Genomic DNA, 57,671 nt, shown 5'->3' with positions numbered 1-57,671 from the left:
TTCCTGTAAAAAGTGTTTTTGAAGGCTTTTGGCTTTTTCTATAGAAGTCCTAGCAATGGTATCTGTTTTTATTTTGCCTCCATAAATATCTTTAGGCATAACAATGGGGATACCGTCTTCAGTGTATTCTTCTGCTTTTAATTGGCTGCCAAAAGGCCCTGTTTGTAGGCCTTTGGACACGACTAAATTAGCAAGTGGTTGAGTGTACTTATTCATTATCACCCTCCAACTTCTTCTGCGCACGCGCCAACTGGGGAATGCCTTTTTCCGGCGTTGGCAAATCCTCTGGCATGGTGCCGCTCAGCTCCTCAATGGTGGCGCGCACTTTTGCGCCCACTTCAAAATGAGTCTGGTTGGCATGGGCTTTATTGCTGACCTGATCACGCTTTAGTTTCTCTTCCGTTTGCGTGGCACGGAACAGGTTAGCGGCAAGCTCGGTACTGCCCATGTGTTGGTGCAGGACCTTATTTCCCACTTGGGAAAAATGGTGTGTTGTGTTTAACATCATTTTTCCTCCTTGGCATCTTTGGGTAGCTCCGCCGCTTTGATCAGGCGTTTTTCATCGGATTTCACTCGGCGCTCTAGCTTTTTTAGGTCTTCTTCGGCCGGCAGCTCTTCTGGCTTAATGCCACGCTCACCAAGCATATCGCGCAGGCTTTTGTTGTTTTGCACGTGTTCATCAGTAATCGAACCTTCACCTTGCAGATCATTTTGACGCACGTTGTGATTGGTGATTTCGGTAGCTAGGTTTTTGGCTGCAATGGTCACCGTCGGCAAAAAGTCAGCCAAAGCACGGCTTTTGGGTACGCTGAGCTTGTTCTTCATGCTTTGGGTGGTATTACCGCCAAACAATGCTGCATCACCGCGCGAACGAATGCGACCAAAGCCCTTATCGTCAACACCGCGTTCGTAAATATTTTTAGACAGCTCTGTTTCTGACTCTCGAAGCTTCTCTCGCGCTTGAATGCGATCTTGCAGACGTAGCTGCTCTTCAATGAGCTCTTGCTTGCGCGTTTGCAAAGCAAAGTAGGTTTGAGCAAAGGCAATAGCGTCTTTGCGGGGATCGCCGTTTTGAGCGATCAAATAGCAGGCATAACGGGTGAGCATTATGTCGTCTATTTTCCGTTCTGCACCCGAGCCAATGGTGACCATTTCGTTGACGCCAACGAAATGGTTTTCGACCTTACCACCACTGTTGCTACAGGCTTCTTTGGCCTTTTCGATCACTTTGATAAAGTTACGCCAATCGCTGTATTCCAACATTTTCTGAAGGTCGCGAGCATACCAATACTCTATCTCTGAACCCTCCCATGTGTGGGAAGTCTGATTAAAGCTTTGACTAAGCTGGGTGATTAATTCTTGCTTCATTCAGCCGCCTCCGTTGTGTTGCTTTGCGCTTCGTTAGGCACAATATCCTTCAACAGCGCTGCCATTTTGCCGCGAACCTCGGCAAGTTCAGTTTCAAGGGTGGTGATCTCAGCCTGCACGGCGACAATGTCGATTTCTAATTCTTCTTCGAAGGTATCGACGTAACGCGGGATATTCAGGTTAAAGTCGTTCTCTTTGATCTCGTCAAAGGTGGCTAAATGGGCGTATTTTTCTACCTCTTCACGGGCTGTTACCGCTGCAATAATTTTGTCTAGGTGTTCATCCAGCAGGATGTTTTGGTTTTTCCCTGCTTGGTAATGATCTTTGCCGCTGGCATCGACAAACAGCACGTCTTTGCGGTTTTCATTGGCACCGCCTTTTTCACGTGAGCGGTCGAATATCAGGATTGCCACTGGAATCCCAGTGCTTGGGAATAAGTTGCCAGGTAAACCAATCACGGCATCCAATAGGTTTTCTTCAATCAGTTGTTGACGAATACGGCCTTCAGCTGCGCCTCTAAACAGCACACCATGAGGGACTACTACGGCAATACGACCTTCTTTTTCAACGGCGGCTTCAACCATGTGGCTGATAAAGGCAAAGTCGGCCTTTGATTTAGGTGGTAGCCCGCGCCAGTAGCGGTTGTATCTGTCGGATTCAACGTCTTCTGAACCCCATTTGTCGAGTGAAAACGGTGGGTTGGCAACCACGTTATCAAACTTCATCAGTCTGTCATTTTCGACCAGCGCTGGTGAGGTGAGGGTGTTACACCATTCAATACGAGCAGAGTCTGAGCCGTGCAAGAACATGTTCATACGTGCAAGCGCCCAAGTGCTGCCGTTGACTTCCATGCCGTAGAGTGAGTAATTGCGGTCGCCCACTTGGCGTGCGGCTTCAATCAATAAACCGGCTGAGCCACAGGCTGGGTCACAAATACGCGCCCCCGATTTGGGTGCAGACAGACGGGCTACTAGCTCAGAGACTTTATGTGGGGTGTAGAATTCACCGGCTTTTTTACCTGCATCGGAGCCAAAGCGTTCAATAAGGTAGATGTAGGTGTTACCAATGACATCTTCAGACACGCGCGACGGGCTCATGTCGAGTGCGGGCTTGTTGAAGTCGTCCAGCAAGGTTTTTAGGCGGCGGTTGCGGTCTTTGGTTTTACCCAAATTGGCTTCGCTGTTGAAGTCGATGTTACGGAATACGCCTTCTAACTTGGCTTTGTTCGCGGTTTCAATATGCTCTAAAACAATGTTGATCAGCTCGCCAATGTTGGGTTCGTTTTTACGCTCTAACAATGAATAGTAGTTGGCCAAAAAGGTATCGGTAACAACGGTTTTCTTCTCTTTGGTTGCTTTGTCTTCAACTTCTTCTGTCAGTTCAACCATTGGCAGTACAAAACGCTCGCGCTCAAGCTTACGTCTGATACGGACATCGTCGTCACCGTACTGCTTTTTATATTCTGCGTAGTGGTCATTCCATACATCGGAGATGTATTTTACGAACAGCATTACTAGGATGTAGTCTTTGTATTGCGCAGGGTCTACCGCGCCACGGAAAGTATCGCATGCAGCCCATGCTGCATTGTTGATGTCTTTTTGTTGAATTTTATCGCTCATGCTTTTGTCCATTAATTCGCCCTCAAATTTGGTCAGTGTCTATAAAGCGGGGCAGGCTATACCGGTAGCGCCCCGCTAGCTGTAAGTTAAAAGGTTAAGAATCGAGTACGGCAGACTGAGTCCAGGTAATCGAACGCCCAAATGGAGGGTAAATCGATGTACTGTCCTTTATGGTGTACCGTGCAATGACTTCACCTTGCTCGTTTAACTCTTCACATTCATAGGTATCAGTGTCTTGGCCTTTTCGTTGCGACCACTGACTGCTCACGATGTTGAGGGTATGCGATTCAGGTATACCAATTTTCTTTTTGTATTCATCACTCATAAGGGCTCCTATCCTTTAATGTCTTTAGGGTCGTTACCATGGCTATCTTTGCGTTGTATCTGGCCGTCTTTGCCATGTACAAAAAGCTCAGAGCCTTCGCGCTTGCTTTGTTCGCGCGCCGCAGCTTCGGCCTCTCGTTTGGTGCTGTGTACGCTTGAAGCGCGTTCGGCACCGCCTTTTTTGTTCGCCCATCCATCAGGATGTGGTACGACATGTCGGGTATTGCCCTTGCTTGATGATGTATTCTTTGCCATAATTTCGGCTCCTGTTTTTTCAAATGAAACGTGGATTAAAGTTTTGCTAGAAGTGCTGTCACACTTTCGGCTCGTCTAAACCCAGTAACTGTCATTACTGGGTATTCATTGCTAAATTCATTAATATTGCGTCAGTTAACATCTCCTTTTTCTTTGCTAATGCGTTCATTAGCTTCTGCTCGTTGATGGATAATTGGTAAATCTCAATGATCTTTTTCTGCACATCGAGACTAGGGACCACTATCTCCAGATCCTCAAGTGCAGGTTTGCCAATCATTCTTACCGCCGTGCCTGTTGCCTTACTTTGCAATACTGCTTGTGAAGTCGGTTGATTAATAAACCAGCATAAATACGCAGGCATAACCGAATCACTTTCAACCCGAATTCGTAACAGTGGCGCAGCGATAACAGCATCGTTCAACTCTTGGTCAATCAATGCTGCCGTATTGGTTTGACCTCTAGAGCGAAATGCTAAGTCGTTATGTTTAACTCTGTGATGATCCTTTAAGTCCTGCATAGCAATCTGCACTAGCTCTTGGGCATTTAGTCGGTTATCTTCAGTAAGATCCTTCATCTGGATAACAGAGATATTTCCATTAGCGTCTGGCTCAAGCTTTGACCTAAACGAGTGTCCCATCTGTACAGAGGCAATTTTTTTCAAATTAACTTTCATTGTTACCTCAAATGCGTTGTAATGGCGTTTCTGCAACTTGTGAATCAGTGTAAGCAGAGAATTACAACCTGTCAACTTTTATTTTGCAAAAACGCCGTTACTGTAATTTGTGTATTTTTGGCGTAATGCTTGAGTGTGACTGAATTGACCCGATATGGGCTTGCACCGAGGAATGAAGTAGCTATTGTCCGGTACCGACATTTATGACGAAGCCAAAACAAGTAAGAGCGAGCTAAAAAATAGCGACACTCGCCCTAAACCATACATCATTTTCCAGCCCACAAAGGTGGTGCAGCAGTGCCAAGTTAATCTGGTGGCTGATCACTTTGCCCTGTCGTTTTTCTGTTGTTCTTCCTTAAACCAGTCAGCAGCAACCCAGTACAAGGTTTGCCTATTTGCTCTGGCGCACTGGGCAGGCAGAAGGCTCGGTTTTGCTGCTTGGGGTGCAAAGTTGAAGCATCTGGCGCAATGCACCAAAAGATACAGGCGATTGCCGGCGTATTTGGTTGCAAAACTCTGGATTTAAAAGTGCCATCCATATATGCCGGCAACAAAACCAATCCGCCTTGCGCTTGGCCGTCAACCTCAGGTAAAGGTAGCAGTATAAATTTGACAATTGCTCAGGGCTCTGCCACTTTTCCGCAATTACTTGTGCGCCAATGTTATTCAGCCATTGGTGAATGGGGGCAGCCTAGGTGCGCTTGTTTAATGCGCGGAACTGGTAGGCCAAGCGGGTTAGTCGCTCTGGCGCATTGTCGCACTGGTTTAATGCTGGGTAGAGGGTAAACGCACCTTGTCCAACCAGCAAAGTTACCATCTACTTCTACTTCACCCAATATTCATTTGCCCGTAACACGCCTGCTTCATGTACATCAAGGTGTCGTTGGCAATGGTTGGGCGGTTGCTTTCCCGGATGCGCTCTAATACTTCGCGCACGTGCGTTGGTCGCACAGCGCGGAGGGGGAGTTGGCCAACACTGGCACAATCTCTTTGGTAAAAACACGTTTGGGTATATTTGGGTGCTTTAACCGGCGACTTAAGTCTTTGGCATACCAATCTTGAAACAGCTGACTGACATTTTGGATCTCAGGGATGGTTTCAATGGCGCGGATCGCTAATGGGTCTTCACCTTGCTGAAGTTGTAGCTGCATTTTAGATGCTTCAAGCCGAGATTCTGCCAGGGTCATACTTGGGTATTGATCGAGATTTGCTTCTCGTCGTCCGTTTAGGCTGGTATACCTTAGCATCCAATACGGCATGCCTGATTTTCTTACGCAAAAATGTAGGCCATTGCCATCGCTGTATTTCTTGTTTGCTGTTGCGGCGCGAGCATAAGACTGCACCTGAGTTGCGGTTAGTTTTGCCATCGTTTGTTACTCTATATTCCTAAGAAATCGTTAAATTTTGCTCACCATTGCCCACCACCATTTGTTTATCGAATGGCTCGATAGTTGAGTGATTAAGCAACCAGCACGATAAGTGGAGATGGCATAAGGCGGTGGTGAGATAGATGCAAAAATCTGCTCACCAGATACCTTGACTTTTCGCTTATTGAGTCAAAAAACAGGGTTTGCCCACCACTTAAACAGTAACTGGTAACGGACATCTGCAAACCGATTTGGACGGGAAAAATAAAAAAAAGCCCTGTATTAACAATCAAATAATAGGACTTCTAAGACATTCTTGAACGGGTAGCCTTCTACCTAAGAACCTATTCGATATTCTGAATCTGCTCCCGCATCTGCTCAATCAGCACCTTCAGTTCAACTGCCCGTTGCGTGGTGGCTACCACAATCGACTTCGATGACAGAGTATTCGCTTCACGGTTCAGCTCCTGCATCAGGAAATCCAGGCGGCGTCCGACCGAGGCTTTATCCTTCATCACCCGACCGACCTCCTGCACATGAGTTTCCAGCCGATCCAGCTCCTCTGCCACATCGGCTTTCTGTGCCAGTAGAACCAGCTCCTGCTCAAGCCGTGCCGGGTCCAGATCAGACTTCAGCTCAGCCAGACGGTTGCGCAGCACCTGTGCCTGATTTTTCAGAATTTCCGGCATCAACTGCCTGACTTCAGACACGATCTGACTGATCATATCCAGGCGCTGTCGAATCATCTGCTGCAGCTCACTCCCCTCACGTTCACGACCGGCTATCAGATCCTGCAGGGTCTTGTCGAACAGCACTAACGCGGTTTCTGAGAGTTGCTCGGTGTCCGGTTGAGTCTCCTTCATGACACCGGGCCAGCGCAGCACCTCCATGATATCGAGCGTGCCCGGTTGAGGCAGCAGCGCACTGATCTTTTCAGCAGCCCTGATCACTTCGGCAGCCAAGACTGAGTCGACTTCGAGCGATTGCTGTTTCTGCTCGGTACTCAGCTTCAGGGTGCACTCAACCTTGCCCCTGCTGAGCTGTTTGCGCAGTCTGTCTCGCAGGGCCGTTTCAATATGTCGCAACGATTCCGGCAGACGTAACTGATACTCCAGATAGCGATGATTGACGGAACGGATCTCCCAGATCAGGGTCCCACCCTCATATTGTTGCTCCTGACGGGCAAAAGCAGTCATGCTTCGTGTCATATTTGATCGATCTCGATTAAAATCGTTGTCCTGAATGCTCCATTCTAACAGCCCGGCAATCGATCCACTATTTTTTGCCGGTACAGTCACAAGGTAACCAGTATGAGCTCTACCCTTTCACAGCAACTTCAGACTCTTGGACTGAACAAGATACGTCCCGGCGGAAGGCAGCCGGATCAGATGCGGGAAGTACGCATTACCCGCAATTTCACCAAGCATGCAGAAGGGTCTGTACTGGTTGAGTTTGGCGATACCAAGGTGATCTGTACCGCCAGCGTCGAACGAGGCGTTCCCCGCTTCCTGCGTGGTTCAGGTTCGGGTTGGGTCACGGCCGAATATGGTATGCTTCCGCGTTCTACCAACACGCGAAATGACCGCGAAGCGGCGCGTGGCAAGCAAAGCGGGCGCACCACCGAAATCCAGCGCCTGATCGGCCGTTCACTACGCGCTGCACTTGATCTGAAAAAACTGGGTGAGAACACCATCACCATCGACTGCGATGTGATTCAGGCTGATGGCGGCACCCGCACAGCAGCCATCACGGGTGCTTGCGTGGCACTGATGGACGCGATCGCCTTTCTGAAGAAAGACAAGAACGGTGCCATGAAAGGTAATCCGATCAAGTACATGATCGCCGCTATATCGGTGGGTATCTGCAAAGGTGAGCCAGTACTGGATCTGAATTATGAAGAAGACTCAGTCGCCGAAACCGATATGAACGTGATCATGACGGATCAGGGTGGCTTCATCGAGATTCAGGGCACAGCAGAAGCAGCCCCTTACACTCAGGAAGAGCTGAACGCGATGCTTGAGCTGGCCCGCAAAGGGATTACAGAGCTGGTGGAACATCAGAAAGCGGCACTGAACGCATAAGACGAACTGTCAGGGCGGGCCGGCAAGGCACTGCCCTGACAGAATTTACATCGGTATATCGTAGTCGATGATCAACGGCGCATGATCAGAAAAGCGCTGTTCACGATAGATATGCACATTCTTGACACTTTTGCGCAGGTTCGGGGTTGTGATCTGATAATCCAACCGAGCACCCTCATTCAATGACCAGGCACGGTTATAGTCAGGCCACCAGGTATATTGCCGATCCGCCTTGTTGATCTGACGAAACGCATCCACATACCCCAGATCCTTGAACACCTCTTCCAGCCAGGCACGTTCCTCAGCCAGAAAACCTGACACACGCTGATTCACATACCAGTTGCTCAGATCGATCGACTTATGAGCGATATGCAGCGTACCGGTAAAGATAAAGTCTCGACGCTTGCGCAGTGTCTTTTTCAGATGCCCCATGAACAGGGCCAGATATTCCATCTTGGCGGCCTGTGCTTCATCGCTTCTGAGGCCAGATGGTACCGTCAGAGACGAGATACTCACCTTGTCAAAATCTGCCTGGATGAAACGGCCATGAAAATCACACTGCTCGAAACCCAGCCCGGTCATGATCGCCTTGGGCACATGGCGGGTGTATATGGCCACACCACTGACGCCATCTTCGAAGGCATCGAAAAAATAGGCATGATAGCCCTCTGGGTGGTAACGATCGCCATCCAGTTGATACTCTTTTGCACGAAGATTCTGCAGACAGATTACGTCCGCATCCTGGCGAACCATCCAGTCAAAAAAACCTCTGTCTGCGGCTTGTTCAATACCTTGTGTATTGAAGGTGATGACGCGCATATCTCTCCAGCTCCATTGAGCGTGTGTGAATTATTCTTTAGTTGATATTAAACGGAAATTGTATAGGTATGCAGCACAAATTGAAATTTATCTGTATCTGTCTGATAGAAGCGCTGCTCAAGGCACGTTATCATTAGCTTCCCGGACATGATACACGTGGATAACAGCAGATGCAGGATTACCAACGCGCTTTCATAGACTTCGCCATCAACCGAAAAGTTCTTCGATTTGGTGAATTTACCCTCAAATCAGGACGGAAAAGTCCGTATTTTTTCAACGCAGGCCTGTTTAACACGGGCGAAGCGCTGGCTCGCCTGGGTAAATTCTATGCCGCAGCCATCGTCGATGCCGGCATCTCCTACGATCTGCTGCTTGGCCCCGCCTATAAAGGCATACCGCTTGCAACGACAACCGCAGTGGCACTGTTCAACGACCATCAGTTGGATGTGCCCTACGTGTTCAACCGTAAGGAAGCCAAAGATCATGGCGAAGGTGGTAACCTGGTCGGTGCTCCGCTGCAGGGCAAAGCGCTGATTATCGACGATGTGATCACTGCAGGCACTGCGATCCGTGAAGTAATGAGCATTATTGAGCAGGCAGGTGCCGCACCTGCTGGCGTTGTGATCGCACTGGACCGTCAGGAGCGTGGTACCGGCGAGCTATCAGCCATTCAGGAAGTGGAACGTGATTACAACATCCCGGTAACCAGCATCATCAGCCTGACTGACTTGATTGAGTACCTTGAAGAAAAAGGTAATCTGCAGCAGGAACTGGACGCTATTCGAGATTATCGCCGCAACTACGGTATCTGATTACCTACCCTGCAGGAGTACACTTGACTAACAGTTTGTTTTCCGGTGTAATCCTGCATCTTCCTTGCCCGGATAGCTCAGTCGGTAGAGCAGAGGATTGAAAATCCTCGTGTCGGTGGTTCGATTCCGCCTCCGGGCACCATTTTCATGTTCCCCCATTCTTCATGCATTTCTGCCAGCCTCTCTCGCTGAAATAATGACAATCGCACCTGAATGCTTCTAAACTCAAGCCATATGGGATTGATCTCAGGTTTGAACCTATGAGCAGGTGACGATGAGTACAACGCAGCAAACCCACACGCAGGATCAGTATTATCAGCGCCTGCTATCGATTCTGAATAAAGTTCACCACTCACGCAGTTTTGAGGATGCCTATCCTGCTGTTGAAAAGTCGATCCTGCGCTTGTTCCATGCAGAACGACTGACCATCTACCAGCGCAACCGGGCAAGCAACGACATTGTCTCCCGCTTCAAGACGGGAGATGACATCAGTGAGATCCGCGTGCCAGTCAGCACCACCTCCATTGCCGGATATGTCGCATTCAGTCGTCGTCCACTGCTGATCCGCAATGTGCGGGATGCAGATGAGTTGCAACAACTGCACCCCAACCTGCACTTCAATCCCGCATTTGAGGAACCGACCGATTTCAGAAGTACGTCGATGCTGGTGGTACCCATTGCAAACAATGATGTGCTTCTGGGCGTGCTGCAGATCATCAATCGTTCGGATGGTGAGTGCTTCAGCGAAGATGACATGAGTAAGGCGTGTGAACTGGCGTCGCTGATCGGACAGAAATTCCGCTATGATTTCGGCTGCACCCAATCGCCCTTTGAATACCTCATTCAAAAAGGGTTACTCAAGCAGACGGACATCGACAAGGTCAGCAAAGAGAAGCCGCAGGTACCCGTAACACGCATTCTGACTGAATATTTCAAGGTACCCAGAGCTGAGCTGGGGCAATCACTGGAAGCCTTCTATCAGGTCCCCTTCATCGGTTATCTGCCAGATCGCTACTTTGCACACCCTATCTGCAGCAAGATCAACAAAGCCTATCTGAAGAACAACAATATTGCGCTGCTGACCAACGGCAAAGATGAAAGCAAAGTTCTGATCCTGATAGACAACCCCAATGATGCCAAACGCATCATGGAGGTTGAAAATATTCTCGGCACTCGTGAAGCCCTGATCTGTGTGGGATTGCTTGAGGATATCCATCAATATCTCGGCTATATGAGCCCGGATGTCAGTGACTCATCCAACCTCAATAGTCTGCTGGATGAGCTGGAAGTGGCGGACGCATCCCCCGCCGATGATGAGCAGTCGGATGATGAACAGATCTCTGATCAGGATTCGGCCATCGTCAAACTGGTCAATCGCATCCTGATCGACTGCAAGCGGTTGAATGCATCAGACATCCATATCGAACCAGGCAAAGGGCAGAAGCCTACCTCTGTGCGTATGCGTATAGATGGTGTGTGTCAGGAAATCATTCAGATACCCGCAAGCCATGCCAAGGCTGCCATCTCACGCATCAAGATCATATCGAGGCTGGATATCTCGGAACGCCGCCTGCCTCAGGACGGAAAATTCAGTGTACGCCTGATGGGGCAGACGCTCGAAGTACGTGTGGCCACCATTCCAACCGTTAACGGCGAGGGAGTGGTAATGCGCCTGCTGCAGACAGGCGAACCGATTCCCTTCGACCAACTCAATCTGGCACCTGCCACAGAGCAATCAATCGAGGGGTTGCTGACACATCCACACGGAATCTTTCTCGTGGTCGGCCCGACAGGTTCGGGTAAGACCACTACACTGCATGCCGTGCTCGCGTGCCTCAATACACCTGACAGAAAGATCTGGACCGCCGAAGACCCTGTCGAGATCACTCAGCCGGGACTACAACAGGTGCAGGTACAACCGAAAATCGGTTTTGACTTTACGGCTGCGCTGCGAGCCTTCCTGCGTGCCGATCCCGACGTGATACTGATTGGTGAGATGAGGGACAAAGAGACGGCTCATGCAGCCGTAGAAGCCTCACTGACGGGGCATCTGGTCTTCTCCACCCTGCACACCAACTCAGCACCGGAAACCATCACACGCCTGCTGGATCTCGGTATCGACCCCATCAGCTTCTCCGACGCCCTGCTGGGAATCCTTGCTCAGCGTCTGGTCAGAACCCTGTGTGGCCAATGCAAAGCGCCTTATGCCGCCAGTGAAGAGGAAGTGGAAGTGCTCAAGCGCCACTATGGACCGCTGCATGAGAAGGATCTGGAGCTGAAGACGGGCATGACATTATACAAGCCCACCGGATGTGATGCCTGCAACCACACGGGCTACAGAGGCAGAACGGGGATACATGAGCTGCTTGTCTCCTCAGCACCCTTGCGTGAACTGATCTACAAGCAGAGCAGCGTGGCTGCTATCAAGCAGGTAGCGATAAAAGAGGGCATGCGGACACTGCTACAGGACGGTATCTATAAAGTGGTCAAGGGTGACACCGATTTCGTGCAGGTCAGAAAGGTCGCTGTGGAATAGCCTCCCTGACCTGCACAACTCATATCAAGCTTTATAGCTGAATCGTTATCTCAGCCTTCGCCACGGTAATAGCGTTGCTTCACAAAAGGCATGGATGCCACCTTCATCGGCAACGCTTTACCACGCACCAACGCATACACCTCGGTATCCAACGCAGCATACTCACGCGCCAGATAACCCATCGCAACCGGGTTACCGATAGAAGGACCGAAGCTTCCGCTGGTAACTTCACCTATCTTGATGCCTTCGATATTCACCAGCTCAGCCCCTTCACGTACCGGCGCCTTACCGGTAGCAATCAGGCCAACGCGCTTCTGGCGCAGTTCGGAAGCGTTTCGCATCTGCTCAAAAATTCTGTCGGCACCCGGAAAACCACCCGCACGCTCACCATCAGCACGACGTACCTTGCTGATCGCCCACAACAGGCTCGCCTCAACCGGTGTCGTTTCGGTCGTGATGTCATGTCCATAAAGGCACAGACCGGATTCCAGACGCAAAGAATCACGTGCTCCCAGCCCAATCAGTGCAACCTCAGGCTGCTGCAGCAACAAACGGCAGAAACGCTCGGCTTGATCGCCCGGCAAAGAGATCTCATAGCCATCCTCGCCCGTGTAACCTGAGCGACTGACCAGACAGGACATCCCCTCTATCTCCACCTCACGAACATCCATAAACAGCATGGATTTCAGTTCAGGCTGAAGTCTGGCCAACACCTGTGCTGCCACTGGGCCCTGCAGCGCAATCAAAGCGCGATCATCCAGCACTTCAAGCTCAACATCAGAACCGAGTGATGCCCGCATATAGGCAATATCCTGTTCCTTGCAGGCCGCATTGACGACCACATAGATAAAGTCGCCATAGTTGGCCACCATCAGATCATCCAGCACTCCACCCTGCTCATTGGTAAAGAATGCATAGCGCTGCTTGCCGACCGGCAGATCAATAATATCCACAGGCACCAGTTGCTCCAGAGCTGCCGCTGCCCGCTCGCCACGTAACACCACCTGCCCCATATGTGAAACATCGAACAGGCCCGCCTGATCACGCGTATGCAGATGCTCCTTCATCACTCCGGCTGGATACTGTACCGGCATATTGTAGCCAGCAAACGGAACCATCTTTGCTCCCATTTCGACATGTAGATCATGGAGTGGCGTTTTCAGCAGTTCGGACATGGATATCTCCTTTAGCACAGGCATCAGTACAATTTATGAACAGCAGGAATTATCGCATGAGTATACAATGTTTCCAATAGGAAATATTTGGTTGATTTTGGAAAACCCCCTTGTTAACCTTGCCGCTAACATAGGATGCGTTTGCCAGTTAATGAGGAGTGCATCCAAGACTAATAAAAAAGTGAGATGGTCTGATGTCATTGAGTATATTTGATCTATTCAAAATCGGAGTTGGCCCCTCCAGCTCTCACACAGTCGGCCCGATGGTCGCAGCCAACCGGTTTGTCGAACAGCTCTGCAGCAGACACCTTCTGACCCAAATTGCCGGCGTAAGAATTGGTCTATATGGCTCACTGGCCATGACCGGTAAAGGACATGCAACAGATACCGCAGTTTTACTGGGCCTTCAGGGTGAACGCCCGGATCTGGTCGACCCGCTGAAGATCAGTGACTACCTGCAGGAGATTCGAACAAGTAAAAGCCTTAAACTGGCAGACTTGAGACGAATCCCCTTCAGCGAAGCCGAGGATCTGCGCTTTTACTTTACTGAAACCCTGCCAAAGCACCCCAACGGAATGCGTTTTCAGGCGCTGGATGCATCCGGGATTATCCTTCAGGAAAACATCTACTACTCAGTAGGTGGAGGCTTTGTCCTGAGTGATGAAGAGTTTTCACAATCCGCAGCAGATAACGGCAGATCAGAGCCTCTCTACCCCTTCAACAACGGTGCTGAACTGCTCGCAGCCGGTGAGAAATCAGGCCTCAGCATCGCACAACTGCAACTGGCCAACGAGCTATCATGGCACACAGAGGCAGAAATTGAGCGCGGACTGACGAACATCTGGAACACCATGCATCAATGTATTGAGGCAGGCTGCCAAGCGACAGGCCTGCTGCCTGGTGAACTGAAGATCAGACGCCGTGCCAATCACTTGTTAACGACCCTGAATAAAAGCACCGATGGTATCCTGCATGATCAACTCATGGTGCTCGACTGGGTCAATCTGTTTGCGATGGCTGTGAATGAAGAGAATGCAGCAGGTGGTCGAGTTGTTACTGCACCTACAAACGGCGCGGCAGGGGTTATTCCTGCTGTGCTCGCCTATTATCACCGATTCATACCCAGCGCGAGCCAACAGGGGATTTTCGACTTCCTGGCTACGGCCGCTGCAATCGGGGCTCTCTATAAGAAAAACGCATCTATCTCTGCGGCCGAGGTGGGTTGTCAGGGAGAGATAGGCGTCGCCTGCTCCATGGCTGCCGGAGCACTCTGCGCAGTCCTCGGTGGAACCAATCAGCAGGTGGAAAACGCTGCCGAGATCGGCATGGAGCATAACCTCGGGCTGACCTGCGATCCGATTGCAGGGCTGGTACAGGTACCCTGCATTGAGCGCAATACAATGGGGGCCATCAAAGCGATCAATGCCGCACGCCTTGCGCTGCATGGTGATGGGAAGCACCACGTTTCGCTGGATAGCGTCATAGAAACCATGCGCCAGACAGGTCTGGATATGCAGGACAAATACAAGGAAACCTCAACCGGCGGCCTGGCCGTCAATGTCGTTGCCTGCTGAACTGATTCCACACGAACAAATACCCGAACATTCAAACTGCCTATAAAGGAAAGATCAATGAGCACAACCCCTGCCAATCTGCGTTATACCAAGAGTCACGAATGGGTACTGGATAATGGTGACGATACCGTCACGATAGGTATCACCAGTCATGCCCAGGAGCTGCTTGGTGATGTTGTATTTGTTGAGCTGCCGGAGCTGGAGCACAGTGCTGTCGCCGGCGAAGAGTTCGCATTGGTGGAATCGGTGAAAGCAGCTTCTGATATCTACGCACCGCTTTCCGGTGTTGTGATAGCCGTTAACGAAGCTCTCAGCGATGCACCTGAGACTGTCAACAATGATCCCTATGGTGACGGTTGGATGGTCAAACTGCATCTGAATGATGCCAGTGATCTGAATAACCTGCTTGATGCTGCCGCCTACGCAGAAATGATTGCTGAAGCCTGAAACGCAAAAACCCCCGATCTCGAAGAGACCGGGGGCTGCGGTATTAGGTGCCTGGCGATGACCTACTCTCGCATGGGGAGACCCCACACTACCATCGGCGATGACGCGTTTCACTTCTGAGTTCGGTATGGGATCAGGTGGTGCCACGTCTCTATGGTCGCCAGACAAAACTGGAACAACCGGGATCTGAAGTCTGTACTTGATGCGTCTCTTTACTACTTTCCGTAATTCTTGTCGTACAACACAAGCTCAATCAGCTGTCTTACAATCAATCTCCAGCATTCAACCAAACGCCTTCGGCGTTATATGGTCAAGCCTCACGAGCCATTAGTACAGGTTAGCTCAACGCCTTACAACGCTTACACACCCTGCCTATCAACGTCCTGGTCTCGGACGGCTCTTCAGGGACCTTAAAGGTCCAGTGAGATCTCATCTTGAAGGGGGCTTCCCGCTTAGATGCTTTCAGCGGTTATCCTGTCCGAACGTAGCTACCCGGCAATGCCACTGGCGTGACAACCGGAACACCAGAGGTTCGTTCACTCCGGTCCTCTCGTACTAGGAGCAACTCTTCTCAAATCTCAAACGCCCACGGCAGATAGGGACCGAACTGTCTCACGACGTTCTAAACCCAGCTCGCGTACCACTTTAAATGGCGAACAGCCATACCCTTGGGACCGGCTTCAGCCCCAGGATGTGATGAGCCGACATCGAGGTGCCAAACACCGCCGTCGATGTGAACTCTTGGGCGGTATCAGCCTGTTATCCCCGGAGTACCTTTTATCCGTTGAGCGATGGCCCTTCCATACAGAACCACCGGATCACTAGAACCTGCTTTCGCACCTGCTCGACGTGTCTGTCTCGCAGTCAAGCACCCTTCTACTCTTGCGCTCATTGGCTGATTTCCGACCAGCCTGAGGGTACCTTCGTGCTCCTCCGTTACTCTTTGGGAGGAGACCGCCCCAGTCAAACTACCCACCACACAATGTCCTCGATCCCGATAAAGGACCTGAGTTAGAACCTCAACAGTACCAGGCTGGTATTTCAAGATTGGCTCCACATGAACTGGCGTCCACGCTTCAAAGCCTCCCAGCTATCCTACACAAGTAATGTCAAAGTCCACTGTGAAGCTATAGTAAAGGTTCACGGGGTCTTTCCGTCTAGCCGCGGGTACGCTGCATCTTCACAGCGAGTTCAATTTCACTGAGTCTCGGGTGGAGACAGTGTGGCCATCGTTACGCCATTCGTGCAGGTCGGAACTTACCCGACAAGGAATTTCGCTACCTTAGGACCGTTATAGTTACGGCCGCCGTTTACTTGGGCTTCGATCAAGAGCTTCGCTTGCGCTAACCCCATCAATTAACCTTCAAGCACCGGGCAGGCGTCACACCCTATACGTCCTCTTTCGAGTTTGCAGAGTGCTGTGTTTTTAATAAACAGTCGCAGCCACCTGGTATCTTCGACCGCCTTCAGCTTACGGAGCAAGTCCTTCACCAAAAGCGGCGTACCTTCTCCCGAAGTTACGGTACCATTTTGCCTAGTTCCTTCACCCGAGTTCTCTCAAGCGCCTGGGTATTCTCAACCTGACCACCTGTGTCGGTTTGGGGTACGGTCGTCTATTACCTGAAGCTTAGAGGCTTTTCCTGGAAGCTGGGCATCAACCACTTCGCACCTGAAGGTGCTCGTCATCAGGTCTCAGCCTTAAGAAAGCGGATTTGCCTGCTCTCTCAGCCTACACCCTTAAACGCGGACTACCATCGCCGCGCTGGCCTAGCCTTCTCCGTCCCCCCATCGCAGTAATAGCCGGTACAGGAATATTAACCTGTTTCCCATCGACTACGCTCTTCAGCCTCGTCTTAGGAGCCGACTCACCCTACCCTGATTAACATTGGATAGGAAACCTTGGTCTTCCGGCGGGGGCGTTTTTCACGCCCCTTGTCGTTACTTATGTCAGCATTCGCACTTGTGATACCTCCACGGTGCCTCCCGGCTTCCGCTTCAACGGCTTACACAACGCTCCTCTACCATGCCTAGATAAATCTAAGCATCCGCAGCTTCGGTATCTGGTTTGAGCCCCGTTAAATCTTCCGCGCAGGCCGACTCGACTAGTGAGCTATTACGCTTTCTTTAAATGATGGCTGCTTCTAAGCCAACATCCTAGCTGTCTGAGCCTTCCCACATCGTTTCCCACTTAACCAGAATTTTGGGACCTTAGCTGGCGGTCTGGGTTGTTTCCCTTTTCACGACGGACGTTAGCACCCGCCGTGTGTCTCCCATGATTGCACTCTTGGGTATTCGGAGTTTGCATCGGGTTGGTAAGTCGGGATGACCCCCTAGCCGAAACAGTGCTCTACCCCCCAAGGTGAGACATGAGGCGCTACCTAAATAGCTTTCGAGGAGAACCAGCTATCTCCGAGCTTGATTAGCCTTTCACTCCGATCCACAGGTCATCCGCTAACTTTTCAACGGTAGTCGGTTCGGTCCTCCAGTTGATGTTACTCAACCTTCAACCTGCCCATGGATAGATCGCCCGGTTTCGGGTCTACTCCCAGCGACTCATTCGCCCTATTAAGACTCGGTTTCCCTACGCCTCCCCTACTCGGTTAAGCTTGCCACTGAAAGTAAGTCGCTGACCCATTATACAAAAGGTACGCAGTCACGGAACTAAGTCCGCTCCCACTGCTTGTACGTACACGGTTTCAGGGTCTATTTCACTCCCCTCACAGGGGTTCTTTTCGCCTTTCCCTCACGGTACTGGTTCACTATCGGTCAGTCAGGAGTATTTAGCCTTGGAGGATGGTCCCCCCATGTTCAGACAGGATATCACGTGTCCCGCCCTACTCGTTTTCACTATAAACAGGTTTTCGTGTACGGGGCTATCACCCTCTACGGCGACACTTTCCAGTGTCTTCCACTAACCCGAATTCAGCTTAAGGGCTGTTCCCCGTTCGCTCGCCACTACTTAGGGAATCTCGGTTGATTTCTTTTCCTCCGGGTACTTAGATGTTTCAGTTCCCCGGGTTCGCCTCTCAAAGCCTATGTATTCAGCTAAGAGATACCTAACAAGTTAGGTGGGTTTCCCCATTCGGACATCTTCGGATCAAAGCTTGTTTGCCAGCTCCCCGAAGCTTTTCGCAGGCTACCACGTCCTTCATCGCCTCTGACTGCCAAGGCATCCACCGTGCACGCTTATTCACTTGACCATATAACCCGAAGGCGTCTGTTCAATTGAATGCTTATTACGATTGATTCGCCAATTGGCGCTTGTATTGCGTCGACAAAACGCAATCAAGTTTGTTACTTTCTTCAGATCCAGATTGTTAAAGAGCGTTTAAGACCTAAGCCTTAAGAGTTGCTCTGACCCTGTTCCCAGGCATCAAACCAAGTCTTAAAACTCATGAGCATAATGTTGTTGTACTGTCGTGACCCTATCGATATGACATCTTCGTGATGTGATCACGAGATGGTGGAGCTATGCGGGATCGAACCGCAGACCTCCTGCGTGCAAAGCAGGCGCTCTCCCAGCTGAGCTATAGCCCCAAGTAATGCGTTTCCAGCCTATAACACAGACACCATCTGGAATTTTGGGTCAGTCAAGGCAAATTCTGAGGACGCATAGTCAACTATGCGACGAGGAATTTAACGTGGAATGACGCAAAATTGGTAGGCCTGAGTGGACTCGAACCACCGACCTCACCCTTATCAGGGGTGCGCTCTAACCAGCTGAGCTACAAGCCTATCGTGTGCGCCGGCCGTATATATAGACAACCTTATGCTCTTCGTCTGATCAGGTAATACAAGTGAACGCTTGCCAAGGTCTCGCTATCGTTTAAGGAGGTGATCCAGCCCCAGGTTCCCCTAGGGCTACCTTGTTACGACTTCACCCCAGTCATGAATCACACCGTGGTAACCGTCCCCCCTTTCTCCGAAAAGTCAGGGTTAGACTAGCTACTTCTGGTGCAACCCACTCCCATGGTGTGACGGGCGGTGTGTACAAGGCCCGGGAACGTATTCACCGCGACATGCTGATTCGCGATTACTAGCGATTCCGACTTCACGCAGTCGAGTTGCAGACTGCGATCCGGACTACGACCGGTTTTCTGAGATTCGCTCACCTTCGCAGGGTTGCAGCCCTCTGTACCGGCCATTGTAGCACGTGTGTAGCCCTACTCGTAAGGGCCATGATGACTTGACGTCGTCCCCACCTTCCTCCGGTTTGTCACCGGCAGTCTCCTTAGAGTTCCCACCATTACGTGCTGGCAAATAAGGACAAGGGTTGCGCTCGTTACGGGACTTAACCCAACATTTCACAACACGAGCTGACGACAGCCATGCAGCACCTGTCTCAGAGCTCCCGAAGGCACCAAGCTATCTCTAGCGAGTTCTCTGGATGTCAAGAGTAGGTAAGGTTCTTCGCGTTGCGTCGAATTAAACCACATGCTCCACCGCTTGTGCGGGCCCCCGTCAATTCATTTGAGTTTTAATCTTGCGACCGTACTCCCCAGGCGGTCAACTTATCGCGTTAGCTGCGCCACTAAGACATCAAGTGTCCCAACGGCTAGTTGACATCGTTTACAGCGTGGACTACCAGGGTATCTAATCCTGTTTGCTCCCCACGCTTTCGCACCTCAGTGTCAGTATCAGTCCAGGTAGTCGCCTTCGCCACTGGTGTTCCTTCCTATATCTACGCATTTCACCGCTACACAGGAAATTCCACTACCCTCTACCGTACTCTAGCTCAGCAGTATCAGGTGCAATTCCCAGGTTGAGCCCGGGGCTTTCACATCTGACTGACTGAACCACCTACGCGCGCTTTACGCCCAGTAATTCCGATTAACGCTTGCACCCTCCGTATTACCGCGGCTGCTGGCACGGAGTTAGCCGGTGCTTCTTCTGTGGCTAACGTCAATCTGTACGGGTATTAACCGCACAGCCTTCCTCACCACTGAAAGTGCTTTACAACCCGAAGGCCTTCTTCACACACGCGGCATGGCTGGATCAGGGTTGCCCCCATTGTCCAATATTCCCCACTGCTGCCTCCCGTAGGAGTCTGGGCCGTGTCTCAGTCCCAGTGTGGCTGATCATCCTCTCAGACCAGCTAAGGATCGTCGCCTTGGTGCGCCTTTACCACACCAACTAGCTAATCCTACGCAGGCTCATCTGATAGCGAAAGGTCTCGAAAGATCCCCTCCTTTCCCCCTAAGGGCGTATGCGGTATTAATCCGAGTTTCCCCGGGCTATCCCCCTCTACCAGGTAGATTCCTACGCGTTACTCACCCGTCCGCCGCTCTCAAGAATAGCAAGCTACTCTCTACCGCTCGACTTGCATGTGTTAGGCCTGCCGCCAGCGTTCAATCTGAGCCATGATCAAACTCTTCAGTTTTAAATCAGCGTATCAACAGCAAGCTGCCGATACTTAATGCATGCTCAGACAAAAACAACACTAAATGAATTTAGGTTACTTGTCTGATTAAGCTTGTGTGCTTAACCTCGACAAGCGCCCACTTGTATTACCTGATCAACTTGTTAAAGAGCGGCTTGAGCACCCGCCGTAGCGGTGTTTGTTGTCTCAAGCGAGGTGCGTATTCTACATGGATATGAGGGGGAGTCAACAGGGGATTTTGCTTTTTTCAGTAATATTTACAATCTCACCACCAGCACTGAGCATTTGGCTTTTTCGACCACTCGGGAGGTCACAGATCCGATCAGTATATTCTCCACCCGATTATGGTTGTGGCTGGGCATGATGATCAGATCTGTTTCGAATTGAGTGGCAGCCTTGATGATCTCCTTATGCGCTACCCCTTCGGCAACATGCACTCGGTAATTCTCAAGCTCCGGCGCCTGCTCTGCCAGCAACTCCGTCAACTCACTGCGCAAGGCAGCCATGGCGTTTTGAATTGCATCGGCAGGCAGATGCGAGGACAGCAGCGGGATATTCAACCCGGGCAGAACCGTCATGATGTTGATTCTTGCATCCGGGCTGTCTATATAGTTGCTCAGAAGCCTGACTGCTTTCTCTGCTGTCGATCTGTTCTGCAGATCAAGAGGAACAAGAATATTCTTGAACATGTTGGGTCCTTTATCGGGTCTTATCAGAGCAGCCCTGCTTCTCGATAATAGCGCTCGGCACCGGGGTGCAACGGCGCACTCAGAGCATCCTTGACCATCTCTTCCTTACGCAGATTCTCAAATGCGGGATGTAGACGGGTGAAAGCGTCAAAATTTTCGAATACTGCTTTGACTATCTGATAGATCACTTCATCCGGCACCTTGGCCGATGTCACGAAGGTTGCCGCAACGCCAAAAGTTGCAACATCGTCGTCATTACCACGATACATCCCACCCGGGATGGTGGCTTTGCGGTAATAGCTGTTTTCTTCGATCATCTTCTCGATAACCGGATCCATTACATTGACCAGGCGACTGCTGCAGGTTGTAGTCGCCTCTTGTATGGCACCGCTGGGATGACCAACAACATACATCATGGCATCGAAGCGATCATCACACAGTGCGCTGGACTGCTCCGCCGCCCTGAGCTCCAGGGCCTGCGCATAGTCGTCCATGGTCCAGCCCTTGACCTCCATCAACGCTTCGATAGTCGCACGCTGACCGGATCCTGGATTGCCGACATTGACTCGCTTACCTTTCAACTGATCAAACTCGGTGATGTCCGAATCAGCTCTGGCGACCACCGTAAAAGGTTCGGCATGCAGTGAGAAAATAGATCGCAGATCAGGATCCGCCCCCTGCTCGGCAAACGCTTCACTACCGTGATAAGCATGGAATTGGGCATCGGACTGGGCCACAGCCAGTGCCAACTCGCCAGACCTGATGGTGGCCAGATTATAGACCGAGCCGGCAGTGCTCTCGACCGAACAGCGGATCCCATGTTCCGCACGCCCCCGGTTAACCAAACGGCAGATGGCACCGCCTGTCGGGTAGTAAACACCTGTAACGCCACCGGTACCTATCGTGACGTAGGTATTGGCTTCAGCCTCAACTGGCATGAATGCACCAGACAAACTGATTCCCGCTGTAACGACTGCCAACATCAATGTTCTGTTCAGCGTCATGATGAAACTCCTGTGTTCAGCTCAAACAACGTCATTGCACTTTTCATCCTAGCCATACCTGCCAACTTGAGCATATGCCACTCAGTATTGTTCACTGCGGAAAATGCTTCAACTAAAGTCTACACTTTTCTCTGGACATTATTCATACATCAACAACGCGGGAAACGCTTGATCTTTCTATAGGGGAAGACGTCAACAATCTCACCTTTGAGAATCTGCTCCTGCATCTCCTTCCAGAAACCGATATCGAGCAGATCACCATGCAACTCATTAAATATCTTCCTGACCGTTGTATTACAGGCGGTGAGTATCGTGAACTCTTCAGGGAATACATCATTCTGGCCAATCGAATACCAGGGCTCTCCCGACATCTCCTGCTCCGGATACATCGCCTCAGGAATTCGCCTGAAGTTGCATTCGGTCAGATACAGAATCTCATCATAGTCATAGAACACCACCCGGCCATGGCGCGTCACACCGAAGTTCTTGAACAGCATATCACCGGCAAAGATATTCGCGGCGGCCAGTTGCTTGATCGCTTTACCGAACTCGTTGATGGCATGAAATATCGCGTATTCATCTTTCTTCGCAAGCGCCTCATCAATATAGATGTTCAGCGGCGTCATGCGACGCTCAGTCCAGAGGTGCGAGATAGTCACACTGCGCTCATCCACCTTGACCGAAGACGCTGCAACCTTTTGCAACTCGTCCAACAACTCCTGAGAGAAGCGCTCGCGGGGAAAGACAAAGTTGGAAAACTCCTGTGTATCCGCCATGCGCCCGACACGATCATGGCGCTTTACCAACTGATACTTCTCTTTGACTGTCGCACGAGTGATCGATTTGGAAGATGAGAAGCGATCCTTGATGATCTTGAACACTACCGGAAAGGAGGGAAGGGTAAATACGGTCATCACCATTCCCTTGATCCCCGGCGCGATAACGAACTGATCATCCGAACTGCCCAGATGATCCATGAAATCACGGAAAAACTCCGCCTTGCCCTGCTTGTAAAAACCTATGGAGCTGTACAGCTCGGCCTTGGACTTCATCGGAATCAGACTGTGCAGAAAGCGAATGAACTCAGACGACACATTCACATCCACCAGAAAGTAGGAGCGGGTAAAGCTGAAGATAATCGACACATCAGACTCTTCACTGATCACAGTATCCACATAAACTGCGCCCTGATCGTTATGCAGTACCGGAATAACGAAGGGCACCTGCTTGTCTACGAAATGCACCCTGCCAACGATATAGGCCGCCTTGTTCCGGAAGAAGACATTTTTGACAACCTCTACCTGCGCCCCCTCCTGACTGATCATCTCCTGAGACATATTATTATTGACATAATGCACCAGGTTGCGGACATCCCTGCGTTTGTTTTCCCATGGAATATTAAAAGCATAGTCGTCCAGCAGGTTATTAAGCATGCTGACCAGACCGTCCTTCAGGGAATAACTGCGGTAGATCTCATCGCCGGATGTAATCTCCCTCCCCTCCATGGAGGAGCGGATAAACATGTTTTCATTCGAGATATGCAAGTGCTTGAACAGTTTGCAATAAAGAGAGTTGAAGAAGGTTTCGGACAGTTCGAAGTCATCACGTGTTCGGATGATCTCCGTATAGCGCTGCTTAGCCTGATGCCAAAGATCAGACTCATAGACCCTATCACCGAAGCGCTCGATCAATGCCGTGGCAGCCTCGCTGACCATCTGTTCATAGAGATCGATTCTATCCGATCCAAGCTGCTGAATACCCCGCCAGTCTGCCGCTTCGAACAGCGGCCGTGCCCTGGCTGTCAACTCCTTGAAGCGGGTACGGTAGCCGGTGAAGTTCTGCAGCGCGGTTTCGGCAATCTGGGCCGGATAGCTGTTACTCATGACCAATATTCCTTTACAGCTGGACTCTATGATTGATGTGTAACAGTTTTTTAGTCAAATCACTATTACCGTATCGTTCAATATATATACTCTAATCAGGCACCTCATCATTGAAGCTGCCTTGAGAGAATACTGCGCACCGCTGCGTACACAGGAGAATACCATGTACGAACTGCCTGTTCTGGAACCGAAACTACCGCTCAAAGCGCTGGCTGTACTGACCAGTGGCGGCGATGCACCGGGCATGAATGCTGCTATCAGGGGGGTGGTCCGTACCGCGCTCAATCATGGCATAGAGGTTTACGGAATCAAGCGCGGTTTCAGTGGGCTGCTGGAAAACGATATGCAGCTTCTCGACAGCCAGTCGGTCTCGAATATTGTTCAGCGTGGCGGCACTTTTCTGAAAAGTGATCGTTGCGAAACCTTCAAGCAACCCGAAGTCAGAGCCACTGCAGCACAGATCCTGCGCCAGAGGGGTATCGACGGGCTGGTTGTGATCGGTGGCGATGGCTCACTGACCGGCGCCCACCTGATGGAAGAGGAAACCGGACTTGCGACCATCGGCATTCCCGGCACGATTGATAATGATGTCTTCGGATCTGACGATACCATCGGTTTTGATACTGCCGTCAACACGGCGCTGGATGCCATCGACAGAATCAGGGATACCGCCCACTCGCATGAGCGCCACTTTCTGGTCGAGGTGATGGGGCGCAACTCCGGATTTATCGCCACGCATGTCGGTATTGCTGCCGGTGCAGAGATGATCGTCGTGCCCGAACACGCCCTGGATCTGGAGGAGTTGAGTCTGCAGCTGGCCAACAGCCGTGTTGCAGGGCATGGCTCCAGCGGGATTATCGTGGTTGCCGAGGGCAAGGTGCCCGGCCTGACAGGACGACTCGCCGAGCAGTTGCGTATCCATGGACAGAAACCCCATGTCTGTATTCTGGGGCATATTCAGCGCGGTGGCACCCCGACCGGGCATGATCGTGTGCTGGCATCCTGCCTCGGTGCAATGGCCGTCAAATACCTGCTGGCTGGTTACAGCGACATCATGGTGGGTGTGCGAGACGGTCGCATTGTGGATACACCACTGGATGATCTGCTGCGTTACCGTAAGGGCCTTGATCCTGAGCTGCTGAACATTGCTCTGCAGTTGCACCGCTGAAGCGCGACTTGCTTATACAAGAGAGTCAGATAAGAGAGTCAGCCATTTTCCCGACTGATGCTGACCTGCACACCGTCAGTCACCTGTGCATGCACCAGTATCGGACTGCAGCAGACGTGGCAATCCTCCACATACTCCTGATCAGCCTCGCTGCAATCAACCATCAAACTCAGTGGGGCACTGCAATAAGGGCAGAGAATTTCGACTGATTCAATTGGGTTCATGGATAACTCCTTTACAACCGTCCGACTTTGCGGACATCACAACATCGCTCTACATCACAACTACATCCTTAACTTATAGCTCAATAGCTGAAGGATTACCTGAATCCAGTGCCGGAACAGCCCTTGTATCTGGACAGCGAAAGCGTTTAGACTTGCGTTGATCATTTCGATCGGGGTGCCCACTGGGCTGAGATCATACCCGCTGAACCTGATCCGGCTAACACCGGCGTAGGGAATCAAGATCGCTTCGTATGACATCTCGCTTTTTCCCAGCGACACCCTGTATGGACTTATCCACACAGGAGTTGCTTCATGATAGCTGACACAGCCATCGCCATGACCCTTGCAGGCTCCGACAGCGGAGGCGGCGCGGGTATTCAGGCAGATCTGAAAACCTTTTCAGCATTGGGTGTTTTCGGCGCATCTGTCATTACCGCACTGACGGCCCAGAACACACGTGAAGTGCGTGCCATTCTGCCGATCCCTGCCGATTTTATTCGCAGCCAGATTCAAGCCGTGCTTGATGACCTGAATGTGGCGGCAATCAAGATCGGCATGCTCGGTGATGTTGCAACTATTGAATGTGTTGCGAAGGCGCTGAGTGAATACCCTGCGCGTCCGATCGTGCTTGATCCCGTGATGATCGCCAAAAGTGGCGATGCCCTGCTGCAGGGAGATGCGATCAATTCGTTGCGGAGCCTCCTGTTGCCTCGCGCCAGCCTGATCACACCCAATCTCCCGGAAGCAGCTCGACTGACCGACCGTCCCGAACCCCGTTCAGTGCAAGAGATGCATGACCTGTTACCCGCTCTTCACAGCCTGACCGATGCAGCGATCCTGCTGAAAGGTGGGCACCTGCAGAGCGACAATCAGGCCATCGACCTGTTCAGTGACGGCACTCAGGTCATTGAGCTGACATCCAAGCGCTACAACACCGGCAATACGCATGGCACCGGCTGTACGCTGTCATCCGCCATTACCGCCTTTCTGGCGCGGCAGATGACGCTACCCGATGCCGTTCGGGCCGGTAAACATTACATCAGCAATGCGATCAAGACCGCAGATATGCTGAAGGTAGGTTCAGGTCACGGCCCGGTCAACCACTTCCATGAGTGGTGGCATCAGGACAGCAATAACCCCTCATACATTCCCAACTAAACGCAAATAATAAATCCCTCAGGACTGTCATATGAACCAACCCAATAAAGTACTCAGCGAAAGCGCCATCGTCGATCAGCACTCCGTGCAACCCTTCCCTCGCTCACGCAAGGTATACATAGAGGGCAGCCGCCCGGATATTCGTGTACCGATGCGCGAAATCAGCCTGGATGACACGCCAACCGAGATGGGTGGCGAAAAAAACGAGCCGTTATTTGTCTATGACACCTCCGGCCCCTATACCGACCCAACCGTCAGTATCGATGTGCGTGAAGGCCTGGCACCGCTGCGCGAGACCTGGATTCTGGAGCGCGACGATACCGAAGTACTGTCACAGCTGAGCTCAGAATATGGCCGTACACGCGAAGCAGATCTGCGCCTGGACAACCTGCGCTTCAACCTCAAGCGCAAACCTCGCCGTGCCAAGGCCGGCAAGAATGTCTCCCAGCTGCACTATGCGCGTCAGGGGATTATCACCCCCGAGATGGAGTTCATCGCGATCCGCGAGAACATGAAGCTGGCCAAGCACCGCGCCGAAGGTAACGTCATTGCGCAGCAGCATCCGGGCCATAATTTCGGTGCCCGTCTGCCGGAAGAGATCACACCCGAGTTCGTGCGTGCAGAAGTTGCTGCAGGTCGCGCCATCATCCCCTGCAACATCAACCATCCTGAGCTGGAACCGATGATCATCGGCCGCAATTTTCTGGTCAAGATCAATGGCAATATCGGCAACTCGGCTCTCACCTCATCCATTGAAGATGAAGTAGAGAAGATGACCTGGGGAACCCGCTGGGGCGCAGACACCATCATGGATCTGTCGACCGGCAAGAATATTCATGAAACACGTGAATGGATTCTGCGTAATGCACCGGTTCCCGTAGGCACCGTGCCTATCTACCAGGCGCTGGAGAAGGTCAACGGTGTTGCCGAAGATCTCAACTGGGAAGTGTTCCGCGATACACTGATCGAGCAGGCTGAGCAGGGTGTCGATTACTTCACCATCCATGCCGGTGTACTGCTGCGCTATGTGCCAATGACCGCCAAGCGCATGACCGGTATCGTATCCCGCGGTGGTTCAATCATGGCGAAATGGTGTCTGGCACACCATGAGGAGAACTTCCTCTACACCCATTTTGAAGATATCTGCGAGATCTGCAAAACCTATGATGTTGCCTTCTCACTGGGTGATGGTCTGCGCCCCGGCTCAGTATACGACGCCAATGACGAAGCGCAGTTTGCCGAACTGGAAACCCTGGGTGAGCTGACCAAGATCGCCTGGAAGCACGATGTACAGGTGATGATCGAAGGCCCTGGTCATGTACCGATGCACATGATCAAGGAGAACATGGACAAGCAGTTGGAGGTGTGTGATGAAGCGCCCTTCTATACGCTTGGCCCGCTGACCACGGATATTGCGCCGGGTTACGACCACATCACTTCAGGTATCGGTGCGGCAATGATCGGCTGGTATGGCTGTGCGATGCTCTGCTATGTCACACCCAAGGAGCACCTTGGCCTGCCGAACAAGGAAGATGTCAAAACCGGCATCATCACCTACAAGATTGCGGCACATGCGGCGGATCTCGCCAAAGGGCACCCGGGTGCTCAGATACGCGACAACGCCATGTCCAAGGCGCGCTTCGAGTTCCGCTGGGAGGATCAGTTCAATATCGGACTGGACCCAGACACAGCCCGCGCCTTCCATGATGAAACCCTGCCCAAGGACTCCGCCAAGGTTGCTCACTTCTGCTCCATGTGCGGACCCAAGTTCTGCTCCATGAAAATCTCTCAGGAGGTACGTGAGCTGGATGCGGAACAGGTGGCAGCCATGACATCACAGGCCGAGCAAGGGATGCAGGAGAAGGCCGAAGAGTTCAAAGCCAAAGGCAGCGAGCTCTACAGTAAAGTCTAGGCCCTTAATAGTAAGATCTGATCGCCCCTCCCAAGGTGGGGCGATCCATCAACAGGCTATATCCGCAGAAAGACTGATTTGATGAACACAGGCTCGGTTGCGCCCCTGCGCCTTGGCTCGGTATAGCTCCTGATCAGCCATCTCAAGCAGAAAAGAGAGCTTCACGGCACGAAAGGCCTGACTGGGTTTTTCCACACACACAAGGCCAATACTGGCCGTCACTACCGGCGCCACTTCTGAGCCGGGATGCTCCAACTGCAGATTTTCTATGGCCTGCCTGAGCTCCTCCATGCGCGCGACTGCAAGCTCCGCAGACAATCCATTGATCACGATGACAAACTCCTCCCCGCCCAGCCGGGCCGAAAACTCACTGGCTCGCCGGGTAAATGCGTGCAACAGCTCTCCCAGCTCACGCAATGCCTGATCGCCCTGACTGTGCCCGAGGGTATCGTTGTAGGCCTTGAAATAATCCAGATCAATCAGCGCCAGCATAAAGGGCTTCTCGACACGCCGCGCCCGTCGCCAGGCCGACTCCGCATACTCATCAAAAGCACGCCGGTTGGGTATACCTGTCAGGCTATCTGTCTGCGACAAGTACAACAGCCGTTTGTATTGCATATCGACAAGATGCACCGATCGATTGAACGCCAGACGAAACTGCTCCAGCTCCCAGATCGGCATCACCGCCGGTAACTCCTCCAGTGTCTCCTTACTGACCATCGTCTCAATACGCTCGACATGAAATTTAAGCGGCCTGAGCAGCAGCCGGTCGGCGATGAAGAAAAGCAGCAGAGGGATCAGTACTATGCCCAGCAGCATCAGAACATCACCAGTGCGCAACATCACCGGATCAGAAAGCGGATCATGCGTGATCTCCATCAAGAGCAGCGGGCGGCCAGCAAAATCCTGCAGCAATCTCAACCGTTGGTGCTGAAAACCCTCGACCAGCCGGCCACTGTGTAGAGGTTCAATATCAGACAACCTTATCGTCTCCAGCGCCGGTTGCAGCTGTAATCTCAGACGGGTGACCGACTCCAGCGCCTGTACCTGATCTTCGGTGATCAGTTGGATAAACATCAGATAGCCTGCCGGCTCGGCTTCATCCAGTGAGTCGGTGATATAATCCAGGGCAAAGCCCGCCGCCCCCTGCTCGGTCCGCAACCACCCCGCCTTATACAGGGCGTCTCCTGCCTCATGCCCTTGAAACAGCAGATTCTCTGAGAGATCTTTCAACACCGACGTCAGGGGTACATGCATATCGCGCCGCTGATCATAGCCTTGACCATGAACCAGCCGGAAATTCTGATCAAAGTAGAGAATCGCAACCAGCTCGAAAGTATCAAAGGTGCCCGATATCAGGTTGGCTCTGATATAAGCCTCACCGTCATCCGGGTTGAGGATATAGTCCCGGGTATCATCCCAGTGCGCCCAGTCTCTGACTATGCTACTCAGGTGGTGCAGATTACGATTGAGCCCCTCCTGCAGGCTGGCCAGCTCGCGCACCTGGTGTGACTCGATGGTCGCGACTTCTCGGGGATACTCAACAACAAGGCGATAGGTCAGGAATGCCGCAGTAAACAGCAACATGCAGACAAGTAAATACTGTAGAAAATAGCTTCTTATCGATCGCATAGGACGACTACTCGAAAATCTACCAGTACTTAAGCACTATAGTTTAGGAAGCCATTTTGCGCGCTGAAATTTCAATCAGATAATCACCATGCCCTAATGTATCGATACATTTACTCAGACACTGATCAGAATGCTGACCTGACACATTTTTTACATTATGCTTGCAGACCAGCTGATCCACGGCTGCATACTAATAACAACAAGTAACCCAGCCAGTTGCCCACCGTGTAGCACACGCGCATGGTCGACCGAAAAACAGCTGGCACACTAGTCTCAGAGGCTTTTGCATGATCAACTGGTTCAAGAAATCATCCCCGGCAGGATTTGAAATGGTAGACAGCCAGGAGCTGGCAACTCTACGCAAGCAGGCAGCACAACTCACCACCCTGCGCCAGAGCGCAACCCTGTCACAGGCCCAAGAGCTCAGTAACCAATCCAGAAGTATCCAGCAGAATGCCATACAGCGCCTGAAAGAGATTGAATCGACTCATCAGCAGGTTGAAGCGTTTGTTCATCAGTCACACGAGATCGAAGCCTCCTCATCCGAGGCAAGCTCGCTTGCTGATCAGACGACCGAAACCGGCCAGGAGTGCATCAGCTTTCTGACCAAGCTGGGCCATAACATCGAGCAATCTGCCAGCTATATTGCTGATTTCACGACGCGCCTTACCGAACTTGAAAGCAAGAGCAAGAATATCGACAAGCTGGTGGAGTCGATCAAAGGTATTGCCGACCAGACCAACCTGCTGGCCCTGAATGCCGCGATTGAAGCCGCACGAGCAGGCGAGCATGGCCGTGGTTTTGCCGTGGTGGCAGATGAGGTCCGCTCGCTGGCCACTACAGCCAACCATTCGGCAGAACAGATTCAGGCCGAGATGCGCGTGATCATGGAGATGTCTGGCTCTGTACTGACCAAACAGCATGATGTTCAGCAACTGATCAACACCAGTGTGGATATCTCGCGGCAAACCACCGAAAAACTGACCACGCTGTCGGCCATCTCCAAGCAAAGTGCCGGGGCGGCTCAGACCACCATTACACAGCTGCGCCAACAACTGGCCTCTTCAGACCAGGTACTGAAAACAGTAGACAAGCTGGTAGCGGGTACACAGCAGCTGGTGGAAGCGTCGGGACGCAATCAGGATGTTGCCAGTCAGCTTTCTGAGGAGCTTCAGTCATCGCTCAATTGATGCACCTGATTAATCCACTACACTGAATAGACAGACAACACAGCGCCCAAGGAGGTCGAGATGTTCAGGATAGCCGCGATCGATCATATCGTGTTGCGCACTGCGCATCTGGACAGGATGCTGGCCTTTTATGTCGATGTACTCGGCTGTGTAGTGGAAAGAGAGTTACCACCGGAAAAAGGACTGATACAACTGCGTGCAGGCAACGCCCTGATCGACCTGGTCACCACCGACAGCGAAATGGGGCGTAAAGGAGGCGAGGCACCAGCAGAAACAGGCAGAAATCTGGATCACTTCTGCCTGTTGCTGGAGCCGCTGTCTGAACAGGAGATTCTGGATTATCTGCACAACAAGGGAATTGAAGGTGGTGAATTCATCGAGCGCTATGGCTCAGAAGGGATGGGCCGCTCAGTGTATATCGAAGACCCGGACGGCAACACGGTAGAACTCAGAGCCAGACAGGACGCCTCAGCTCTGAGCTGGGTATGACCTTGATAAAGCTGATCAATCCAGCCTGACCTCTACCCCACGATCACGCATATACTGCTTGGCCTGCGGAATAGTGTATTCATTGAAGTGGAAGATCGACGCAGCCAGAACAGCATCTGCCTTGCCTGCAACGACACCATCCACCAGATGATCCAGCGTACCCACGCCACCGGATGCAATCACCGGCACCGGCACCGCCTCACTCACCGCACGTGTCAGACCCAGATCAAAACCGGACTTCATGCCATCCTGATCCATTGATGTCAGCAGTATCTCACCGGCACCGAGATCCACCATCTTGCGCGCCCATTCAACCACATCGATCCCGGTTGGCTTGCGCCCGCCGTGGGTAAAGATCTCCCAGCGTGGCTCTTCCCCCGGGCCTGACACCTGCTTGGCATCGATCGCGACAACAATACACTGCGAACCGAAACGCTGTGCGGCTTCGCGGACAAACTCGGGATTGAACACGGCAGCAGTATTGATCGAGACCTTATCGGCACCGGCATTCAGCATGCGCCGGATATCCTCACAGGTGCGGATGCCGCCACCGACGGTCAGCGGAATAAACACCTCGGCCGCCATACGCTCAACCGTCTGCACCGTGGTATCACGCCCTTCGTGGCTCGCGGTGATATCCAGAAAAGTGATCTCATCCGCGCCCTGCTGCTCATAGCGGCGTGCGATCTCCACCGGATCGCCGGCATCGCGGATATCCAGGAACTTCACACCCTTGACCACACGACCGTTTTCGACGTCCAGACAAGGGATAATGCGTTTTGCCAGTGCCATGCCTAACTCCTCAGCCTGCGGTCAGTTGATCGCTCAGCGCCTGTGCTTCAGCCAGATCGATCGTACCTTCATAGATGGCACGACCGGTGATTGCACCCAGAATGCCCTGATCGGCCACAGCCGCCAGACGACGGATATCTTCAAGATCCGTCACGCCGCCAGACGCGATCACGGGGATGCCTGCTTCCTGTGCCAGTGCAACGGTCGCTTCCACATTCACGCCCTGCATCATGCCGTCGCGGCTGATATCGGTGTAAACAATGGAGGACACACCATCACGGCTGAACTGCTTCGCCAGATCGGTGGCACGCACGCTGCTGATCTCGGCCCAGCCGTCGGTCGCAACAAAACCATCCTGCGCATCCAGACCGACAATGATATGGCCGGGGAAACGCTGGCACATCTCGGTCACGAACGCTGGTTCCTTGACCGCTTTGGTACCGATGATCACGTAATCGACGCCCGCATCCAGATAAGCCTGAATCGTTTCGGCCGTGCGGATACCACCACCGATCTGAATCGGCAGATCGGGGAAAGCCTCAGCAATCGCACGCACAATCTCGCCATTGACCGGCTCACCGGCAAACGCACCATTCAGGTCGACCAGATGCAGCCTGCGACAGCCAGCCTCCACCCATTTTGCGGCCATCTCGACCGGGTTGTCGGAGAAAACTGTCGACTCATCCATACGCCCCTGACGCAGACGTACACACTTGCCATCTTTCAGGTCGATCGCGGGAATAATTACCATCTTGATTTCCAGTTGTATCGGTTTTCAGATCCCATCACCGGTGGCCATCACAGCCCGACCGGGACAGCTACTCAGCGCTTGCCATCCCAGTTCAGAAAGTTCTGCAGCAGTTGCAGACCGGCCTTCTGACTTTTTTCGGGATGGAACTGCACGGCAAATACATTGTTCTGCGCCAGTGCCACATCAAACGGCACACCATATTCACAGGTGCCTGCCACCAGTGCCGGGTTATTCACACGCACATAATAGCTGTGGACAAAATAGAAACGGCTGCCGTTGTCTATCCCCTGCCACAGAGGATGATCAACAGTCTGCTCCACCTGATTCCAGCCCATATGCGGCACCTTGAGGCGCTCGCCCTGCTGATCCTTGAGGTTATCGCCAAAGAAATTGACGCGGCCCTCGTACTCATCCAGACACTCCACGCCGCCATTCTCTTCCGAGAAGCTCATCAGTGCCTGAAAGCCAACGCAGATACCCAGAAAAGGCTTGCCGGAACGGATCGCTTCCGCCACTTCGGCATCCACACCCAGACGGCGAATCTCGGCCATGCAATCGCGGATCGCGCCGACACCCGGCAGCAACACACGATCAGCATCGCGTACCTGCTGCGGATCAGCCGTCACCAGCACCTCCACACCCGGCTGCACATGCTCCAGCGCCTTGGCGACAGAGTGCAGATTACCCATACCATAATCGATAACGGCAATACTGCTCATGATTACAGACACCCTTTGGTGGATGGCATGATACCTTCGCCGCGCGGATCAGCTTCCAGCGCCATGCGCAGCGCACGACCAAACGCCTTGAAGATAGTCTCGGCCTGATGGTGCGTATTCTTGCCCTTGAGGTTATCAATATGCAGCGAGACCTGCGCATGATTGACGAAACCGTGGAAGAACTCGCTGAACAGATCCACATCGAAGCCACCCACACTGCCACGTGTGAACGCGACATCCATCTCCAGACCTGGGCGGCCGGAGAAGTCGATCACCACGCGAGACAGCGCTTCATCCAGCGGCACGTAAGCGTGGCCATAACGACGGATACCCTTCTTGTCGCCCACCGCCTGCTTGAACGCCTGACCCAGTGTGATACCGATATCCTCCACTGTGTGGTGGTCATCGATATGCAGATCACCCACCGCATTCACCTCGATGTCGATCATGCCATGTCGAGCGATCTGGTCCATCATGTGCTCAAGAAAAGGAACGCCAGTATCTGCCTCAAACTGACCGGTACCATCCAGGTTCACCGCGACCGTAATCTGGGTCTCAAGTGTATTGCGAGTCACCCTGGCTGTGCGATCTGCCATGCTTATCTCCGCCATCTGATCATTAGACTGTTTATTGAAAAAAAGCATTATACCGTTATCGTCAGCATAACGGCAGTTTCCGTTGTCATAGAGTTGCACTGAAGTGCATTGAACATACTCGTGAGCCGAAAAATTCGTTACACTCATGCCTCCAAAACGTGCCACAAAAAGCGTGCACCAAAACGTACACCAAAAACCGCAACCTCGAACTGCCAGAAGGATGATTGTGTTGAAACGCCTGCTCAAGCTCATATTGGGTCTTTTCGCCCTGGCGATGACTCTGCTCCTGGCAGTCGCGGTTTACCTGACACTGTTCTTCAACCCGAATCAATATCGGCCGGATATCGAGCGCATCGCCCTTGAGCAGGGTGGTATCGAGCTGCAGATAGATGGCGATGTCAGTTGGTCGATCTTCCCGTGGGTGGGCTTCGATATCCGCGAGATCACCACCCGCTACCCCGGCCAGGCGGATCTTGCATCACTGCGCAAAGCACATGTCTCGCTGCACCTGCCGGCACTGGCCACAGGGCAGATGCAGATACGCGATATACTGATCGATGGCCTGGAACTGAACCTGCAGCGCAATGAGCAAGGCGAAGTGAACTGGTTGCCTCAGGGCAGCAAGCCGCAACCGAGCGAGACAACCGCAGCACCTGCCTCGGCTGAGCAAAAATTATTAACGCTGGATATCGCATCCATCCTGATCAGCAATGCCGAGCTGCACTATCAGGACCTGCTGCTGGGCCAGACCCTGACACTGACCGACCTGAATATCACCGCCAGCAACCTGCTGGCTGAACAGCGCTTCCCTGCGGACCTGAGCTTCACCCTGCATGGCAGTGGTGGCCCGGAAGCGCTGACGGCAACGCTTAATCTGCAGGGAGACTTTCTACTCAGCCCGGAACAGATGCTGTTGCAGGCCCACAACCTGACCAGCCAGATAGCACTCAGCGGCACCGAACTGCCCGCCCCACTGGAGATGATCCTGAAGGGCAATCTGGAAAAAGACCTGCGCAGCGGCACCACCAGCCTGAATAACTTCAAACTGAGCCTTGCCAACCTGCAGCTTCAGGGGCGCCTGGTGCTGGATGATTCTGGGTTACCACCACCTGAATCTGAAGCAGCAGAAACAGCCATGCCGAACCTGACGGGCGAGATCAGCATCGCCCCGTTTGATCTGAAACTCTTTATGGAAACACTTGGCCGACCACTGCCCGACACAGCAGACCCAGCAGCGCTGCGCCTGATCAGCCTGAATGCGGCGCTCAACTCTCAGAACAAATACCTGCACCTGAACCCGCTGGTGCTGCGTGTAGACGACACCAACCTGGCCGGAACACTGGTTTATAGCCGCGAGAACCAGCACCTGAATATCCATCTGCGCGGTGATGTGCTGGATGCTGATCGCTATCGGGCGGCGTCTGATGTTAGTGATGACGACAGTGCAGCTAACAGTGCCGAGAATAGCGCAGCTAACACCTCAGAAGCCGCACAACCCACCTATTCACAAGAACCGCTGACAGACCTCGACCTGCTGCGCAGCCTCAGGCTCGACGCCATGCTGGATCTACAGCGCCTTATCTTTGCTGGCCTGACACTCAACGACCCCGGCATGACACTGCAGGCAGATAACGGGCTGATCAACCTCAGCCGCCTGAATGCCAACCTCTATGACGGCAGCATACGCAACAGCATGACATTGGACGCCACTGGCGACACGCTGCAGATCGACTCACAACATGCGATACAGTCGGTACAACTGGGGCCACTGCTTAAGGATCTGCAGGCGAGTACTACTAATGAGAACAGCGGAGCCGTCAGCGGCCAGCTGAATGCAGAAGCCGACCTGACCACAGCCGGATTATCACCGCACGACCTGATTCGTCAGCTCAATGGCAGCATCAGCCTCACTATGAGCGATGGCGCAGTGCAGGGGTTTGATATGGCAAACAACCTGTGCCGAGAGATCAACCAGGCGCTGACAGGCGAAGAGGCGGCAACACAACAAGCATCACAGTCACAACAGCCACAGCTCCCCACCGTCTTCAGCAACCTGCAGGCCAGCCTGAGAGTGCGCCAGGGTATCCTGATCAACGAAGACCTGAACGCCAACCTCGATGCACTGCAACTAACGGGGCAAGGGCAGATAGATCTGAGCGCACAGGCGCTGGATTATCGCTTTGGGCTGACAGCCAAGGATGAAGGGTTTGAGCAGAACTGCCCGATTGCCAGCGCACTGCAAGGTAGAGAGTTTCCGATTGTCTGTGCCGGCAGCTTTGACATGCCAGCAGCGCAACTGTGCAGACCAGATGCCGACCAGTTCACAGAACTGCTGCGCGGAGAGCTGGAGCAGCGCCTGAGCGAGAAGCTACAGGAGCGGCTGAGTGAAGAGGCGGTACGTAACCTGTTGCAGGGGCTGAGCCCAGAGTGATGGCGAGTGAACTGATGTTACCCAAGGCATTCCAACAAACGGTTCTGACCTGGTTTGATCAGCATGGCCGCCACGACCTGCCCTGGCAGGCCGAGAAAACCGCCTATCGTACCTGGCTGTCGGAGATCATGCTGCAACAGACACAAGTCAGCACCGTGATCCCCTACTTCCAGCGCTTTATCGAGCGTTTCCCGGATCTGCAATCACTCGCCGAAGCCGACACCGACGAAGTGCTGCACCACTGGACAGGCCTCGGCTACTACGCCAGAGCGCGCAATCTGCACAAGTGCGCGCAACTGATACAGGCAGAACATCACGGCGAGTTCCCGAACAGCGTAGAAGCACTGGCTGAACTACCAGGTATCGGGCGATCAACAGCAGGCGCCATCGCCTCCATCGCCTTCAACCGCCGCGCTGCAATACTGGATGGCAATGTAAAACGCGTGCTGACCCGTTTTCATGCCGTGGAAGGATGGTCAGGAACACCGGCCATCATGAAGCAACTCTGGCAATATGCCGAACACTACACACCAGACACACGCTGCGCCGATTACACCCAGGCGATGATGGACCTGGGCGCCACGCTCTGCACCCGCAGCAAGCCCGACTGCCCGGCCTGCCCGCTGCAGAGCGACTGTGCAGCATTGAAGCTTGGCATCACCAACAAAATCCCCGCGCCCAAACCCAGAAAAACCATCCCCGTGCGCCAGACCTATATGCTGATACTGCGCAACGCAGCAGGTGACATACTCCTGCAGCAACGACCACCCACCGGCATCTGGGGCGGCCTGTGGAGCCTGCCAGAAGTGAGCGACCTGGCAGCGCTCGATACAGCGGTGGCAAAACAGCACCCACCCGTGCGCCACACCTTTTCACACTTCCACCTGGATATCACACCCGTGGAAATGCGAGTTACAGCAGAGCAGCAACAACTTACCGACGCTGTGATGGAGCAACCGCAGCAGCTTTGGTATAACATGAACCAACCCTCAAAAGTCGGCCTGGCCGCTCCTGTTGAGCGATTGCTGCAACAGTTGAGCAAGCAGCCAGACAGCCTGAACTGACAGTTTTAAGCAATGGAGATAGAGATGAGCCGTACCGTATTTTGTCGTAAGTATCAGGAAGAGCTGGAAGGCCTGGAAAGAGCCCCCTACCCCGGCCCGATCGGTGAAAACATCTATGAAACCATTTCAAAGAAAGCCTGGCAGGACTGGCTGAGCCATCAGACCATGCTGATCAACGAGAAGCACCTGAATATGATGGATGCCTCGTCACGCGAGTATTTGAAGCAGGAGATGCAGAAGTTTTTTGCGGGTGAGGATTATGACAAGGCTGAGGGGTATGTGCCGCCTGTTGAGAAGGAGTAGGTAGAACTTAGGGGGCGTTCGCCAATCGGCCAATTGCAGTAATCTGCCTCGCCTTCAGTGAAGCTACTCGGCTAGTCAGCAAATCGATGCAGAATATCTTGCCTTGTTCGCACATGAGTTAAAAGCTGGGGCCATCATATTTCGGGGTATTACTGAAGGTTGGTTTTGGATCATCCTTTTTTATCCAATGCTCATAGTCATTACTATTTACAAATGAGTTATCAAGACTTGGCTCCAGTGTACTCAATAGTGCTACAGATGCATTCAGTATGAAGTTTGGTTTTCTGTACGAAGAAGTCGAGATCTTCAGTTCATCAACGACTTCTTTTCGAAGATCTAAGTGCAACCCTAGCAAGTTGCCCGCCAAAGAAACTACCCAAGGCTCCCCGTAATAATGCAGCATTCTTCCTGATGAATTTGCTAGTTTTGCTTCGACTAGCTCTTTCACAAATGGCATTGTTACTGAGGAGGCTAATGCCATTTCATTATCTATGTCTACATCGTAAAGTAAAACATTACTTGCGTATGTATGATCATGAATTCTCGAAAGCTGCTCAACTTTTAGCGAAGAGAAGCCTATTGGACTATTGTTTTCATGGAAGAACTGTCTTTTCGCTTCATAAAATGCCACGCCGTCAACATAACGGTCGCTTGTAACCCAAATTCTTACTATTACAACAATGTCGCCAAACTCATATTCAGAATTTCCTCTGAGCTTGAATCCTTCCCATCTAACTTTCTGCGGCTTATCACTCCAATCAAGCTCTAGTCCGATTGACTCAATAGACTCCAAAACCTTTGTTGTAATGTGGTTTTCATTCCAGCCACCAATATGTGCTGTGTTATAGCAATTAGCCAGAGCCTGGCTAGAGCTTATATAGGCTTTGCTAATCCATTCTGAATGTTTCATTGATCCTAATACTCATAGTAGGTGTAGCCCTGTGCGGAGCCGCATGCAGGGTATTGTGGGGACTGGGGGTTAAAGCCCCCCGGTTACCCGATTAGCAGCACTTAGACCGCATAGTCCAATGCTTGCTGTATTTCTAGATAATCTCTTAAGCATGGCGGAGTATCGGCATACTGACTAAGCTCAGAAATGCAATTCCCTTTAGAAATCTGCAGCTTTACATTACCTTTATCTTTGAATATTTTACGAGAATCTTTTCGACACCTTTCGGCTTTTATCTTTTCGAGGAAAACCCTAAAAAACTCTAGATTCTGCTTTCCTCTAAACCAAAGCTCTCCTGATAAGTTTTCAAAATACTGTTCAGAATTTTCTAACTCAACAGCAAATTCTTCTCGAAAATCAGGAAATAATGATTTTGGATTTTTTTCATCATAGACTTTTTCAACAACCTCCAAATCAATTCTAACCAAATCTTCAAATTTAACATTATTTATATTCAAACGTCCTTCAATTTCACCACGCCTTTCCATTAAACGAAGCTCCCGAACAAGAAAATTAAAAGGCTTGATGACGTCAATATATACAGACTTGGTATTTTCAAAAACTCTAATTGAATTTGCATAGCACTGTTCGTTTTCTCTAGAGTCATTAATCCCAAATTCTGCACTAAGAATTCTAGTATATGCACCTAGACTAATGTATAGATTTTCAACTGAGTAGCACGGTGTTACATATATATCACCGAACTCAAGAATCGCACTATTGTCATCAAAGTCAGCATCGACAAAAAACATACATGCCGAAATTGAGTATGTTTCGTGCCTTCTGATTCTTCTTCTAAGCTCAACTACATTTGATTTACCTCCGGCATTTATAGCTGACCATTTAATATCCGGCCGAATACTATTGATTCTTATTGAATAATATTTCTCATCTTCTCCCTCAAAGAAAACAGCGTACTTTCCTTTAGAAGCAATCCTTGTAAATTCTATAAATTTTACTGACAAATTGCTTCGGGATTTTATTAATGTATTCACCCTCGACATTACAGCTCCTCAATATACTCAGCCAAATCCACAGTATTTGCTTCCAGTTCATTTTCAAATATAAATGGAGAGTGAGTTGTCGAGAATAAAAATTTACATTTCCCAGAAGACACTATGTCAGGGAGTAATGTTTTTTGCCATTCCATAGATAACGATAATTCGGGCTCGTCAAAAAATATTGCTAACTCTTCTTTTTTCTGAAGATAAAGCAATGCAAATAATGAAATGATCTGCTTTTCACCTGAAGATAAGCTTTCAATATCTACAGCACGCCCATTTTTCTTTCGTATAACCTCAATTGTTACGTTGCTTTCGTCGTAAACAACTTCTTTATCAGCCAAATACTTGTTACTAACCTTTGTGAATTGCTGTATTGCCTCATCGTTGTCTTGTTGTTGCTCATAAACTTTAAGTAAGTTACTTACAAAATAAATAAGCGGGTCATGTCCAGTAAGGATTTCCCCACTATTTACCAAGGAAAGTATTTGCTCTTTATGAGATGGTGAAATGTTCTTTCCAATTCGTTCCAATACAATTTCTACAGCTCGCGGACTGGAGATTGATGATCTCATTTCATCTGTGACAGCAAAGCCACTAACAAGCTGAGCTAGCATCTGTCCGTTGATTTTAGAAAACCACTCTACTGATGAGCTTAAAATTTCAGAAGTAATTTTCTCAATGCTTGTTTTTACATCACTCATTCCAAAATTGATGGAAGAGTTCCTTAGTGGCGACCCATCTTTAACGCCACTAAACGCACGAATATCTTCTTCGACTCGCCGATAAGTTGGCAGGTGCAATGTTTTTAGGGGGAATTTCTTTTTGATATTATCTAATTTTTCTTGAGTTGAAGAGTTAATTCTTTTGTTCGGCCTATTGCTCCTAACCTCTCTTAAATAATCCCTTAGGATTGAAGGTGGGATATCAAGGGAATTCATAGCATGCCTGAATAAATGAGACCTTTCCATCGAATTCGATGGAAATTTACGTACATCATCTATTAATTCAAGTATAAAATCTTCACCAAGTCTGTTTTCAAGATGTTCAAAAAAGTGGTGCCCCTTGATAAATTCAAGATCCGCATCAAAATCCTCCTTCTGAAAGGAAATATTCTCATCATCTGAAAACACTATACCAATGGAGTCAAATACAACCTTCCTAAGTTTTGAGACATCTCCAGAAACAAGCGCATAAAATGAGTTAAGGATTGTTGTTTTACCATACCCATTCTCGGCAACAATAATCTTATATTCAGAACTGAAGGGAATCCTAACATTTCTCTCTTCATATAAATTGTTTATGTAAAATTCTTTAATCATACATTCTCCAGTTCTCAATTATGTTTGTGTCTGAACTCTAATGCACTGTGCTAACAGTTTTCATTTAATTAATCTGTCAAAATACGCATGCATTTTTTTAGTCAGACATGCGCAGCATTTCAGCCGCATCAAAAAAATTCATTTAAATGCAATGATATAAAAGCATGACTATCGACAAGACGAGCAACTTTTCCAGAATTCACAGGCATGCTCATTTTTTCAGTACGCAAGACAGCATCTATCGGTAGCACTACAGCGAGGATACAAGATGGTTGGGGCGACCGTTTGAAAAACACGCTACCGCCCCGATGGTGCTCCATCACACTTGACTACGTCCTGTTTGTTATCTGAATCTAATCCATCCTTTTTGTGTGTGCAAACTTTTCCTTTTGCTTTATTCATATCCTTTGGTCCATACCTCACCGGCTAACAGGTCTGGATCGGTGATGAAACCACGCTCAGCTTGTCTGGTTTTATAAACTATCTGTCCGGTTCTCAATACCTCTCCTGGATAGCTGTCAGCGACACTACCTCACTACTCACTCAGCCAGTTGCGGCATGTGACGCGATGGAGAGAAGCGATTGGATTTTGAAATCTGGTATATCTATGTGGGTACCGTCTTGCTGCTGATGAGCACTCCGGGGCCAAGCCAACTGCTGATTCTGTCGAACAGCTTGTCGTCGGGTTTTTCGGGGGCAGCGATGACGGCGGCGGGCGATCTGACAGCAAACCTTATTCAGATGATCGTGGCCACAGCCGGTTTGGCCTATCTCATACAGAGCAACGAGGAGCTGATCACCATCATTAAGTGGGTCGGTGTGGCTTACCTGCTGTGTATGGGGACTATGTCATTCGTGCGGCAAAAGCCTTTACGTGTTGAATCCCAGACGCATGATGAGCGTCGCAGCAGATCGTCTCTGTACTGGCAGGGTTTCATTGTCTCCGCAGTTAATCCTAAAGCGGTCATGTTCTTTGCTGCGCTCTTTCCGCAGTTCATAGACAGCTCGGGTGCTGTCGTACCTCAGTTTGCGGTATTGAGCGCGACTTACCTGATGCTCGACGGCATGTTCTTGATGACATACGCGATACTGGCTGCAAAACTTGCGCAGTGGCTGACACAGGATAGTGTCTGGCTTCGGCGGACACCCGGGGCGCTCCTTATTGCTGTCGCTCTGGGGCTGGCCATGAAGGGTGTCTAGTCCGACATCACATGTGCAGGGGTTTGGTTGTCGTCAGTTCTGTACGCTTATCCTTGTGAAACCTCGGGCTCGCCTGTGAACAACCCAATGAGGCAAATCACTTTTACGTGCTGAAAAGATTCAGTTATCATGTTTTCGGCTTACCGCTTTAATGACCACAGACAGATGACTTGAAGCATCCAGGGATAAGGACGTGCTTGTGGCTACCTCGGCTCTTTACATACCGCATCAACGCACTTCTTCGCAATGCAATCCCCTTATCAGTTGCACCACTCTACAAAGGTATACAGGAGTAACCTATGGCGTTCTATCGTCACCCCTCAGGACGGTCGATTTATGTTGAAGATATTCAGTTAAATAACCATGTACCTACCCATGCCCGTCTGAGCGTACCACTACCGGGTAGCAAACCCAGTTGTCCTGGGTTAACGCCAGCAGCGCCGCTCGCCTCCCATGCAGCACCAGGTGAGTTCAGTATTCGTAGTATTCCAGACGTGATGCGCTGGAAGCTGGGTTGGCCTGTTGCAGCCAGGGTGATGGAGAAGTGGTTTGCACTGCCGGCTCGGGAGATGCTTCCTAGAGAAAAAAGCGGAGAGTTAAAACCCACTACGATGCCTGCTGATTATGTTGATACTGAGCTGATTCGCTGGCACTGGCTGAATCAGTTTTCACGGGTTGCAGAGGCTGAGCAGAGCTTGCACTCTAGATTGGTAAATTCTGCTGCTATGGAAGAGCTTGAGAACAAATTTCATGCACAATTAATTGCAAATGCAAGATTGCGAGAGCAGTCATCCAGAGGCTCTGTATTGATTAGGTGTAGAGATGTGATTGAGGCGCACTCCCTATGGCAGTTCCAATTAGCAGATGTCCTCTACGGCAGACCCCGTGATATGGATGATCTTTACGGGGCACTGGGACGTTTTACTGTGTATGCGGCAGTCAATATTGGGCAAGTCCAATCGCTAGGGTCTAATCGTTACAGGCTTTCCGTCTCAGAAATTGCCGTGTATGTCCGCGACACCTATGAATTCATCGACTCTCAATACCTTGGGCATTGGAACTTTGCAGGCCTCGGATTTAACCCGACTGCTGCAGTAAATGGTCTCGGAATCTTTGGTGATAATAGAAGAGAATGGCGCCTGTGGGGCTTCAGCATCCGTCATGGCTTTATGCAACCAGTCAACAACAGCGATTATCGCCACTACCAGCGTACTCATGGTAGGGGCGGCGACTATTTGCTGTTTTCCGATATCAAGCGCGTGCCAGTCAACATCAGTGTCGAGGTGACACTATGAATAAAGCCAAATTGATGCGTTGGGCCAAATGGAGCCTGATTTTGGTCTTAATACTTCCACCACTGAAAATGGCCATAGAGGTGGCTCGTACCCCTAGCTATGACAGTGGGGAGGCCTATGTGAGCTATTCGCATGATGGTAAATACAGAGGGGGAGTTGTTTATATTGCAAAGCAGCACCGAACTGGATGGATGAGTTCGTCTAACACAGTCTATCTACTCACCGACCCTAGTGGAAAGGAGATCCATGCCATTTTTCCAATGGATAAATATTGGCAGGCGGGAAGTGGGACGATTTGGAGATGCGGAGAAAGAAGGGATGAAGCTTGCACAGGAGTACGGGATGGTTTTTTGTTCGAGGCCCAGCTTCCCGTCTCCTATTGGCAGAGACTTCATGCCTGGCTCACAGTGCGTCTTAAAGGGTTGCAGGATGCAGAGTTTGCCGAGGTGATTGTTCGGTAAGCAATGCCTCGAGCATTGGAACGTTAAAGGCTTGGTGATCAAGCCAGGCGCTTTAACGTCATCCTCTGTGATTCGCTCAACTCGCAGAGTCCAGGGCGACTACAGATACCGTCCACCCGCACCGACCACCACCACAATCAGTCCAAGAATCAGGTTTATGCCCACCAGCTTGCGGATCTGCCCCACCTGGCGACCGCCTTCCTGAGGGTCCTGGTTGGCAACGGCCTGCTTCAGTCTCCTGAAGGGGGAGAAAAAGACGTGGAAATAGATCAGGATCATCACAATCCCCAAACCCTGCATCAAGTGAATATGCCAGCCGACACCAGACATGCCACCGAACACACTGAAGATCATCCAGTATCCGGTCACCGGCAACAGGATCACGGCCGCCCATACCCACTGGAAAAAGCGGGACAGGGTACGACACCAGAGTAAGCCCCGCTGCGATGCGTCAATCACCTCCACCACCGCCGGCCGCATGGCCATATAGGCGAAAAACATGCCGCCAACCCAGATCATGGCAGAGAGAACATGCAGTGCGATAGCCAGACTCATAAAACGACTCCCGAAAAAGAAATGTGTGTGGTGAGCATAAGCTTCACCCGCCTCAAAACCAACTCTCCTGACTGGATTGTGAAAGCCATCAGGGCCTCCCGATGGATCAACAGGCAGGCTTCGGGCTGACCAGGTGGCCTGTCCAGCCCAACATCACATGTGCCGGAGATGGGTTGTTGTCAGTTTAGCGTAGGCGGATGGCGAGTGGCCGGTTTGTTTTCGGAACGCGTACGAGAAGGCGCTGACGCTGGAATAGCCAAGATCAAACGCAATGTCGGATACTGGCTGCCCTTGGGTTCTGACATGCATGGAGCCTGAGTTGGCATAGACAATCTGCAGTTCATCGTGGGAATGTGGCTCAATCACGCCAAGGACAGCGTCTTGTTAGAGCCTTTGAATCGGGATAGTATAGTTGTATCTCTACTCTCGGAGGTAACATGACTACAGAAACATTAAATCACCTACGTTCACAGATTTATACTCTCTCCGAGTCGGAACGTGCAGACTTGGCTCGCGAGCTCATAATGAGCCTGGACGGTCCTCGTGACGATGCAGCCGGGCAAGCCTGGAATGATGAAATTATTCGTCGCGTCACCAAGGTCAAAAGCGGTAAGGCCACTCTGCTTAGCCGCGAAGAGTTCCGAATAAAGATGCGAGCGAGGATAGGCTAGTAACAGTGCGAACGGTAAGGATACTGGAAGAAGCCTCGCAGGAAGCTATAGAGGCTGCAGCATGGTACGAATATGAGCAACCTGGACTCGGAGCCGAGTTTTTCGCTAAGGTTGATGCTGCCATTGATATTATTGAAGAAAATTTTATCCCTCTATCACCTATGCCAGAAGAAGCTGGTGATACCGGTGTGAAACGACTGGTCCTTGACCGCTTCCCGTACGATATAATCGCGATTGAGTTGCCGGAAGAAGCCATCGTAATAGCCGTTGCCCACCACTCCCGAAAACCTGGTTACTGGCGGGAACGCAGCAAACCCTGATAGTTTTATTATTGCCTATTGATCCCAGCGTGCGTAACTGGACCGCGAGCTGTCATTAATTAATGGCACGTTGTTCACTCAGGTGCTGGTCAACGATCATCCGCTCCAAGATCCGCAAATACATCTTCAGCGGGGATTGCTTGCTCTTCACCACGAAGATAGAACTGTACTACTGTATGTCGATAAGAGGCTCGCCTGTGGACCACCCAATGAGGCAAATCACTTTTACGTGCTGAAAAGATTCAGTTAAATAACCATGTACCTACCCACGCCCGACTGGGTGTACCACTACCGGGTAGCAAACCCAGTAGCCCAGGCTTAACGCCTGCAGCGCCGCTCGCCTCCCATGCAGCGCCCGGTGAGTTCAGTATTCGTAGTATTCCAGACGTGATGCGCTGGAAGATAGTCTGAGAGATCGGTTAGGTGCAGATATCAGGCTACGGGAGCAATCCTCTATAGGCACTGGAACGTTTTACTGTGTATGCAGCAGTCAGAGTAAGCGGTGTGGTTTAAACCGCCGCTTTTTCACCCTCTAAGGTATCCGGTGCCTGCTCATTTGGTTTGGAAACCGGAATGAATAAGGATAACAACCCTGCTAGCAGCAATAGTCCCGATGCCGTCATTAGCCATGAGACGTAGTCTCCTGAAAAATCGTATAACCGACCTGCCAAATAAGGCCCAATAGCGCCACCCACTAAGAACACCGCATACACCAGACCATAAGCCAAGCCGTAGATTTGACGTTTAAACAAACGACCAAGTAGGAAAGCTATCAGATCCACTTCCGCACCAATAGCCAAGCCCGTAATAATGGCACCTAATTTAGCGTAAGCTGGCCCACCTAGCCCCAAAATCAAGAATCCAACACCAGCCACAACAAATAGTGTAGCGGTAATATAAGACGCCCTGAACTGGTCTAATAAGAAGCCCACCACCAATCTTCCAACAATAACGGATACGCCAACGAGGGAAGCAATGGCCCCTGCTTGTGGTGGTGTCAGGCCACTGTCGGTCAACATGGAGAAGAAATGTGCGACGGTTCCTAACACGGCCAGTGCCGACAAAAAGAAGATCAAACATAGGTAATAAAAACACCCGTTGTTCAATAAGCTTCCTACTCCAGCGGTTTTCGCTTCTTTGGTTGTTTCGGAGTCTTTCGCACCAATTAATAGCAACCCGATAATAGGAATCGCCGCGGCCACTACCACACCCAGTGCAAAGTAACCTGCTCTCCAACCATGACTATCGATATAAGGTGCCAATAACTCAGGCAATAAAATTCCCCCTGTGCCCGTGCCCGTCAGAATGATGCCCAGCGCTTTACCACGGTTTTTCTGAAAAGCCATGATAATCAAACGGGTAAAAGGCAACGGCGTTGAACCGGCGGTTAACATTGACATGATAGAGATAATCACCAAGTAACTGGTCAAATCAATGGTAAAACGACCCAGCGCAAAGAAGGACAAAGACACTAACACCAATGAGATCAAAGCCACCTTGGTACTACCAAAGCGATCCACCAGCCAGCCAGTAGGGATCACCATAATGGCGGCACAAATGGTACCGATTAATGCCCCAAGCGAAGCATCGGCGCGGGTCCAGCCGAATTCGGCTGCCAATGGCCCCATAAAAATACCAATGGAGTAGAAGTAAATTGAGCTAACCCCAACCGAAATACCGATGAAAGCCGCAAGCAATACTCGCCAGTTTTCTAGAAATTCAGAATTTTTCATTTTCCCCTCCCAAGATAACCACCTGGATCCGTGATTTGACTGCCAACCATTTGCGGTTGTGGCGATCTGCGTAGCGGCAGGCCGAGCAGGTACCACGCAAGGTTCGGGCTCAGGGTTCCGGCGCCTGCCGACCGCTTGTTCGCTTCAAACACTTGCAGTCTCCTCGATATGGACGTTCGGGTTGTTACCCTTGTCATTGCCGCGCACCGGGACGAGCCCGTGTCCGGTTCCTGCGGCACCCCCAGCCCTGGGCGCCCGGGCATACAAGCTGTCGGGCATCAGGAAACGGGCCAGAGCCGGCAGCAGGATCAAGGCACCGAACATGTTCCACAGAAACATGAACGCAAGCAGGATGCCCATGTCGGCCTGGAACTTGATGGGCGAGAAGATCCAGGTCGCCACCCCGACGGCCAGCGTCGCGCCAGTCAGCATCACCACCTTGCCGGTCGACAGCAGCGCCCCGTAGTAGGCTTCGGCAAGGCGCTCTCCTTCCTTGAGCCGGACCAGCACGATGCTCATCACGTAGAGCGCATAGTCGATACCGATCCCGACGCCGAGCACGATCACCGGCAAGGTCGCGACCTTGACCCCGATGCCCAGCAACACCATCAGCGCCTCGCACAGAATCGAGGTCAGCGCCAGCGGGATAATCGCACACAACACCGCCCGCCACGAGCGGAAAGTCAGCAGGCACAGCAGCGTCACCACGCCATAGACCCACAGCAGCATCTCGCGGTTGGCCCGCGCCACGACGGTGTTGGTCGCCGCCTCGATGCCGGCATTGCCGGCGGCGAGCAGGAAGCTCGCGTGCGGGTTGTCATTGGCTGCAGCAAAAGCTTCAGCCTCGGCGACCACACGGGCCAGGGTGTCGGCCTTGTGATCGGTCAGGTACGCATAGAAGGTGAGCAGGCTGCAGGCGTCGTTGTACAGACCGCGCGGAGCACCGCTGGTGATGGTGTTGAGCATGTACTGATTCGGGCTGAGGTCGTACCACTTCGGGTTGCCCTCGGCGAGCCCGACCATCACCTGACGATTGAGCAGGGCGAGCGAGTTGGTGGATTCGACGCCCTCCACCTGGCGCAAGCGATGCTCCAACGCATCGAGTCGCATCAGGGTGTCGTAGTTTGTGCACTCGCCCTCCGGCGTCTTCACCATAACCGCCAGGACGTCGCTGCTGGCGCCATAGTGTGCGGTCAGGTATGCGTTATCGCGGTTGTAGCGCGAATCCGGACGCAGCTCCGGCGCACCCGGATCGAGATCACCGATCTTCAGGCCCTGCCCGAGCTGAAGGCCGCCAACGGCAAGTAGCGTCGCGCCGATGATTGCACCCGCCGCCCAACGCCGGTCGGTGAAGCGGTCAAGCACCGCCCACAGCGGGTGCCGGCTCGAACCCGAGCGATCCGCCAGCTCCGCGCGCCGGCTGCGTTCCGCAGCAGCCGTGCTCACCCCGACATGGGACAGCAGGATCGGCAGCAGCACCAGATTGGTCAGGATCAGCGCCGCCACGCCAATGCTCGCCGTAGTCGCGAGATCGCGGATCACCGGGATGTCGATTACCAGCAGGACCGCGAATCCCATCGCATCCGTCACCAGCGCGGTAAGCCCGACCACGAACAGGCGGCGGAAGGTCAGACGCGCGGCAACGTAGCGATGCACGCCCTGCCCGATGTCGCGGGTGATGCCGTTCATCACCTGTGCGCCGTGGCTCATGCCGATGGCGAAAACGATGAAGGGCACCAGCATCGAATAGGGGTCGAGTTCGTAGCCGAATGTGGGTAGCAGGCCGAACTGCCATACCACCGCGATCAGAGAGCAGGTGACCACCAGCAGGGTGCTGCGCACACAGCGCGAGTATGCAAACAGCACTGCGCCGGCGAGCGCGATCGCCACCGCGAAGAAGGCGACGACGCCATGCAGGCCCTCAATCAGATCGCCGGCCACCTTGGCGAATCCGGTCACATGAATGTGAATCGAGTCGGACTGGTATTTGTCGCGCAAATCCTCGAGCCGCTCCGACAGCGCCGCGTAGTCGATCGGCCTACCCTCGGCATCCGTCGCCAGCAGCGGCATGAACACGATTGATGACTTGTGATCCAGCCCCACCAGTTGGCCGACTTCGCGCGACCGCGCCACATTCACCCGGACCTGCTCTACGGCTTGCGTAGACGCGTCGTAATCGTTAGGGATCACCGGTCCACCGTCCAATCCGTCCTCGGTGACGCCGGTCCAGCGCGTAGAGGGCGTCCACAACGACTTCATCGTGGCCCGGTCAACACCTGGCATCAGGAACACCTCTTCGCTGACCTTCTGCAGTGTCGCGAGATACTCTGCGTCGTAGATCGACTCACCCGTGGTCGCCACCGCGATTCGCAGCGAATTACCGAGGCCGGCGAGTTCGCTGCGGTTGTCCAGGTAATTGGCGATGTAGGGATGTCCGGTCGGAATCATTCGCTCGAAGTTCGCGTTGAGCCGTAGCCCTGCCGCCTGCCCGCCCAGAACCAGGGTGATCAACAGACACAGCGCGAGAACGGCCGCACGATGATTGAAGAACAGGCGCTCAAGCGCGTTGCCTGATCGGGGATCAAAGCCGGCGGAGGGTGCCTCGTGTGGTCGCGCAGCCGTCGTCTGATTGGAGTTCATTGCGCCCTCTCCCACTGAATGGATTCGATCCGCACCGGACCACGCCATGAAGCGCCGATAAGGGCGCCGTCTTGCGCCTCGACCAGCGCGTTGAGCGGCGGCCCCGGGGGTAGCGGAAGCGACACGAAACCGGCGTTACCGGCCTGCATCAACTGGCCGCCCTGCCCGACGGCAAGCAACCGGCCGTCAGCCAGCCGCGCGGTCGACAACAACGATGCCGGCACCGGCACTGGTACCTTGGCGAAACTCTCGCCACCATCGGCGGAGCGGACCGCGTTGCCGCGCAGACCGGCAAGCAGGACCTCCTCGCCGCGCACATCGATGGCAAAGAAGCTGCCGCGATAGGGCGTTTCGAGGGCATGAAAGGACTGCTCTCTGTCGTCCGAACGCGCCGCAAAACCCTGCTCGCCGGCCACGTACCAACGCTCGCCGTCATGGGCGGCGGCATACAGGTGCATGCCACGCGGATTGGGAATGGCGGCGCCGATCGAGCGCCAACTGCGACCGCCATCGTGAGTGGCAAATGCAAGGCCATAGGCACCGACCACGATGCCGCGCTGGGCGTTGGCGAAGGCAAGCGCCAGCAGCGGCTTGTCGGCTCCTTCCTCGACCAGGCGCTGCGCTGCGACAAGCACCTTGCTGCTGTCCCCATCGCCGGGATCGATATCGGCACGAACCGAATCAAGCACGAGTTCTGCCCCACGCCGACCATCGAGTTGCACGTCCCAGTGCTCGCCGGCATCGACGGTGTGCAGCACTACGCCGCCGTGACCAACCGCCCAGCCGTGATTCGGTGTGGGGAAGGCGAGCGCAGTGATCGTCACCGAGACCGGTGCCGGCACCTGGCGCCACGTACGCCCGTCGTCGTCGGAGAGCAGCACCAGGCCGCGCTCGCCGGCCACAATCAGGCGCTCTCCGGCACGGGCAATCGCAGTCAGCATCGATTGGTCGAAATCGCGGGCCTGCAGCGCGGGGCGCTCCAACGGGTCGATCACCTCTGCCGGTGCGGCCAGCGCTAGTGCGTGTGACCCCGGAAAAACAAGGACCGCCGACAACAGGCAGCTTAGGAATTTCATCATACTGGATTCCTCGGTTGGACATGTGCGAGTGTGCGGTATTGGGCTGCCTGGCGGCGGAGCGGATTTATGCCCGTTCCGCCGCCATCACAGGATCACTGCACCCCTTCCGCAGCGAGCGCATCCGGGCTGAAAAAGGAATCGCGGTAGCGCTCCACCGTACTGTACTGGTTGGTGGTCTCGTTCATGATTCCGATCGAGAACCAGGCCCCCGACACCAGGTCGTAGAAGCCGTACAGATTGGTGTGCACAGCCGGGATCTCGGGCATCGTGAAGGGCATCTGCCACATCGTCTTCCACAACTGGCCACTGGCGTCCCAGCGGTCGCCGAGCAGCGCCACCCAGCTGTCCTCGTCGATGTAGTACACGCTCTTCGGCGCCAGATGACGCTTACCCTCCGCCAGCGTGGCCTCCACTACCCACACCCGGTGCAGCTCCCAGCGCACGTGCTCGGGATTCAGGTGATGCTCGCCAAGCACGTCGGCGTTGCTGGTCGGCTGCAGGATTCTGTTGGCGTTGTAGGGGACGAACATCTCCTTCTTGCCCACCAGATTCCAGTTATAGCGGTCCATGCGGCCGGTGTATACCGACACCTCGTCGATCGACAACACCCCGGCAGCCGAAGGCAGTGGCGTGTCGCAGCAGGCATTGGGCAGGCGACGCACGCGACGCTGACCTGTGAGATACACCCACGAGCGGTCATCACTCGGATCAAGATTGAGCCGGCTCAGGATGCCCTCGCCTGCACGCAACGCGGGGCCAGCATTGATCCGGCGCAACATCCAGTGTTCGCCATTGAAGCTTTCCTCGCCGTCCTCAAAGTAGTACGGCATCTGCAGTTGCGCCGGTCCGTGGGCGGTCACCACTGCCTTTCCTTCGGGAGTGATCAGCACGTTGTGCCCATCCCAGCTCCACGACTCGCCGCGCCACGCGAGCAGACTGTTCCACATGACTTCGGCACCGCTCCTGGGAATCGGGAAGGGTATACCACCGTAGGCGCCTTCCACCTTCGGCCCGGCCTCACCTTCTCCCAGTTGAGCACGGGTGGCATTCTTGTATGTGTTGTCATACACCCACTGTGGCGCGGCCGCAGTTCGGTGGGTCGGGTAAACATTAATGCGGTAGCTGTCGGGATACTTCTTGAGCATTGCTTTCACGCCGTCTGACAGTTTGTCGGCGTATTGCTCCATGTTATTCACCGTGATCGAGAACAGTGGCGTCTCGTCGGCAAAGGGGTCGGGGCGACGCGCTCCGCTCTTGAAACCAACTGGCACCTCGGTGTTGCCTCCGGTCCAGGCCGGGATAGTGCCGTCCTCGTTGCCAGCCTTTTCGCCACCGAGCGGCATCAGGGTGGACTTGAGAGAGGCGGCTTCCTCAGGCGTTACACCAGCGCCAGCCTGCTGCGTGAGAACGAACCAGCCCGACAGGGCAATGACGAGAATCGATATGCGAAATTTCATACTTGTCTCCTACTATGGGGGTCAGAACGCGCGACTCAGGAAAACCGACACGTAGTTGCGGTCACGTAGCGACTGCGCCTGCGTGATATGCGGCGGCACCGATCCATCAAGGAATGTACCTTCCTTGCCGAAGTAATGGGTGTAGTTGACGCCAAAGTTCCAGCGGTCGAGATAGGTCGCGCGCACACCGAGGCTCACGTCGCCTCCCTTGTAGGTGCCAAAGCCACTGCTGATCACCGACGAACGGCCACTGGGCGAATAGCCGATACCGATCGGGATGCGTACGTCGGTCCCAGGGAACAGCAGTCGGTAGGTCGGGGTGTACACCATGCGCAAAGAGGTTGCGTCGCGGGTCGCCAAGGGGTTGAGTGCTTCCGGATTTTTGGTCACATTGAGCAGGCGGTTCCAGGCAATCTCGCCGATCAGCGTCGCCTCGCGTGAAATGAAGCTCGGCGGCAGGTTGGCCAGTACCGAGATCTGCGCATGGGCCGAGTTGCCTACCGCATAACCCGGGTTGCTGTTGTTGTCCGCATTGGTTCCGGTGACGACGACACCGTCGGACACCAGGGGCGTGTTGCGCCGGGTAGATACTTCACCGGCAATGTTAAAGTAGCCTACCGAGGTGCTGAAACTGGCGCCGTAGGCGGTGATGTCCTCCGGGTAGGCCCAGTAGAATGAGCCGATACTGCCGGTGTTGAACGGCGTCACCGGCGCGGTCATGTTCTGGTACAGGGTCGGCGTTTTCGCATGGAAGCGGGCCGCATAGAACCCGAAGTCCCAGTCATCAACACTGAAGCGCAATTGCGCGCCGCCCTGACCCGAATCCTTGGCCTTCAGGTCCGCCCCCTTCGACAGGTAACCACCAAAGGGGCCGATAAAGAGGCGCTCAGCCCCTCCGCCAAAGGCGGTGTCGGTGGTCGCGAAGTAGCTGCCCACGGCTGGTGTGCGTAGCGGCTCCCAGCCAAACTGGTAGTAGGCGCCCAGACTCACCCCATCGGCGATCTGGAGTGATGCCGACACCTGATTTGTCGGACGGATGGTTTCCTTGAACTGAGCGTTTGGATTGGACTGCAGCTTCACTACGTCCACGCTGCCCTGGGTGCCAGCCATGCCGTTGGCGCCAAAGAAGATACTCTCACCGTACAGCACCGAATGGCGGCCCAGACGAAAACTGGCGCGCTTGCCTGCGATTTCACCGCGCCCATAGACGAAGGCATCAAGCAGTTCAGCCTTGCGCCCGTGCAGGTCGCGTGTCTCGCGGGTGAATTCGTTGTGGTCGACCGAGAGCTGGTTAGCGGTGGCGGGCGAATTGTTGTCATTGCGCCGGTTGTACACTGTGTCATACCAGGCCGCGCCGGTCGTACGAACGCCGAAATTGCCGTAGCTAAGGTCGAGTTCGGTAAGCCAATCGACGCGATTGCTGATCAGGCCACGGCTGAAATTGCGGTCACCGTCGTCCTGATTGACGGTCCTCGGTGGATCGTTGCTCAGGGTGTCGGAAGCGCTCTTGATCCGGAACGCCGAACTGTAAGCGAGCGTGTTATTCCAGTTCAGCCTCAACCCGGACACCCCGGTATCGATCTCTAACGCATGGCTTGTCGTAACCGGAAGCAAGGCCACCAAAATTGTGGTTGCCAAGACATGGGGACACAAGCTGGTTTGCCGCCGCAACGACATGGGGGAGAAGGATTGCCTGTTCATGTTTGTCTCCGTTGTTATTTTTGGATCAGGGACGGTCAGGAATAGGATTGAGGCGATCTCCTCAACCCGGCGAAAATGCCGGCGCGCTGCCCTTGCGCCGGACGACACGATTGCGCAATACGCCGATGCCTTCGACTTCGAGTTCGACCACGTCTCCGGGCTCGAGCCAGCGGTCGAGTTCCAGCCCGCAGCCGCCACCCACCGTGCCGGAGCCGAGGAACTCGCCCGGATACAGGGTCTCGTCGCGGGAGACGTGGGCGATCATGTCTTCGAAACTGTGCACCATGTCGCGACTGTTGCCGTCGGACCAGATCTCGCCATTGACGCGAGCGCTCATCCTCAGCGCATACGGATCGGGAAGTTCGTCAGCGGTGACTACCCACGGCCCGAGTACGTTGCCGGTATCGAAGTCCTTGCCCTTGGTCGGGCCAAGAGGGCCGGTCATCTCATATTCCTGGGCATCGCGCGCCGAGAAGTCGTTGAAGATTGTGTAGCCGAAGATGTGGTCACGCGCGGTTGCGGCGGAAATGTCGCGTCCGCCGCGACCGAGGATCGCGCCGAACTCGAGCTCGTAATCGAAGCGCTCGCAGTAGCTGGGCCACTCGACCTCATGCTCGTGGCCGACTACGCTGAAGCGGTTGGTTTTGTAGTACAGTGGCTGATGGGCAAAGGCTTCGGGCAGCACGATGTCGGATGCCCGAGGCACCGCCTCCGGTCCTGTGCCATGGCGGGCGGAGCGCAGTCGTGCCATGCCAACCGCGGCCTGGCGCATGTGCATCTCGAAGGTCGAGAAATCGCGCATCTGCGTCGGCACCGGCAGCGGCGCAGCTAGCCGGGTACTCGCCAGCGGTGCACCCCACGTCGCGTCCGATCCGGCCTTGTGCTCCATCTCAGCAGCCAGCGCCAGGCCTTCGCCCCCGGCCTCAATCAATGCCTGCATGGTGCACAGGGCTGGTGCATCGCGACCGCCACTGCTCGCCCGATACACCGCCTGAAGATCGACCACCGCCTCACGGTCGCGGCGAACCGCTCCCAGGCGTAGGCTGCCCTGTTTGTCGAAAAATGTGGCAAGAATCATGTTTTGCTCCTGGCAATGCGCGCAGACACTCAGTCCGGTCGGGGCGCGACAGGTTGAAATGGAACCCTGGGTTCCGGATTAATAGGGGTATCGTTCAGGCCGCAGGGGGAGACGGCTTGTCCGGCGTCATGGACTATCATCCCGTATCAGGGCGACGCAGCGGGTAAAGCCGGCCGAAGCGCCCTTGATCTTGTACGGGAAGCAACTAACGATGAAGCCAGAGGGCGGCAACTGGTCGAGGTTAGCGAGTTTTTCCATCTGGCCGTAGCCGATGTCACGACCGGCCTTGTGCCCCTCCCAGATGATCGAGGGGTCGCCGTCCGCGGCGAAGCGCTCACGGGTGTAGGCGAAGGGTGCGTCCCAGCTCCATGCATCGGTTCCTACTACGCGCACACCGCGCTCGAGCAACCACAGCGTGGCCTCGCGGCCGAATCCGCAGCCTTTGTTTATATAGGCCGGAGTGCCGTACGCCGCGCCCGCAGAGGTGTTCATCAACACGATCTCGAGTGGCTTCAGCACGTGGCCGATGCGGTCGAACTCAGCCTCGAGTTCGACCGCTGTCACGACGTGGCCATCGGGACGGTCGCGAAAATCCAGTTTCACCCCCGGCTGAAAACACCACTCCAGCGGTACCTGGTCGATCGAGATCGCTGGCCGCCCGCCATCCATGGTCGAGGCGTAGTGCCACGGCGCATCCATATGCGTGCCGCTATGGGTGTTGATACGCAGATCCTCGACCGCCCAACCCTCACCATCAGGCAGATCAGATTGTTTGAGACCGGGGAAGATACCGGCGAGATGCCCGGCACCGGTCTGGTGATCGATGTAATCAATGTGGGGCTCGAGCCCCGGTGGGTCGGACGGCACGCCGTTTTCGAGCGCTACGGAAAGGTCCACAAATCTACTTATCTTCATTTTCTGCCTCCTCCGGCGTACCTCAGGAAGGTCGCCAGAATCGACGGCCGCCAGCCCATTAACGATAGTTTTATTTTTTATCGATAAAAAGTCAAGTTATCTATCGATAAAAACCAAATTTTGACTTAACTACCGTAAATAACGATAATTGTCGAAACCATCGATGGAGTTAGAAATGAGCGAATCGGGACCGAAGGAAACGCTGATCGAAGTCGCGATCGACCGGCTGTCGGCCGACATCGTCAGTGGTGAGTTGCCCCCAGATCACAAGTTGCAGATCGCAGAACTCAAGACCCGATACCAGATTGGGGCCTCGCCGCTACGCGAGGCGCTGGCCAAGCTGTCATCGCTCGGATTCGTGGTGTTCGATAGTCGACGCGGTTTTCGCGTCGCCGCAATCTCACGCGAGGATCTGGTCGATATCACCCGGGTGCGCAAGATTATCGAGATCGAAGCGCTGCGCAGTTCGATTGCGGCGGGCGACGACGAATGGGAGGTCGGCGTGGTGGCCGCCATCGCCCGTCTGAGGCTCATCGGTGCGCGCAGTAGGGAAGGTACACCGCCGTCTTTGGAAGAGGTCGAGCGTGCTCACCGCCAGTTCCATCTGGCACTGCTCGGAGGCTGCCACTCACCTCGGCTGACGTCGTTCCAGCAGATGCTCTACGATCAGGCCCAACGCTATCGGAAAGTGATGCTCAGCCACTGGGACGACCTCGACGATTTCGTCGCGAAGCACGTCCAACTGGCCGAAACCATCCTCGGTCGTGACTGCGAAGAAGCGTGCACGGCATTGGCCCAACACATCGAATTGACCCTGAGCCACGTGTATCCAGACGCGAACGGAAAACGGTGACAAGCC

Annotated in this window: 52 protein-coding genes, 3 tRNA genes, 3 rRNA genes and 1 riboswitch (1 of these 59 cut by a window edge); of the genes, 21 read left to right on the top strand and 37 right to left on the bottom strand. The window is 53.0% G+C overall.

From position 1 onward, the window contains the following. The 7 genes from ACK3CJ_RS00835 to ACK3CJ_RS00805 all read right to left on the bottom strand — a co-directional run. Positions 1–216, bottom strand: the beginning of a protein-coding gene (locus ACK3CJ_RS00835; protein WP_409524518.1) for a restriction endonuclease subunit S. The gene continues 1,008 nt to the left of window position 1, outside the view; 216 of the gene's 1,224 nt are visible here — the first part of the coding sequence; it begins with the start codon at positions 214–216; the stop codon falls past the left edge of the window. Continuing rightward, complete coding sequence (locus ACK3CJ_RS00830) at positions 209–508, bottom strand: DNA-damage-inducible protein D (RefSeq protein ID WP_409524517.1); 300 nt, start codon at positions 506–508, stop codon at positions 209–211. Before ACK3CJ_RS00830 ends, ACK3CJ_RS00835 begins: the two co-directional genes overlap by 8 nt. Next, on the bottom strand, positions 505–1,368 hold the full coding sequence (gene dinD / locus ACK3CJ_RS00825; protein ID WP_409524516.1) for a DNA damage-inducible protein D: 864 nt from the start codon (positions 1,366–1,368) through the stop codon (positions 505–507). The genes ACK3CJ_RS00830 and dinD overlap by 4 nt, the downstream gene beginning before the upstream one ends. Further along, complete coding sequence (locus tag ACK3CJ_RS00820; RefSeq protein WP_409524515.1) at positions 1,365–2,987, bottom strand: type I restriction-modification system subunit M; 1,623 nt, start codon at positions 2,985–2,987, stop codon at positions 1,365–1,367. The genes dinD and ACK3CJ_RS00820 overlap by 4 nt, the downstream gene beginning before the upstream one ends. A 94-nt stretch (positions 2,988–3,081) precedes the next feature. Further along, on the bottom strand, positions 3,082–3,312 hold the full coding sequence (locus ACK3CJ_RS00815) for a hypothetical protein (protein ID WP_241608147.1): 231 nt from the start codon (positions 3,310–3,312) through the stop codon (positions 3,082–3,084). 8 nt (positions 3,313–3,320) lie between these two features. Further along, complete coding sequence (locus ACK3CJ_RS00810; protein WP_409524514.1) at positions 3,321–3,566, bottom strand: DUF2188 domain-containing protein; 246 nt, start codon at positions 3,564–3,566, stop codon at positions 3,321–3,323. A gap of 94 nt (positions 3,567–3,660) precedes the next feature. Further along, positions 3,661–4,239, bottom strand: coding sequence for a restriction endonuclease subunit S (locus tag ACK3CJ_RS00805; RefSeq protein ID WP_409524513.1), 579 nt, complete (start codon positions 4,237–4,239; stop codon positions 3,661–3,663). Between the two features lie 184 nt (positions 4,240–4,423). On the opposite strand from ACK3CJ_RS00805, the gene ACK3CJ_RS00800 reads away from it, so the two are divergent. Then, positions 4,424–4,765, top strand: a complete 342-nt coding sequence (locus tag ACK3CJ_RS00800) for a hypothetical protein (protein WP_409524512.1) — start codon at positions 4,424–4,426, stop codon at positions 4,763–4,765. A 394-nt stretch (positions 4,766–5,159) separates the two neighbouring features. Here the strand turns inward: ACK3CJ_RS00800 and ACK3CJ_RS00795 are convergent, their stop codons facing one another. Together ACK3CJ_RS00795 and ACK3CJ_RS00790 are read right to left on the bottom strand one after the other, a co-directional pair. Next, the gene (locus ACK3CJ_RS00795; protein WP_409524511.1) at positions 5,160–5,606 is read right to left on the bottom strand and encodes an Arm DNA-binding domain-containing protein; all 447 of its coding nucleotides are present in this window, start codon (positions 5,604–5,606) and stop codon (positions 5,160–5,162) included. Between the two features lie 344 nt (positions 5,607–5,950). After that, a complete protein-coding gene (locus tag ACK3CJ_RS00790; protein ID WP_409524510.1) occupies positions 5,951–6,814 on the bottom strand; it encodes a YicC/YloC family endoribonuclease in 864 nt (287 codons plus the stop codon). Between the two features lie 102 nt (positions 6,815–6,916). Between ACK3CJ_RS00790 and rph the strand changes: the two genes are divergently transcribed. Next, a complete protein-coding gene (gene rph, locus ACK3CJ_RS00785) occupies positions 6,917–7,687 on the top strand; it encodes a ribonuclease PH (protein WP_409524509.1) in 771 nt (256 codons plus the stop codon). Between the two features lie 45 nt (positions 7,688–7,732). Here the strand turns inward: rph and ACK3CJ_RS00780 are convergent, their stop codons facing one another. Next, positions 7,733–8,506: an exodeoxyribonuclease III gene (locus ACK3CJ_RS00780; RefSeq protein ID WP_409524508.1), complete on the bottom strand. Its 774-nt coding sequence runs from the start codon at positions 8,504–8,506 to the stop codon at positions 7,733–7,735. Positions 8,507–8,676: 170 nt separating this feature from the next. Here ACK3CJ_RS00780 and pyrE point away from each other — a divergent pair, with 170 nt between their 5' ends. From pyrE to ACK3CJ_RS00765, 3 genes are all read left to right on the top strand, one after another. Continuing rightward, positions 8,677–9,318 (top strand): orotate phosphoribosyltransferase, encoded by a 642-nt coding sequence (pyrE, locus tag ACK3CJ_RS00775; RefSeq protein ID WP_409524507.1) that lies wholly within the window; start codon positions 8,677–8,679, stop codon positions 9,316–9,318. A gap of 66 nt (positions 9,319–9,384) precedes the next feature. After that, positions 9,385–9,460, top strand: a tRNA-Phe gene (locus tag ACK3CJ_RS00770). Positions 9,461–9,592: 132 nt separating this feature from the next. Further along, on the top strand, positions 9,593–11,854 hold the full coding sequence (locus ACK3CJ_RS00765) for a GspE/PulE family protein (protein ID WP_409524506.1): 2,262 nt from the start codon (positions 9,593–9,595) through the stop codon (positions 11,852–11,854). 50 nt (positions 11,855–11,904) lie between these two features. On the opposite strand, the gene gcvT is transcribed toward ACK3CJ_RS00765, so the two are convergent. Then, on the bottom strand, positions 11,905–13,029 hold the full coding sequence (gene gcvT, locus ACK3CJ_RS00760) for a glycine cleavage system aminomethyltransferase GcvT (RefSeq protein WP_409524505.1): 1,125 nt from the start codon (positions 13,027–13,029) through the stop codon (positions 11,905–11,907). Between the two features lie 194 nt (positions 13,030–13,223). Here gcvT and ACK3CJ_RS00755 point away from each other — a divergent pair, with 194 nt between their 5' ends. Beyond that, positions 13,224–14,603: an L-serine ammonia-lyase gene (locus ACK3CJ_RS00755; RefSeq protein ID WP_409524504.1), complete on the top strand. Its 1,380-nt coding sequence runs from the start codon at positions 13,224–13,226 to the stop codon at positions 14,601–14,603. A gap of 57 nt (positions 14,604–14,660) precedes the next feature. Then, the gene (gene gcvH / locus ACK3CJ_RS00750) at positions 14,661–15,050 is read left to right on the top strand and encodes a glycine cleavage system protein GcvH (protein ID WP_409524503.1); all 390 of its coding nucleotides are present in this window, start codon (positions 14,661–14,663) and stop codon (positions 15,048–15,050) included. A gap of 49 nt (positions 15,051–15,099) precedes the next feature. On the opposite strand, the gene rrf is transcribed toward gcvH, so the two are convergent. The 8 genes from rrf to aceK form a co-directional block, all read right to left on the bottom strand. Continuing rightward, a 5S ribosomal RNA gene (gene rrf / locus ACK3CJ_RS00745) occupies positions 15,100–15,215 on the bottom strand. Positions 15,216–15,356: 141 nt separating this feature from the next. Beyond that, positions 15,357–18,250 (bottom strand): 23S ribosomal RNA (locus ACK3CJ_RS00740). A gap of 261 nt (positions 18,251–18,511) precedes the next feature. Next, a tRNA-Ala gene (locus tag ACK3CJ_RS00735) sits at positions 18,512–18,587 on the bottom strand. 121 nt (positions 18,588–18,708) lie between these two features. Next, a tRNA-Ile gene (locus ACK3CJ_RS00730) sits at positions 18,709–18,785 on the bottom strand. 92 nt (positions 18,786–18,877) lie between these two features. Beyond that, positions 18,878–20,430, bottom strand: a 16S ribosomal RNA gene (locus ACK3CJ_RS00725). Together the 16S, 23S and 5S rRNA genes with 2 tRNA genes alongside form the textbook arrangement of a ribosomal RNA operon. Before the next feature lie 257 nt (positions 20,431–20,687). Further along, entirely contained in the window at positions 20,688–21,119 is a 432-nt protein-coding gene (locus tag ACK3CJ_RS00720; RefSeq protein WP_409524502.1) for a universal stress protein, read from the bottom strand. 23 nt (positions 21,120–21,142) lie between these two features. Beyond that, positions 21,143–22,123, bottom strand: a complete 981-nt coding sequence (locus ACK3CJ_RS00715) for a TAXI family TRAP transporter solute-binding subunit (RefSeq protein WP_409524501.1) — start codon at positions 22,121–22,123, stop codon at positions 21,143–21,145. 149 nt (positions 22,124–22,272) lie between these two features. Then, positions 22,273–24,006, bottom strand: coding sequence for a bifunctional isocitrate dehydrogenase kinase/phosphatase (gene aceK, locus ACK3CJ_RS00710; RefSeq protein ID WP_409524500.1), 1,734 nt, complete (start codon positions 24,004–24,006; stop codon positions 22,273–22,275). Between the two features lie 163 nt (positions 24,007–24,169). Between aceK and pfkA the strand changes: the two genes are divergently transcribed. Further along, positions 24,170–25,174, top strand: coding sequence for a 6-phosphofructokinase (gene pfkA, locus ACK3CJ_RS00705; RefSeq protein ID WP_409524499.1), 1,005 nt, complete (start codon positions 24,170–24,172; stop codon positions 25,172–25,174). Between the two features lie 38 nt (positions 25,175–25,212). Here the strand turns inward: pfkA and ACK3CJ_RS00700 are convergent, their stop codons facing one another. Then, on the bottom strand, positions 25,213–25,398 hold the full coding sequence (locus ACK3CJ_RS00700; protein ID WP_409524498.1) for a CPXCG motif-containing cysteine-rich protein: 186 nt from the start codon (positions 25,396–25,398) through the stop codon (positions 25,213–25,215). 161 nt (positions 25,399–25,559) lie between these two features. Then, a riboswitch (TPP riboswitch) is annotated at positions 25,560–25,650 on the top strand. A gap of 60 nt (positions 25,651–25,710) precedes the next feature. On the opposite strand from ACK3CJ_RS00700, the gene thiD reads away from it, so the two are divergent. Both thiD and thiC read left to right on the top strand, forming a co-directional pair. Next, positions 25,711–26,556 carry a bifunctional hydroxymethylpyrimidine kinase/phosphomethylpyrimidine kinase gene (gene thiD / locus ACK3CJ_RS00695; protein WP_409524497.1) on the top strand — a complete coding sequence of 282 codons (846 nt, stop codon included), beginning with the start codon at positions 25,711–25,713 and terminating at the stop codon, positions 26,554–26,556. Positions 26,557–26,587: 31 nt separating this feature from the next. Beyond that, the gene (gene thiC, locus ACK3CJ_RS00690) at positions 26,588–28,468 is read left to right on the top strand and encodes a phosphomethylpyrimidine synthase ThiC (protein WP_409524496.1); all 1,881 of its coding nucleotides are present in this window, start codon (positions 26,588–26,590) and stop codon (positions 28,466–28,468) included. A gap of 48 nt (positions 28,469–28,516) precedes the next feature. Here thiC and ACK3CJ_RS00685 read toward each other — a convergent pair whose 3' ends face one another. Continuing rightward, on the bottom strand, positions 28,517–30,055 hold the full coding sequence (locus tag ACK3CJ_RS00685) for a sensor domain-containing diguanylate cyclase (protein WP_409524495.1): 1,539 nt from the start codon (positions 30,053–30,055) through the stop codon (positions 28,517–28,519). 374 nt (positions 30,056–30,429) lie between these two features. Between ACK3CJ_RS00685 and ACK3CJ_RS00680 the strand changes: the two genes are divergently transcribed. Together ACK3CJ_RS00680 and ACK3CJ_RS00675 are read left to right on the top strand one after the other, a co-directional pair. After that, positions 30,430–31,290: a methyl-accepting chemotaxis protein gene (locus ACK3CJ_RS00680; RefSeq protein WP_409524494.1), complete on the top strand. Its 861-nt coding sequence runs from the start codon at positions 30,430–30,432 to the stop codon at positions 31,288–31,290. A 60-nt stretch (positions 31,291–31,350) separates the two neighbouring features. Beyond that, entirely contained in the window at positions 31,351–31,779 is a 429-nt protein-coding gene (locus ACK3CJ_RS00675) for a VOC family protein (RefSeq protein WP_409524493.1), read from the top strand. Between the two features lie 15 nt (positions 31,780–31,794). Here ACK3CJ_RS00675 and hisF read toward each other — a convergent pair whose 3' ends face one another. The 4 genes from hisF to hisB all read right to left on the bottom strand — a co-directional run bounded on the left by hisF (position 31,795) and on the right by hisB (position 34,637). Beyond that, on the bottom strand, positions 31,795–32,571 hold the full coding sequence (gene hisF / locus ACK3CJ_RS00670; protein WP_409524492.1) for an imidazole glycerol phosphate synthase subunit HisF: 777 nt from the start codon (positions 32,569–32,571) through the stop codon (positions 31,795–31,797). Positions 32,572–32,581: 10 nt separating this feature from the next. Further along, positions 32,582–33,322 (bottom strand): 1-(5-phosphoribosyl)-5-[(5-phosphoribosylamino)methylideneamino]imidazole-4-carboxamide isomerase, encoded by a 741-nt coding sequence (gene hisA / locus ACK3CJ_RS00665; protein WP_151705728.1) that lies wholly within the window; start codon positions 33,320–33,322, stop codon positions 32,582–32,584. A 71-nt stretch (positions 33,323–33,393) separates the two neighbouring features. Next, a complete protein-coding gene (hisH, locus tag ACK3CJ_RS00660) occupies positions 33,394–34,041 on the bottom strand; it encodes an imidazole glycerol phosphate synthase subunit HisH (protein WP_409524491.1) in 648 nt (215 codons plus the stop codon). A gap of 2 nt (positions 34,042–34,043) precedes the next feature. Beyond that, positions 34,044–34,637 (bottom strand): imidazoleglycerol-phosphate dehydratase HisB, encoded by a 594-nt coding sequence (gene hisB, locus ACK3CJ_RS00655; protein WP_409524490.1) that lies wholly within the window; start codon positions 34,635–34,637, stop codon positions 34,044–34,046. Between the two features lie 229 nt (positions 34,638–34,866). On the opposite strand from hisB, the gene ACK3CJ_RS00650 reads away from it, so the two are divergent. The 3 genes from ACK3CJ_RS00650 to ACK3CJ_RS00640 are packed head-to-tail and all read left to right on the top strand — an operon-like array spanning position 34,867 to position 38,435. Continuing rightward, positions 34,867–37,068, top strand: coding sequence for an AsmA family protein (locus ACK3CJ_RS00650; protein ID WP_409524489.1), 2,202 nt, complete (start codon positions 34,867–34,869; stop codon positions 37,066–37,068). Next, positions 37,068–38,132: an A/G-specific adenine glycosylase gene (gene mutY / locus ACK3CJ_RS00645; RefSeq protein WP_409524488.1), complete on the top strand. Its 1,065-nt coding sequence runs from the start codon at positions 37,068–37,070 to the stop codon at positions 38,130–38,132. Before ACK3CJ_RS00650 ends, mutY begins: the two co-directional genes overlap by 1 nt. A gap of 24 nt (positions 38,133–38,156) precedes the next feature. Continuing rightward, on the top strand, positions 38,157–38,435 hold the full coding sequence (locus ACK3CJ_RS00640) for an oxidative damage protection protein (RefSeq protein ID WP_409524487.1): 279 nt from the start codon (positions 38,157–38,159) through the stop codon (positions 38,433–38,435). Positions 38,436–38,553: 118 nt separating this feature from the next. Here ACK3CJ_RS00640 and ACK3CJ_RS00635 read toward each other — a convergent pair whose 3' ends face one another. The 3 genes from ACK3CJ_RS00635 to ACK3CJ_RS00625 all read right to left on the bottom strand — a co-directional run bounded on the left by ACK3CJ_RS00635 (position 38,554) and on the right by ACK3CJ_RS00625 (position 41,707). Next, on the bottom strand, positions 38,554–39,345 hold the full coding sequence (locus tag ACK3CJ_RS00635; protein WP_409524486.1) for a hypothetical protein: 792 nt from the start codon (positions 39,343–39,345) through the stop codon (positions 38,554–38,556). Between the two features lie 101 nt (positions 39,346–39,446). Continuing rightward, a complete protein-coding gene (locus ACK3CJ_RS00630) occupies positions 39,447–40,388 on the bottom strand; it encodes a DUF4435 domain-containing protein (protein WP_409524485.1) in 942 nt (313 codons plus the stop codon). After that, positions 40,388–41,707, bottom strand: a complete 1,320-nt coding sequence (locus tag ACK3CJ_RS00625; RefSeq protein ID WP_409524484.1) for an AAA family ATPase — start codon at positions 41,705–41,707, stop codon at positions 40,388–40,390. The genes ACK3CJ_RS00630 and ACK3CJ_RS00625 overlap by 1 nt, the downstream gene beginning before the upstream one ends. A 582-nt stretch (positions 41,708–42,289) precedes the next feature. Here ACK3CJ_RS00625 and ACK3CJ_RS00620 point away from each other — a divergent pair. The 3 genes from ACK3CJ_RS00620 (at position 42,290) to ACK3CJ_RS00610 (ending at position 44,663) form a co-directional block, all read left to right on the top strand. Continuing rightward, entirely contained in the window at positions 42,290–42,907 is a 618-nt protein-coding gene (locus ACK3CJ_RS00620) for a LysE family translocator (protein WP_409524483.1), read from the top strand. A 299-nt stretch (positions 42,908–43,206) separates the two neighbouring features. After that, on the top strand, positions 43,207–44,202 hold the full coding sequence (locus ACK3CJ_RS00615) for a DUF6402 family protein (protein WP_409524482.1): 996 nt from the start codon (positions 43,207–43,209) through the stop codon (positions 44,200–44,202). Then, positions 44,199–44,663, top strand: coding sequence for a hypothetical protein (locus tag ACK3CJ_RS00610; protein WP_409524481.1), 465 nt, complete (start codon positions 44,199–44,201; stop codon positions 44,661–44,663). Before ACK3CJ_RS00615 ends, ACK3CJ_RS00610 begins: the two co-directional genes overlap by 4 nt. A 99-nt stretch (positions 44,664–44,762) precedes the next feature. Here the strand turns inward: ACK3CJ_RS00610 and ACK3CJ_RS00605 are convergent, their stop codons facing one another. Next, positions 44,763–45,218, bottom strand: a complete 456-nt coding sequence (locus ACK3CJ_RS00605; protein ID WP_409524480.1) for a CopD family protein — start codon at positions 45,216–45,218, stop codon at positions 44,763–44,765. Between the two features lie 153 nt (positions 45,219–45,371). Further along, positions 45,372–45,584, bottom strand: coding sequence for an AraC family transcriptional regulator (locus tag ACK3CJ_RS00600; protein WP_409524479.1), 213 nt, complete (start codon positions 45,582–45,584; stop codon positions 45,372–45,374). 158 nt (positions 45,585–45,742) lie between these two features. Between ACK3CJ_RS00600 and ACK3CJ_RS00595 the strand changes: the two genes are divergently transcribed. Both ACK3CJ_RS00595 and ACK3CJ_RS00590 read left to right on the top strand, forming a co-directional pair. After that, positions 45,743–45,889 carry a hypothetical protein gene (locus ACK3CJ_RS00595; RefSeq protein WP_409524478.1) on the top strand — a complete coding sequence of 49 codons (147 nt, stop codon included), beginning with the start codon at positions 45,743–45,745 and terminating at the stop codon, positions 45,887–45,889. 5 nt (positions 45,890–45,894) lie between these two features. Then, entirely contained in the window at positions 45,895–46,209 is a 315-nt protein-coding gene (locus tag ACK3CJ_RS00590) for a hypothetical protein (RefSeq protein ID WP_409524477.1), read from the top strand. A 509-nt stretch (positions 46,210–46,718) separates the two neighbouring features. On the opposite strand, the gene ACK3CJ_RS00585 is transcribed toward ACK3CJ_RS00590, so the two are convergent. From ACK3CJ_RS00585 to ACK3CJ_RS00555, 7 genes are all read right to left on the bottom strand, one after another. Further along, positions 46,719–47,942, bottom strand: a complete 1,224-nt coding sequence (locus ACK3CJ_RS00585; protein ID WP_409524476.1) for an MFS transporter — start codon at positions 47,940–47,942, stop codon at positions 46,719–46,721. A 144-nt stretch (positions 47,943–48,086) separates the two neighbouring features. Continuing rightward, positions 48,087–50,582: an efflux RND transporter permease subunit gene (locus ACK3CJ_RS00580; protein WP_409524475.1), complete on the bottom strand. Its 2,496-nt coding sequence runs from the start codon at positions 50,580–50,582 to the stop codon at positions 48,087–48,089. Continuing rightward, on the bottom strand, positions 50,579–51,661 hold the full coding sequence (locus ACK3CJ_RS00575; RefSeq protein WP_409524474.1) for a WD40/YVTN/BNR-like repeat-containing protein: 1,083 nt from the start codon (positions 51,659–51,661) through the stop codon (positions 50,579–50,581). Before ACK3CJ_RS00575 ends, ACK3CJ_RS00580 begins: the two co-directional genes overlap by 4 nt. Positions 51,662–51,753: 92 nt before the next feature. Beyond that, positions 51,754–53,118: a DUF1329 domain-containing protein gene (locus tag ACK3CJ_RS00570; RefSeq protein WP_409524473.1), complete on the bottom strand. Its 1,365-nt coding sequence runs from the start codon at positions 53,116–53,118 to the stop codon at positions 51,754–51,756. Between the two features lie 21 nt (positions 53,119–53,139). Next, positions 53,140–54,819, bottom strand: a complete 1,680-nt coding sequence (locus tag ACK3CJ_RS00565) for a DUF1302 domain-containing protein (RefSeq protein WP_409524472.1) — start codon at positions 54,817–54,819, stop codon at positions 53,140–53,142. Positions 54,820–54,880: 61 nt separating this feature from the next. Next, on the bottom strand, positions 54,881–55,897 hold the full coding sequence (locus tag ACK3CJ_RS00560) for a fumarylacetoacetate hydrolase family protein (RefSeq protein ID WP_409524471.1): 1,017 nt from the start codon (positions 55,895–55,897) through the stop codon (positions 54,881–54,883). 126 nt (positions 55,898–56,023) lie between these two features. After that, positions 56,024–56,812, bottom strand: a complete 789-nt coding sequence (locus tag ACK3CJ_RS00555; RefSeq protein WP_409524470.1) for a cyclase family protein — start codon at positions 56,810–56,812, stop codon at positions 56,024–56,026. 175 nt (positions 56,813–56,987) lie between these two features. Here ACK3CJ_RS00555 and ACK3CJ_RS00550 point away from each other — a divergent pair, with 175 nt between their 5' ends. Next, the gene (locus tag ACK3CJ_RS00550; RefSeq protein WP_409524469.1) at positions 56,988–57,665 is read left to right on the top strand and encodes a GntR family transcriptional regulator; all 678 of its coding nucleotides are present in this window, start codon (positions 56,988–56,990) and stop codon (positions 57,663–57,665) included. Positions 57,666–57,671 lie beyond the last annotated feature (6 nt).

Source organism: Nitrincola salilacus (assembly GCF_046271865.1).
Lineage (GTDB): Bacteria > Pseudomonadota > Gammaproteobacteria > Pseudomonadales > Balneatricaceae > Nitrincola > Nitrincola salilacus.
This window is presented reverse-complemented; position numbering and strand designations above follow the sequence as displayed.

Bases quoted from the DNA above. Each gene is read 5' to 3' on its own strand.
- ACK3CJ_RS00610 (WP_409524481.1), top strand. From the start codon at position 44,199: ATGAATAAAGCCAAATTGATGCGTTGGGCCAAATGGAGCCTGATTTTG.
- ACK3CJ_RS00630 (WP_409524485.1), bottom strand. From the start codon at position 40,388: ATGTCGAGGGTGAATACATTAATAAAATCCCGAAGCAATTTGTCAGTA.
- ACK3CJ_RS00830 (WP_409524517.1), bottom strand. From the start codon at position 508: ATGATGTTAAACACAACACACCATTTTTCCCAAGTGGGAAATAAGGTC.
- ACK3CJ_RS00555 (WP_409524470.1), bottom strand. From the start codon at position 56,812: ATGAAGATAAGTAGATTTGTGGACCTTTCCGTAGCGCTCGAAAACGGC.
- dinD (WP_409524516.1), bottom strand. From the start codon at position 1,368: ATGAAGCAAGAATTAATCACCCAGCTTAGTCAAAGCTTTAATCAGACT.
- ACK3CJ_RS00780 (WP_409524508.1), bottom strand. From the start codon at position 8,506: ATGCGCGTCATCACCTTCAATACACAAGGTATTGAACAAGCCGCAGAC.
- pfkA (WP_409524499.1), top strand. From the start codon at position 24,170: ATGTACGAACTGCCTGTTCTGGAACCGAAACTACCGCTCAAAGCGCTG.
- ACK3CJ_RS00815 (WP_241608147.1), bottom strand. From the start codon at position 3,312: ATGAGTGATGAATACAAAAAGAAAATTGGTATACCTGAATCGCATACC.
- ACK3CJ_RS00635 (WP_409524486.1), bottom strand. From the start codon at position 39,345: ATGAAACATTCAGAATGGATTAGCAAAGCCTATATAAGCTCTAGCCAG.
- ACK3CJ_RS00755 (WP_409524504.1), top strand. From the start codon at position 13,224: ATGTCATTGAGTATATTTGATCTATTCAAAATCGGAGTTGGCCCCTCC.
- ACK3CJ_RS00585 (WP_409524476.1), bottom strand. From the start codon at position 47,942: ATGAAAAATTCTGAATTTCTAGAAAACTGGCGAGTATTGCTTGCGGCT.
- ACK3CJ_RS00765 (WP_409524506.1), top strand. From the start codon at position 9,593: ATGAGTACAACGCAGCAAACCCACACGCAGGATCAGTATTATCAGCGC.
- gcvH (WP_409524503.1), top strand. From the start codon at position 14,661: ATGAGCACAACCCCTGCCAATCTGCGTTATACCAAGAGTCACGAATGG.
- ACK3CJ_RS00560 (WP_409524471.1), bottom strand. From the start codon at position 55,897: ATGATTCTTGCCACATTTTTCGACAAACAGGGCAGCCTACGCCTGGGA.
- ACK3CJ_RS00615 (WP_409524482.1), top strand. From the start codon at position 43,207: ATGGCGTTCTATCGTCACCCCTCAGGACGGTCGATTTATGTTGAAGAT.
- ACK3CJ_RS00550 (WP_409524469.1), top strand. From the start codon at position 56,988: ATGAGCGAATCGGGACCGAAGGAAACGCTGATCGAAGTCGCGATCGAC.
- hisH (WP_409524491.1), bottom strand. From the start codon at position 34,041: ATGAGCAGTATTGCCGTTATCGATTATGGTATGGGTAATCTGCACTCT.
- ACK3CJ_RS00580 (WP_409524475.1), bottom strand. From the start codon at position 50,582: ATGAACTCCAATCAGACGACGGCTGCGCGACCACACGAGGCACCCTCC.
- ACK3CJ_RS00675 (WP_409524493.1), top strand. From the start codon at position 31,351: ATGTTCAGGATAGCCGCGATCGATCATATCGTGTTGCGCACTGCGCAT.
- ACK3CJ_RS00680 (WP_409524494.1), top strand. From the start codon at position 30,430: ATGGTAGACAGCCAGGAGCTGGCAACTCTACGCAAGCAGGCAGCACAA.
- ACK3CJ_RS00720 (WP_409524502.1), bottom strand. From the start codon at position 21,119: ATGTTCAAGAATATTCTTGTTCCTCTTGATCTGCAGAACAGATCGACA.
- ACK3CJ_RS00605 (WP_409524480.1), bottom strand. From the start codon at position 45,218: ATGAGTCTGGCTATCGCACTGCATGTTCTCTCTGCCATGATCTGGGTT.
- ACK3CJ_RS00595 (WP_409524478.1), top strand. From the start codon at position 45,743: ATGAGCCTGGACGGTCCTCGTGACGATGCAGCCGGGCAAGCCTGGAAT.
- hisF (WP_409524492.1), bottom strand. From the start codon at position 32,571: ATGGCACTGGCAAAACGCATTATCCCTTGTCTGGACGTCGAAAACGGT.
- pyrE (WP_409524507.1), top strand. From the start codon at position 8,677: ATGCAGGATTACCAACGCGCTTTCATAGACTTCGCCATCAACCGAAAA.
- aceK (WP_409524500.1), bottom strand. From the start codon at position 24,006: ATGAGTAACAGCTATCCGGCCCAGATTGCCGAAACCGCGCTGCAGAAC.
- ACK3CJ_RS00565 (WP_409524472.1), bottom strand. From the start codon at position 54,819: ATGAACAGGCAATCCTTCTCCCCCATGTCGTTGCGGCGGCAAACCAGC.
- hisA (WP_151705728.1), bottom strand. From the start codon at position 33,322: ATGGTAATTATTCCCGCGATCGACCTGAAAGATGGCAAGTGTGTACGT.
- gcvT (WP_409524505.1), bottom strand. From the start codon at position 13,029: ATGTCCGAACTGCTGAAAACGCCACTCCATGATCTACATGTCGAAATG.
- ACK3CJ_RS00715 (WP_409524501.1), bottom strand. From the start codon at position 22,123: ATGACGCTGAACAGAACATTGATGTTGGCAGTCGTTACAGCGGGAATC.
- mutY (WP_409524488.1), top strand. From the start codon at position 37,068: ATGGCGAGTGAACTGATGTTACCCAAGGCATTCCAACAAACGGTTCTG.
- ACK3CJ_RS00805 (WP_409524513.1), bottom strand. From the start codon at position 4,239: ATGAAAGTTAATTTGAAAAAAATTGCCTCTGTACAGATGGGACACTCG.
- thiD (WP_409524497.1), top strand. From the start codon at position 25,711: ATGATAGCTGACACAGCCATCGCCATGACCCTTGCAGGCTCCGACAGC.
- ACK3CJ_RS00820 (WP_409524515.1), bottom strand. From the start codon at position 2,987: ATGAGCGATAAAATTCAACAAAAAGACATCAACAATGCAGCATGGGCT.
- ACK3CJ_RS00795 (WP_409524511.1), bottom strand. From the start codon at position 5,606: ATGGCAAAACTAACCGCAACTCAGGTGCAGTCTTATGCTCGCGCCGCA.
- ACK3CJ_RS00625 (WP_409524484.1), bottom strand. From the start codon at position 41,707: ATGATTAAAGAATTTTACATAAACAATTTATATGAAGAGAGAAATGTT.
- rph (WP_409524509.1), top strand. From the start codon at position 6,917: ATGAGCTCTACCCTTTCACAGCAACTTCAGACTCTTGGACTGAACAAG.
- thiC (WP_409524496.1), top strand. From the start codon at position 26,588: ATGAACCAACCCAATAAAGTACTCAGCGAAAGCGCCATCGTCGATCAG.
- ACK3CJ_RS00570 (WP_409524473.1), bottom strand. From the start codon at position 53,118: ATGAAATTTCGCATATCGATTCTCGTCATTGCCCTGTCGGGCTGGTTC.
- ACK3CJ_RS00640 (WP_409524487.1), top strand. From the start codon at position 38,157: ATGAGCCGTACCGTATTTTGTCGTAAGTATCAGGAAGAGCTGGAAGGC.
- ACK3CJ_RS00810 (WP_409524514.1), bottom strand. From the start codon at position 3,566: ATGGCAAAGAATACATCATCAAGCAAGGGCAATACCCGACATGTCGTA.
- ACK3CJ_RS00685 (WP_409524495.1), bottom strand. From the start codon at position 30,055: ATGTTGCTGTTTACTGCGGCATTCCTGACCTATCGCCTTGTTGTTGAG.
- hisB (WP_409524490.1), bottom strand. From the start codon at position 34,637: ATGGCAGATCGCACAGCCAGGGTGACTCGCAATACACTTGAGACCCAG.
- ACK3CJ_RS00575 (WP_409524474.1), bottom strand. From the start codon at position 51,661: ATGATGAAATTCCTAAGCTGCCTGTTGTCGGCGGTCCTTGTTTTTCCG.
- ACK3CJ_RS00700 (WP_409524498.1), bottom strand. From the start codon at position 25,398: ATGAACCCAATTGAATCAGTCGAAATTCTCTGCCCTTATTGCAGTGCC.
- ACK3CJ_RS00790 (WP_409524510.1), bottom strand. From the start codon at position 6,814: ATGACACGAAGCATGACTGCTTTTGCCCGTCAGGAGCAACAATATGAG.